Origin of the sequence: Variovorax sp. Varisp85, assembly GCF_047304045.1 — a bacterium.
In the GTDB taxonomy this organism is placed as follows: Bacteria; Pseudomonadota; Gammaproteobacteria; order Burkholderiales; family Burkholderiaceae_C; genus Variovorax.
This window is the reverse complement of sequence record NZ_JBGLYN010000058.1, coordinates 1-40,816: the sequence shown is the minus strand read 5'-3', so window position 1 is coordinate 40,816 and position 40,816 is coordinate 1. Positions and strand designations below refer to the sequence as shown.

The following is a 40,816-nucleotide window of genomic DNA, read 5'->3' as shown; positions in this document are numbered from 1 at the left end:
CCCCAACCCTCCCCCGGAAGGGGAGGGAGAAAGAATTTCAGCGCACCGGCGGATTGAGGATCACCGGCGGCACCGGTGCCGTCGGCATCGTCGGCGCCGGCGGATTGAACGGCGGTACCGGCACCGGCGGAATCACCGGGATGCTCGGCGGCGTCACGGCAGGCGTCGTTATGTTGCGATCCGGCCCCGTGGCCGGAGGCACCGCCGGCACGCTGCCGCTGCTCGCCAGCGTCGCGTTGATCGCGTTCATGTCGTCGATCGTCAGCGTGCCGTTGGCCTGGCGCAGCTTCAGGTTGCCCAGCAGCACGTTGTAGCGCGCCTGCGCGAGGTCGCGCTTGGTCTGGAACAGCTGGCTTTGCGAATTCAGCACGTCGATGTTGATGCGCACGCCCACCTGGTAGCCCAGCCGGTTGGCATCGAGCGCGCTCTGGCTCGAGGCCTCGGCCGCTTCCAGCGCCTTCACCTGCCCCGCACCCGAGACGAGCCCGAGGTACGCCGCGCGCGTGGCCTGCGCCACGCTGCGCTTGGTGCCGTCGAGCACGCTGCGCGACTGGTCCTCGAGCGCCAGCGTTTCCTTGATGCGGTTCTCGGTGGCGAAGCCGGCGAACAGCGGCAGGTTGAACGTGACGCCGACCGTGGCCGCGTTGATGCGCGTGCCCACGGTGCTCGTGCTGGTGCCCGTCGGGTTGCGCGTGACGTTGTAGCCCAGGTTGGCGTCGAGCGTGGGCTTGTGGCCGGCCTTGGCCTTCTCCACTTCGAGCCCGGCCACGTCGAGCCCCAGGCGGGCCTGCTGGATGGCGGGGTGCACCTCGTCGGCCTGCGTGACCCAGGCGTTGATGTCCGCGGGCATGGCGGTGGGCAGCACCACCGGCACCCGCAGCGGCACCGGCACGCTGCCGGGACGGCCGACCAGCTGGTCGAGCACCACCTTCTTCACCTGCAGGTCGTTCTCGGCCGCGATTTCCTGGGCGATCACCAAGTCGTAGCGCGCCTGCGCTTCGCGCGAGTCGGTGATGGTGGAGGTGCCGACCTCGAAGTTGCGCTTGGCCGATGCCAGCTGCTCGGCCACGGCGACCTTCTGCGCGCGCACGAGCGCCAGGCTGTCCTGGCTCGCGAGCACGTCGAAGTACGCCTGGCTCACACGCACGATCAGGTCCTGCTCGGCAATGGTGAGCACCGCCTGTGCGATGTCGGCCTGGCGCTTGCCCTGCTCGTAGGTGGCCCAGTTGGCCGGCCGGTACAGCGGCTGCGTGGCGTTGATGCCGACGTTCTGCGTGTTGAAGTCGCGCGGCGTGGTGGTGCCGCGGCCGGCGCCGGTGAGGGTTTCGATGTCGAGGTCGCTGCGCGTCACGCCGGCCGTGAGTCCCACGGCGGGCAGGATGCCGGCCTTGGCCTGCGCGGCGCGCGCGATGCTGGCGTCGTACTGGGCCCGTGCGCCCTGGTAGGTGGCGTCGAAGCCGCGGGCGGATTCATAAAGCTCGTTCAGTGTCTGGCTCTGGGCCGGCGATGCGAGCAGGGCTGCGAAGATGCTTGCGAGCGCTGCGGAAAGAGGCGAAAGCCGGGGCCTGGAAGGCATTGAACGTCCTTGGAGAAAGAATCAGTAGCGCGGCACGGAAGGGTCGTGCTGCGAAGACCAGGCGTCGATGCCGCCCGCCACGTTGGCGAGCTGGTCAAAGCCGTTCTGGTTCAGGAAAGCGGCCACGCGCTGGCTGCGTGCGCCGTGATGGCACAGGCAGGCAATTCGAAGTCCGGGCTGGCCGTCATTGAGCTCGGCCAGCCGCCCGGGAATCTCGTTCATCGGAATCGCGACCAGGGTGAAGCCCTGGGGCACGACGCTCGCCGTCTGCAGTTCCCAGGGTTCGCGCACGTCGAGCAGCAAGGGGGTGGCGTCGGCGTCCTGGGCGAACCAGGCGGCAAGGTCGGCGGGGCGGACTTGGTCGATCATTCGGTGGACCGCCCGTTCAGAACGAGAAGCGCGAGGGCTCGGGGAAGTTCAGCAGCCGTGGGGCCACGGTGTCCCAGGGCTGGACCGTGTCCCACTTGCTTTCGCTCGTGCGGGTGACGAAGTGGGCGCGCATCATCGGCTCTTCGCCCACGATGGCCGAGAGGCGGCCGCCGACCTTGAGCGAACCCAGCAGGTTCTGCGGAATGCGAGCGACCGAGCCGCTGAGCACGATCACGTCGAAGCTCGGGCCGCTGGGCAGCGGTACGGCGCCGTCGGCATGGCGCACTTCGACGTTGGTCACGCCGTTCTGGCGCAGCGTCTCGGCGGCGCGGGCGGCCAGCACGGGGTTGATTTCGAGCGTCAGCACCTGGGCGGCGCGGGCGCCCAGCAGGGCGGCCATGAAGCCGGAGCCGGTGCCGATCTCGAGCACCGATTCATGCTTCTGGATGTGCAGGTCCTGCAGCGTGCGGGCCTCGACCTTGGGCGACAGCATGATCTCGCCGGGCACGGAGCCGTCGAGCAGCGGCAGTTCCATGTCGAAGAACGACAGCGTGCGGTGCGCGTCGGGCACGTAGTCTTCGCGGTGGATTTCGGCCAGCAGTTCGAGGATGTCGGTATCCAGCACATCCCAGGGGCGGATCTGCTGTTCGATCATGTTGAAGCGCAGGCGCTCGAGGGTGGGGGTGGGGTTCATGGCGTGGCTTTCCTTGTGGGCTCAGGACAAACCTTCAATTTTAGGCGTCGCCGATGACGCCTCCGCCGCGGTCGGCCTTCCGGGGCGCACGCAGAGTCCGTTGATCACCACCTCGGCCTGGGTGGCGAGGTATTTTTCGGGGTCGAGGGCCGATTCGCCGTCGACGCAGACCATGGCTGAATGCTTCCAGAGCATGAGGAAGACCATGGGTGCCACCACCGAGTAGATCGCGTGGTCGACGTCCATCGGAGCGAACTCGCCGCTGTCGATGCCGCGCTGGAAAATGCGCCGCAGCAGCTCGTGGCCGGGGCGGACCACTTCGCGGCGGTAGAACTCCGCCAGATCGGGAAAGTTGGCGCCCTCGCTCATCATGAGCTTGGTCAGGCCCGAGGCCTGGGTCATGCCGACGCGTTCCCACCACACTCTCATGCAGTAGCGCAGCATGTCGGCCGTGGTGCCCTCGAAAGCCGCGAATTCGGCGTTCCACTCGGTGAAACGGCCGCCGAGGCTTTCCATGACGACGGCCTTGAACAGCTCTTCCTTGCTCGGGAAATAGAGAAAGAGGGTGCCCTTGGAGACGCCGGCGCGCACCGCTACTTCCTCTGAGCGGGTGGCGGCAAAGCCTTTTTCGACGAACAGGTCGAGTGCGGCGGCCAGCAGTTCGCCGGGGCGCGCCTCTTTGCGGCGCTCACGCTTGGCGCGCACCGGGCAGATGATCTTGTCGACGAAGGAACGGGGCGGGGACATGGGATGTTAATGACTCGCGGGTTAGTAATGTAGTGACCGATATCCGTCACGTCAAGCCGCCACAATACCGGGCTCATCCTTTTCCAACCTCCCGGAGCCGCACCATGTCCACTTCATCGCCGCCCACCGAAACCATCGTGCTCGGCGGCGGCTGTTTCTGGTGCACCGAGGCGGTGTTCGACCGGGTGCAGGGCGTGCTGGACGTGGAGTCGGGCTATTGCAACGGCCAGACCGTCAATCCGACCTACGAGCAGGTCTGCACCGGCCGCACCGGCCACGCCGAGGTGGTGAAGCTCGAATTCGACCCCGCGCAGATCAGCCTGCGTGAAATCCTCGAGATCTTCTTCGTCGTGCACGACCCGACCACGCTCAACCGCCAGGGCAATGACGCCGGCACCCAGTACCGCAGCGGCATCTACTACACGAGCGACGCGCAGAAGCAGGTGGCCCAGGAGGTCATCCGCGAGATCGGGGTCAGCAAGACCTACAGCTCGCCTGTCGTGACCGAGGTGGCGCAGCTCGCCAACTACTCGGCGGCCGAGGCCTACCACCAGGACTACTTCCTGAACAACCCGAACCAGGGCTACTGCGCGTTCGTCGTGGGACCGAAGGTCGAGAAGTTCCAGAAGACCTTCGCATCGCGCGTCAAGGCCTGAGCGCCGATCGGTACCTCGCCCCGTGCATCTCTCCATCCGCCAGCCTCGGACCCGTTCGACCCGCGCGCTCGTCATCGCGCTGATGGTCGCGGTGTGGTTCGCGGGCACGCTCGGCTTGATGCACCGCTCGCTGCACGTGCCGGGCCTGCCGGCCGCCGCGGCGCAGGCTGGCCACAAGCATGCCGTCCCCCAGCTGGCCAGCCTGTTCGGCGAACACAACGACGCCGAGTGCCGGCTGTACGACCAGCTCTCGCACGGATCCGGCGTGCCCGGCGTGCCGCTGGTGGTGCTGCCGATGCTGCTGCCGTCGGCCGTCTTTGCTTTCCTGCAGGGCGAAGCCGTCGCCCGCTGGGTCGCGCTGTTCGACGCGCGCGGCCCGCCTTCCACTCGCTGAATCCCCTGTGTTCCGGCTGCCGCACCCGCTTCCCGCGCGGGCGGCGGCCGGTCGTTTCCCGATTCAACGAGTGTTCCTTCATGACTCCCAAATTCCGTCGCAACGCCATCGGCGTTGCCGTTCTTTCGCTCGCCTCCTTCGCAAGCATGGCCCAGGACCAGGCGCAGGTTCAGGCCCAACCCGCCGACGCCGCCAGCCTGCGCGAGGTCACCGTCACCGGCAATCCGCTCGGCGCCTCCGAACTGATCGCTCCCACCACCACGCTGTCGGGTGACAAGCTGCTGCTGCGCTCCCAGTCGACGCTCGGCGAAACGCTGGACAACGTGCCCGGCGTGAGCAGCAGCTACTTCGGCCCCAACGCCAGCCGCCCGATCATTCGCGGCCAGGACGGCGACCGAATCCGCATCCTGCAGAACGGCGGCGGCGCACCCGATGCCTCCGCGCTGAGCTACGACCACGCGGTGCCTGTCGATGCGCTGGTCACCGACCGCATCGAAGTGCTGCGCGGCCCGTCGGCGCTGCAGTACGGCGGCAGCGCTGTCGGCGGCGTGGTCAACGTGATCGACAACCGCATTCCTTCGGAGCCGATCAACGGCTTCGGCGGCCGCGCCGACCTGGGCTATTCCACCGGCAACAAGGAGAAGAATGGCGGCGTGGTGCTCGAAGGCGGCAGCGACCGCTTCGCACTGCACGTCGACGCCTTCAACCGCGACTCGAAGGACGTCTCGGTGCCGATCACCCTCGAATGCAGCAAGCCCGGCTCGCCGTGGACGGCGCGCAAGATCTGCAACTCGGCCAACGAGGCGCACGGCGGCGCGCTCGGCGGCACGATGTTCTTCGACCAGGGCTACATCGGTGCCTCGGTCAGCACTTACCGCAGCACCTACGGCACCGTGGCCGAGGACGACGTCACCATCGGCATGAAGTCCGACCGCTATGCGCTCGAAGGCGAGTGGCGCCCGGGCGGCTTCATCAGCAGCATCCACGCCAAGCTGAGCCACACCGATTACCGCCACACCGAGTTCGAGGGCGGCACGCCCGGCACCACGTTCTCGAACATGAGCAACGACCTGCGCATCGAGGCGCGCCACCAGAAGATCGGCAACTTCGAGGGCCTGGTCGGCTTCAGCAGCGAAACCAACCGCTTCGCCGCCGATGGCGAAGAGGCCTTCGCGCCGCACAGCCGTACGCGCTCCAATGCGCTGTTCATGTACGAGGAGTACGGCACTTCGTGGGGCCGGCTGAGCTTCGGCGCGCGCACCGAGCAGGTCCGCATCCGATCGCTGGGCTATCCGGACGATCCGACGGTCACGCGCTTTGCGGTCGGCGAGCGCACCTTCAACCCGCACAGCGCGGCCTTCGGTGCTCTGGTCAACCTCGCGCCTCAGTGGCAGCTGACTTCGAACCTCGCCTACACCGAGCGCGCGCCGAAGGACTACGAACTGCTGGCCAACGGCCCCCACGTGGCGACCGCCGCGTGGGAGGTGGGCGACCCGAACCTGAAGAAGGAAAAGTCGACCGGCCTCGACCTGGGCGCGCAGTGGAAGTCGGGCCCCAACACGGCCCGCGTCAACGCCTACGTCACGCGCTTCAGCAACTACATTGGCCTGACCGCGACGGGGCGCAACCTCGACGAGGAAGGCAACGTGGCCGAGCCCGGCGCCACCGATACGCTGGCCGAGTACGTCTACAGCGGCGTGCGTGCACGCTTCACCGGCATCGAGGCCAACGGCAACCTGCGCCTGCTGGGCAGCGAAGGCTTCGCGCGCATGGACGACGCCGGCACGCTGGACCTCGAATGGCGCGGCGACATCGTGCGCGCGAAGAACCTCGACACCGGCGAGCCGCTGCCGCGCATCGCGCCGCTGCGCCTGGGCGCGACGCTGGCCTATGCCAACGGTCCGTGGGGCGCGCGCTTCGGCTTCGACTACAACGCGGCGCAGCACCGCATTCCGTCGGTGGGTGCGCGCGAGACCGATGCCTACACGCTGTGGAACGCGGCCATCACCTACCGCATGAAGGTGCAGCGCGCCAACCTCACCTGGTACGCGCGCATGGACAACATCACGAACAAGCTGGCCTACAGCGCGACGTCGATCCTGACGACGACGGTGTATCCGAACGCGCCGTTGCCCGGGCGCACGCTGAAGGTCGGTTTGCGCGTGACGTTCTGATCTTGTGTTGCTCCCTCCCCCGTTGGGAGAGGGCAGGGGGTGGGGGCAAGCGGCCTTTGACAGGGCCATGGCTCCTGCGAGTGCCGCCTGCCCCCATCCCGACCTTCCCCCAGAGGGGGAAGGAGCAAGGCACTCACTGGGCTATCCTCGCCGAGTGAATTCCTTCGTCATCTCCTCCCTGCTCCCCGTCGTCCTGCTCATCGCCGCGGGCTACCTCGCCGGCAAGCGCCGATGGATCGGCGGCAATGCGGTGAAGGACCTGTCGCATCTCATCTTCCTGCTGCTCGCGCCCGCGCTGCTGTTCCGCGCCATGAGCACGGTGCACGTCGAGCAGCTGAGCCTGAAGCCGGTGGCGGCGTACTTCGTTGCTTCGGGCCTGCTGTTCGCGGCCACGCTGGCGCTGCGCGGATTCAATCGCACCGCGGCGGTGATCGCGCTGGCCAACACGTACAGCAACACGGTGATGATCGGCATCGCGTTGATCGGCCTGGCGTATGGCGAGGCGGGCATGGTGGTGCTGCTCACGCTGATCTCGCTGCATTCGCTGGTGCTCCTGACCAGCGCCACGGTGGTGCTGGAGCTGGCCGTCGCGCGCGAGCACGCGGGTGTCGGTGGCGAAGACAAGCGCCCCTCGATGGCACGCACCGTGATGCGTGCGCTGCGCAACGCCATCATCCACCCCGTGCCGCTGCCGATCATCGCGGGCCTGTTGTTCGCGCAGACCGGGCTGGTCATGCCCGAGTTCATCGACAAGCCGATCCAGTTGCTCGGCCAGGCCTTCGGCCCCATCGCGCTGGTGATGGTGGGCATCACGCTCGCGCTCACACCCATCGGCCGGCATTGGCGCGGCGCGCTGATGCAGGCGCTGGTGAAGAACCTGCTGCATCCGCTGCTGGTGGCCGTCATCGGTTGGCTGCTCGGCGTGCGAGGCATTCCGCTCACGGTGATGGTGGTGGCGGCGGCGCTGCCGATCGGCGCCAACGTGTTCCTCTTTTCGCAGCGCTACCGCACGGCCGAAGACCTGGTGACGGCCAGCGTCGCGATGTCGACGGTGCTGGGGCTCGCCACGCTCCCGCTCGTGATGGTCTGGGTGCAGTGGTTGCCCTGAGCCCTTCGGTTCTCTCTTCGTAGAACCTCGCAGACTTTCGCCTTAGCGCGGTTCGCCGCACGCCTATGCCGTTCGGCAGGGTGGCCGTTTGGAGAGATGGCGCGCGGCCTCTGCCGCCCTACATTTGCCGGCTGATGATTCACCCGGCGCGCTCTTCGCCCCTTCTTGCTATGGCGGTGGTCGCGACGACGATCGCCGCGCTGCAAGTACGCCCCGCGCAGGCCACAGGCGAGGCCAGGCCGTGCCGCACGCCGTGCCTGTCGGCGAACGTGCCGCGCGAGCCCGCCGAGCCGCCGCCCGCCGAGAAGGCTGAAAGGGCCGACGAGGGGCCGTCGAAGCCGAGGCCGGTGATCAGGACGCGCACACAGCCAGCCGCGTCGGCACCGCCGCCGGTGCAACGGGAAGCGGCGGTATCAAAGCCTGCGCCGTCGAAGCGCTGCAGCGAGATCAACATGCGCGCCGCCGTGGGCGAGCCGCTGTCGGATCAGGACATGAAGACATTGAGGAGCCAATGCTGATGACGACCATCACCACCCAACGAGTACGCCTGGCGCTGCGCGCGCTCGCGCTGTGCGCCGCCGTGCTTGCCGCCGCCTGCGCGCACCGCCCCGCGCCGGGCAACGCCATGCCCTTCGACCAGGCCGTGAACCAGGCGGTGGACGACCTGATGGTACAGACGCAGAAACTGCCGGCCTTCCTGGCCAAGGTGGAGTCGACGCTCACGCAGCGCCGCATCGTGATCGACCCGCTGCTCGAAGGCGCGAGCGGCCAGCAGACCGAGGTGACGCGCGTGGCCGAGCAGCGCATCGTGCAGCGCATGCAGGCGCAGTTCAGGCAGTTCACCGTCACGCCCTTCAACGCGAGCGAGATCGGCAGCGCGCAGTACGTGCTCAATGGCACGCTGGTGCGCGACAGGGACGCTTCGGGCGCACCGTACCGACTGAACCTTGCGCTGACCGAGATCCGCAGCGGCATGGTGATCGCGCAGTCGGTCACGCGCATCAGCGATGCCACGCTCGACACACGGCCCACCGCCTTCTTCCGTGACAGCCCGGTGAATGGCAAGGACCGCGGCGTCGAGGGCTACATCCGCACCGCCGAGACCCAGCCCGGCCAGGCCGCGGACGCGCTGTACCTGGAGCGCCTGCCGACCTCGACCGTGCTGCAGGAGGCCACCGCCGCCTACGAGGCCGGCCGCATGAGCGAGGCGCTCGGCCGCTACGAGGCTGCATCGAAGCGGCCCGACGGCCAGCAGCTGCGCATCTACAGCGGGCTGTACCTCACGCAGTCGCAACTCGGCCGCACGGCCGATGCCGAGAAGACCTTCGGCACCATCGCGCGGCTGGGCCTCGAAACCAACAACCTGAGCGTGAAGTTCCTGTTCAAGCCGGGCTCGACCGACTTCCTCGCCGATCCGAAGATCAGCGCTGCCTATCCGATGTGGCTGCGCCAGATTGCGCGGCAGGCGGCGCAGATCGATTCGTGCGTGGTGGTCACGGGCCACACGAGCCGCACGGGCTCGGAGGCGGTGAACGAGCGGCTGTCGCTGCAGCGCGCAGTGAGCGTGAAGACCCGGCTGGTGGGCGAGGCGGCGCCCCTGTCGAAGAAGCTGCGGGAATCGGGCATGGGCTTCCGCGAGAACATCGTCGGTACGGGGGCGGACGATGCGAGCGACGCGCTGGACCGGCGCGTCGAGTTCAAAGTCGTGAGTTGCGAGGCCTGACGACGATCCGCCTCACGGAGCCAGGCGCTCGCGCACCCAGTCGCTACCGTCGAGCCGGTAGCGCAGCCGGTCATGCAGCCGGCTCTTGCGGCCCTGCCAGAACTCCCAGCGGTCGGGCACCAGCCGGTAGCCGCCCCAGTGCGGAGGGCGCGGCGGCGAGAGCATGTGCTTGGCCGCGGCAACGGCGGCGTTCTTCACCAGCACGTCGCGTCCGCTGATCACCTCGCTCTGCGGACTGGCCCAGGCGCCGATGCGCGAATCGAGCGGGCGGCTCGCGAAGTAGGCGTCGCTCTCTTCGGCGCCTGCCTTCTCGACGCGGCCCTCGATGCGCACCACGCGTTCGAGTTCGACCCAGTGGAACTGCAGCGACGCATACGGATTGCCCGACAGCTCGCGGCCCTTGCGGCTCTCGTAGTTGGTGTACCAGACGATGCCGCGCGCGTCGTAGCCCTTGATGAGCACGATGCGGCTGGACGGCCGCAGGTCGCTGCCCACGGTGCACAGCGTCATCGCATTGGGCTCGGGCACCTGCGCGTCGATGGCTTCGGTGAGCCAGCGCTCGAACTGCTTCAGCGGATCGCCGGCGCTGTGGGCTTCGCCGAGTTCGGCGCGCTCGTAGCTCTTGCGCAGCGCCGCCAGTGCGTCATTGGAGAGGGGGGAGGTCATGCCGGGATTGTTGCGCACATACTCGGCCCATGACGACCATGAAGGTGAATTCCCCGGTGGTGATCGTGCTGGCCTCGGGCCGCGGCGAACGCTTCATCGCGGCCGGTGGCGCGGGCTCGAAGCTGAAGGCGTTGCTCGCCGGCAGGCCGGTGCTGGAGCGCACGCTCGACGCGGTGCGCGCCAGCGGCCTGCCATGGCACGTGGAAGATGCGGGGCACCCCGGCATGGGCGATTCGATCGCGGCCGCAGTGCGCGCAACGCCCGATGCGGCGGGTTGGCTGATCCTGCCGGGCGACCTGCCGCTGGTGCAGCCCGCGACGCTGCAGGCTGTTGCAGCAGCCCTGGGCGGCCGGGTGAATGCCGTGCAGCCGCAGTACCGGGGCGAGCGCGGCCATCCGGTGGGCTTTGCCGCCGGGTGCGGTGCGCAACTCGCCATGCTGGAGGGAAGCCTGGGCGCATCGTCCATCCTGCGGTCGATGCGTGCCATCGATTCGGTGGCCGACCTGGTGGTGGACGACGTCGGCGTGATCACCGACATCGACACACCCGAGGCGCTGGCGCAGGCCGAGACGCTGTGGCTGGCGCGCGAGGGCGCCTAGCTTTTGCCGCCCGTTTCGATCAGGGCTTGGTGATCACCGCACAGGCGATGCGCGGGCCCGAGTTGCCTGACGGCTGCGTCGTGAAATCGTCGCGGTCGCGATGCACCACCAGGGCGCGGCCCACCACGTTGTTGGCGGCGCCGTCCGTCAGCGAGATCGAGTGGTCTTCCACGCTGAAGCGGGCCACGCCGCTGGCATCGGCCACCAGGCTCGGCAGTTCGCCGGCATGGCTGCCCGCGGCGGCGAACTTGCCGTGCGTGCCGCCGGTCGGATTGAAGTGGCCGCCCGAGGCGTCGCCGTTGTTGCCGCAATCGCCCTTCTCGTGGATGTGGAAGCCGTGCTCGCTGCCCGGTGCCAGCCCGCGCACTTCGCCCGACACGCGCACGCCGTGGTCGAGCGCGGCGAAGGTCACCGTGCCGCGCGTCGGGTTGGGCGTGATGGCGCCGGTCGGCACCAGCTCGACGGCGGTGCTCGGCTTGCCGCCCATGCTGCCGCAGGCGGCGAGAAGGGCGCAGGCGAGGAGGGCGGCGCCGGCGGCGGCGAGACGACGTTGGGTCATGTGTTTTCCTTGGATGATTCGGAAGGTTGGGAAGAAGAGTCTGAAGACCCCGGAACATATACCGGAGGCTGCGGCGCCCCGCAATCGGCGGCGGCCTCGGTTTGCTGCTGGCGCTGCTGTTCCTGAACGGCGGCCAGCGCCACCAGGCGGGCCAGCGCCGCGTCGTGGATCGAGTGGCGCTGCAGTTCGAGCAGCGTCTGGCGTGCGTAGTCGAGCGAAGTTCCGTAGCGGCCGACGGCGTTGGCGAAGATGTGGCGGTAGCGCTCGTCGCTGAGCTCGCCCGTGAAGTTGGGGCTGCGCCGCGACAGCGTGAACGCCAGCGCGCGCACAGGCCCTTCGGCCGTGCCGCAGCGCAGCCATTTCGGGTCGTACACGCCAGTCGGCATCTCGCGCAGCCAGAGCCGGCGCAGCGTTTCCAGACCCTCGGCCCTGGGCACGCGGAACACCATGCCACGGCAGCTGCCGCCCGAGAGCAGTCCGAACACGAGGCCGGGCACCTGGACGCTGCCGCGGTTCACGCGGCTCCACATCTTCAGCGCGCGATGCCAGCCGCGCACCCAGGCCTGGCGCCGCTCGACGAAGTCGAACTCGGGCCGCCAGATCAGCGAGCCATAGCCGAAGAGCCAGAGATCCTCATGCCCGCCCCAGTCGGCGATGGCGCGCTCGAGCATCGGCTGCGGATCGCGCAGGGGTTTGGGCATGGGGTCGAGTCCCGGCGGACCGGGGTTCGGCGCAGGGTCCGACATGGGGATGCCGGGACCGCCGCCTACAATTTCCTGATCATGGTTCACCGCACCATTATTTACCTACCCCTTCCCTATGGAGCAAGATCCCCGATGAGCGATGACGACAGCCAGCAGAATTTCATCCTCGGGTTCGTCATGGCGCTGATCGCCCTGGTGATCTTCTTCGTGGTCGGCATCGTGCTCTGGCACAGGGGCCACAACCCGGCGGTCGCGCAGGCCGCCGCCGCTCCCGCGGCGGTGGTGGTCTCGGCGCCCGCCCCCGGCGCCGCGCCCAAGGTGGCCGAGGTCACCGAGACCGTGACGGTCACGATCCCCGACGGCGCAAGCATCCGCGTGGTCGACGGCGTGGTGAACTTCTACTTCGCGACCGGCAGCGCCGACCTTGCACCCGGCGCCGCCGAGGCGCTGGCCGCGGTCATCAAGGGCGTCGAGAGCGGCCGCAAGGCGGTGGTCTCGGGCTTCCACGACACCACCGGCGACGCCGCCATCAACGAACAGCTCGCGAAGAAGCGCGCCGAGATGGTGCGCGACGTGCTCGTGGGCCTGGGCGTGCCGGCGGCCAAGGTCGACCTGCAGAGGCCCGCCGTGACGGCCGGCTCGGGCAACGATGCCGAGGCGCGCCGCGTCGAGGTGAAGCTGGTGGACTGAGCGTCGCGCGCATCGGCTGCAAGAGCAGAAGAAGCCCGGTGACGCCGGGCTTTTTCATGGGTGCTTCCCTGCAGGGGCGCGGATGAGTGGATTCGTATTGGCGGGCACCCGGATTTCATCGGGCTTTCGTGCCCGGCTTGTTACCATGGGTCTCCAGGCCCACAGCCGCCCTGGCGGCACGCAGCAAGAGCCACCGACCCCATGAGCAGCAGCACACACCCCATCGTCCGCGACGTCACCGATCGCATCCGCGAGCGCAGCAAGGGGCTGCGCAGCGCGTACCTCTCCCGCCTCGCCGAAATCCGCGACCGCGACCGCGGCTCAGACCGCATGGGCTGCGCCAACGTGGCGCACGCCGTGGCCGGCATCCCGGCGAACGACAAGTTCCGCGTGGTGGCCGAGCGCGCGCCCAACATCGGCATCGTCACCGCCTACAACGACATGCTCTCGGCCCACGCGCCGTACCAGGGCTACCCCGACATCATCAAGCACGAGGCCCGCCGACTCGGCGCCACCGCGCAGGTGGCTGGCGGTGTGCCCGCCATGTGCGACGGCGTCACGCAGGGCACGCCCGGCATGGAACTGAGCCTGTTCAGCCGCGACCTGATCGCCATGAGCACGGCCGTCGCGCTCACGCACGACATGTTCGACAGCGCGCTGCTGCTCGGCGTGTGCGACAAGATCGTGCCGGGCCTGCTGATCGGCGCGCTGCACTTCGGCCACCTGCCGACCGTGTTCGTGCCCGCCGGCCCGATGCCCTCGGGCCTGTCGAACAATGCCAAATCGAAGGTGCGCGAGCAGGCGGCGCAAGGCCTCGTGGGCCGCCAGGGCCTGCTCGACGCCGAGATGGCGGCCTATCACACGATGGGCACCTGCACCTTCTACGGCACCGCCAACAGCAACCAGATGCTGCTCGAGGCCATGGGCCTGCACGTGCCCGGCACTGCCTTCATCCAGCCCGGCGACGCGATGCGCGAAACGCTCACGCGCGAAGCGGTGCGCACCGTGCTGGGCAAGGCGAGCGACATTTCCTTCCAGTGCCCGCCCATCGGCGAGATGGTGGACGAGCGCTGCATCGTCAACGCCATGGTCGCGCTGCTGGCCACGGGCGGCTCCACCAACCACCTGATCCACTGGGTGGCCGTGGCGCGCGCCGCCGGCATCGTGATCGACTGGGACGACTTCTCGAAGCTCTCCGATGTGGTGCCGCTGCTGAGCCGCGTGTATCCCAACGGCAGCGCCGACGTGAACGAGTTCCAGGCCGCGGGCGGTCCCGGCCTCGTGATCGGCGAACTGGTCGACGCCGGCCTCATGCATGCCGACGTGCTGACGGTGCGCGCGGGCGGCATCCGCGAATACGCGAACATCCCGGCGCTGGCGGGTGATGGCGCCGAACAGCGCCTGCAATGGAGTCCCGCGGCGCCGCTGAAGAACGAAGCCATCACACGCACGGTCGCGAATCCGTTCAGTGCCACTGGCGGCCTCAAGCTGCTGGGCGGCAACCTCGGGCGCAGCGTCATCAAGGTGTCCTCGGTGCCCGACGATCGCCATGTCATCGAAGCGCCCGCGCGCGTGTTCGACTCGCAGGCCGCGCTGCACAAGGCCTTCACCGCCGGCGAACTCGAGCGCGACGTGGTCTGCGTGGTGCGCTGGCAGGGCCCGCAGGCCAACGGCATGCCCGAGCTGCACAAGCTCACGCCGCCGCTGTCGGTGCTGCAGGGCAAGGGATTCCGCGTGGCGCTGGTCACCGACGGCCGCATGAGCGGCGCGTCGGGCAAGATACCGGCCGCCATCCACGTCTCGCCCGAAGCGGCTGCGGGCGGCCCGCTCGCCAAGGTGCGCGACGGCGACCTGATCCGCCTCGACGCGGTGGCGGGTACGCTGGCCGTGCTGCTGCCCGAAGACGAATGGGCCGCGCGCGAAACCGCGACGCTGCCCGAAGCGCAGCGCATCGCCGATGGACACGGCCTCGGCCGCGAACTGTTCGCCGGCATGCGCCGCAATGCACTCACTGCCGAAGAAGGAGCCTGCTCATGGCTGTAATCGGGCTCGCCCCCAGGCTGCGCGTGCTTCGTGCCGCTTCGCCTTCCCCCTTCCGGGGACAACACCGGTGGCCCGGCAAAGCCGGTTCCGCGGCGTTTCTGGAATTGAGCACCGCGATTTTCAGGATCGCGGATGTGCTTGAAGTAATGGAGCTATGAAATGACAAAGAAACTCACCGCCCTCGAAGTCATGCGCGATGCGCCGGTCATTCCGGTCATCGTGCTGAACGACGTGAAAGACGCCGTCCCTCTCGCTCGCGCACTGGTGGCTGGCGGCATCCGCATGCTCGAAGTCACGCTGCGCACGCCGCAGGCGCTGCAGTGCATCGAAGCCATCGCCAGGGACGTTCCCGAGGCCGTGGCCGGCGCCGGCACCATCCGCAGCGCGGCCGATGCCCAGGCCTCGGCGCTGGCCGGCGCGAAGTTCGGCGTGAGCCCGGGCTACACGCGTGCGGTCGGCAAGGCCTGCCACGACCTCGGCCTGCCGCTGCTGCCCGGCGTGGCCACCGGCAGCGAGATCATGATGGCGCAGGAAGACGGCTACACCCAACTCAAGTTCTTCCCCGCGCTGCAGGCCGGCGGGCTGCCGATGCTCAAGGCCTGGCAGGGTCCGTTCGGCGACGTCACCTTCTGCCCGACGGGCGGCATCCAGGCGGGCAACGCGGCCGAGTTCCTCGCGCTGTCGAACGTGGCCTGCGTGGGCGGTTCGTGGATCGTGCCGACCGACGCGATCCGCGAAGGCGACTGGGCCCGCATCGAGCAACTGGCACGCGCCGCGAGCCAGCTGCCGCGCTGATCATGCGCGCCGATTTCGACGCGGGCGACCTGAAGGTCATCGCGTTCGACGTTTTCGGCACGGTGGTCGACTGGCACAGCGGCATTGCCGCCGAGGTCGAGCGCGCATTGCCGGGCGTGGACGGCGCGGCCTTCGCGCTGGCGTGGCGCGCGGGCTACCAGCCCGCGATGAAGGCCGTGATGGAGCGCATTGCCGCGGGCGAGGGCGGCTTCACGCTGCTCGACGAGCTGCACCTGAGCATGCTCGAACAGGTGCTGCGCGATTTCGGCCTGTCCGAGCGCCTCGACACGGCCGCCAGGCGCGACCTGAGCCGCGCCTGGCACCGCCTGCCGGCCTGGCCCGATTCGGTGCCGGGTCTCACGCGGCTCAAGAAGAAGTTCACCATCTGCACGCTGTCGAACGGGAACATCGGCCTGCTCACCGAGATGGCGAAGCGTGCGGGCCTGCCCTGGGACTGCGTGCTGTCGGCCGAGGTGTTCAAGGCCTACAAGCCCGACCCGCGCACCTACCTCGGCGTGGCGGGTGTGTTCGATGCAACGCCCGGTCAGGTGATGCTGGCCGCCGCGCACCACGACGACCTGGCCGCCGCGCGCGTGTGCGGCCTGAAGACGGCCTACATCGAGCGCCCGCACGAATTCGGCCGCGCCAAGCCGAAGGACGTGTCGCCGCAGCCGGACAACAACCTGCATGCGCGCGACATCGAGGCGCTGGCCGACCTGCTGGGCTGCTGATCAGCCGGTGAGCAGCTTCTCCACCGTACGCAGGTTGCGCGTGGTGGTGCTCGACTTGTAGCGCGTCTTGGCCAGCAGCTTGGCCACCGGCGTATCGAGGCTCTCGCCGCGCGGGCATTGCCAGTACAGAACGCCCTTGCCGGGCTCCATCTGTTCGACGTCGGCATCGACGGTGCCGGCCTTCTCCACGATCTCGTCGAGCATCGCGGTGTCCGAGCCGAACACGATGTAGGGATGCCGCTCGTCGTCGATGCGCTCGAAGGGATAGGCCTTGGCCACGTCGGCCACCTGCTTCTGTGTGAGCAGCACGATCCACGCCTCGTAGCCGAATCGCTTGCGCAGCGCCTGCTCGATGCGCTTGCGCAATGCGGTGGCATCGCGCTCGTCGGTGTCGAACAGCACGTTGCCGCTGGCGAGCACGGTGCGCACCGCGCCGAAGCCGAGTTCTTCCGCGAACAGCGCCTTCAGGTCGGCGCTCTTGATCGCGATGCCGTTGACGTTCACGCCACGCAGCAGGGCAACGCGGCGAGTCATCAGCGCAGGCCGCCGCCGGCGGCGCCTTCGTCACGCTGGATCAGCTCGATCTTGTAGCCGTCGGGGTCCGTCACGAACGCGATCACGGTGGTGCCGCCCTTGACCGGCCCGGCCTCGCGCGTCACGTTGCCGCCCGCGGCCTTGATCTTCTCGCAGGCCGCGTACGCGTCGGGCACGCCCAGCGCGATGTGGCCGTAGGCGGTGCCCAGTTCGTAGCTCTCGGTGCCCCAGTTGTAGGTGAGCTCGATCTCGGCCTGCTCGGGGTTGCCCTTGCCGTAGCCGATGAAAGCGAGGCTGTACTTGTACTCGGGGTTCTCCGAGGTGCGCAGCAGGTTCATGCCGAGCACCTTGGTGTAGAAGTCGATGGAGCGCTGGAGGTTGCCGACGCGCAGCATGGTGTGGAGGAGTCGCATCTCGTGGGGGCCGTTGGGCGTGAAGAAAGGGAGGCCGCTATTGTCTGCCTCCCGCCGCGACGATCAAGCCGCCAGTGTCAGCAGGTGGGCCTGGTGGCGCTTCAGGAATTCCATCAGGTGCCGGGGATATTCAGGCACCACCGCATCGCGCACGCTGGGGCGGGCCGCCAGCGCCTTGCGCCAGGCCTTGACCCTGGGCAGTGCGTCGAAGACATGCGAGTCGCTGATCGCGTCGAACACCTCGAAGTAGCGGAACATCGGTGCGAAGACCGCGTCGACGAGGCTGAAGTTCTGGCCGGCGAAGTAGGGACCTTCTCCCGAGGCTGCCAGCGCAGCTTCCACGCGCTCGAACCTGGCGACGAGCGCCAGCCGCTTCTGCTCGAACACGGCCGCGTCCTGCGTGGTCTCGTAACCCCAGAGGTCGCCGAGGATGGCCGAGCCGAACTCCATCCACGCGCGATGTTCGGCGCGCTGGAGCGGGTCTTCGGGGTGCAGGCGGGCGCCGGGCTGTGTCTCCTCGAGGTACTCGCAGATCACGTTGCTCTCGAACAGCACGGCCTCGCTGCCGTCGGGCCGGCGCACCTTCAGCAGCGGTACCTTGCCGAGCGGCGAGATGTCGAGAAACCACTGGGGCTTGTTCGCGAGGTCGATGACGACGCGCTCGAAGGGCACGCCCTTTTCATGCAGTGCGATCGCGGCGCGCTGGACGTACGGGCACAGCAGGTGGCTGACGAGGGTGAGAGCTTGCGTCATGGGGCTTTCCGTTCCTGGGTGATGGATGTGTCTGGAAGGCCGCGATTCTTGCGGTCCGGAACAACCTTTTCCCGGAAAGCCCATTCGGAAAATGGGCCTCGTGTGCTATGCCGCTGCGTCGAGCCAGTGCGTGATGCGCCCGCCGTGCATCACGCCGATGCGGTCGGCCATGGCGTGCGCCTCGGCCTCGTTGTGCGTGACGAGGATGGCGGTCTGGCCGGCCTGCTTGAGGATGCCGCGCACCTCCGCAGCCAGCCGCTCGCGCGTGCCGCCGTCGAGGTTGGAGAACGGTTCGTCGAGCAGCAGCAGGGCGGGCGAGGGCGCGAGCGCGCGGGCCAGTGCGACGCGTTGCTGCTGGCCGCCGGAGAGTTGGTGCGGATAGCGTTCGCCCGCGTCGGCGAGGCCGACCAGCGCCAGCATTTCCGCCACGCGCGATTGCTGCGCCGTGCGGCCAAGCCGGCGCAGGCCGAAGGCCACGTTCTTCGCCGCCGACAGGTGCGGGAACAGCGCGTACTCCTGGAACATCATGCCCACGTGCCGCTGCTCCGGCGGCAGGTGCTTCTGCGCGGACGAGAGAAGCACGTCGCCGAGCCGGACCGTGCCGGCGCGCACGGGCTCGAAGCCTGCGATGGCACGCAGCACCGTCGTCTTGCCGCAGCCCGAAGGGCCGAACAGGCAGCCGATTTCGCCGGCGTCCAATGCCAGCGAGAAGCCCTCGACGACCGTGTGCGGGCCGCGCGGTGTGTTGTATGCGAGCTGGATCGCATCGAGGTGCAGGGGGGAACTCATGGTGTCTGGTCGGGGCCGGGTGCGGCCGAAGGCGCGCCCAGCTGGTTGCGCGCGAGCAGCAGGATGGGCAGCAGGCCGGCCAGCACGATGGCGAGCGCGGCAATCGCGCCTTCTTCATACGTGCCGCGCGCGGCCTCGGCATACAGCCAGGTGGCGAGGGTGTCGAAATTGGCGGGCCGCAGCAGCAGCGTGGCCGGCAATTCCTTCATCGCATCGACGAACACCAGCAGCGCGCCCGTGGCGATGGCGGGGCGCAGCAGTGGCAGGTGCACGCGGCGCAGCGTCCCGCCGGTGGTTTCGCCGAGCAGGCGCGAAGCCTGTTCGATGGCAGGCGGAATGCGCGCGAGGCCGGCCTCGATGCCGCCGACCGGCATCGCGAGAAAGCGGATCGCGCAGGCCACGACCAGCACGATGCCCGCGCCCATGAGCGGCAGGCCCTGCCACCCGAATGCCGTGGCGAGGGCGCTGTCGAAGGCCAGCGCCGGCGTGAGCAGGCCGATGGCCAGCACTGTGCCCGGCACCGCGTAGCCCAGCGTCGCCGCACGCGCCTGCCATCGCGCGCGGTTGGCGAGGCCCGCGCCCTGGCTGCGCGAGGCCCAGGCGACGACCAGCCCCGCCGCGACTGCGGCCGCGGTGACACCCGAAGCCAGCGCCAGCGTGTTGCCGAGGCTCGCGACCAGGCCTTGGGACATGCCGCCGCCCTGATGCAGCCGCTTGAAGCTTTCCCGCACGAGGTAGAACGCAGGGGCCACGAAGCCGATCAGCACCGGCAGCGCCGCCGCCGCGCTGGCGGCCCACGCCGCACCACCGTGCAGCCGCCGCGGCTGCACCGCGCGCATGCGCTGCGCCGAGCCGAAGCGCTGGTGCTGCCGGCCATTGCGTTCGAGCCAGACCAGCGCCACCACCACGAACAGCATCGCGCACGCGATCTGCGCGGCCCCTGCGAGGTCGGAGCGCGTGATCCACGTCGTGTAGACCGCCACCGTCAACGTGTTCACGCCGAGGAACTCCGAGGCGCCGATGTCGTTGAGCGTTTCGAGCAGCGCGAGGCTCAGCCCCACGGCCAGCGCCGGCCGCGCCAGCGGCAGCGCCACGCGGAAGAACGCGCCGCGCCGGCTCTCGCCGAGCGTGCGCGCCGCTTCCATCAGGTGCGCCGGCTGCGTCATGAACATCGCGCGCGCCGTCATGTAGACGTACGGATAGAGCACGAAGCCCAGCACGAAGATTGCACCGGGCATCGAGCGCAGGTCGGGCAGGCGGAACTGGCGCGGGCTGTCGAAGCCCAGCATCCAGCGGATCGCGCCCTGCATGGGGCCGATGGGGTGCAGCAGGTCGAGGTACGCGAAGGCGACGATGTAGGTTGGCATCGCCAGCGGCAGCAGCAGCGCCCAGTGCAGCACGCCGCGCCCCGGGAAGTCATGCGCCGTCACCAGCCACGCGCAGCCGGTGCCGATCACCAGCACCAGCACGCCCACGCCCGTGAGCAGCATGGCCGTGTTGAGCGCCGCCTGCGGCAGCACGTTCGCAAACAGCGGCCCCCAGTGCCCGAGGCCCGAGCCGAAGGCGAGCCACGCCAGCGTGAGCACCGGCGCGAGCACGCCGACGGCGATGGCGAACGAGGCAAGACGCCAGACCGGACCTGCGGCGTGCAGGCCCGGGAGCTGGCGTCGTGTCATTCGCATGCTTCCTCAGGCACCGGGAAGGCGTGCCCGGCCGCTTGCGTCACTGGTCGAAGCCGACCTTGTCGACCAGCGCGCTGGCCTGCTTGCGGTACTTGGCGATCTCGGCCACGGGCAGCGGGTCGGCCTTCAGCTCGCCGATGCTCGACGCGATGATCGGGTCGAGCGCGACGCCCTTGCGCACCGGGTACTCGTAGTTGGTCTGCGCATACAGCGCCTGCGCCGGCTCCGACACCAGGAACTCGAGCAGCTTGACCGCGTTGGCGCGCTGCGGCGCGTTCTTCGCCACAGCCGCGCCGCTGATGTTGACGTGCGTGCCGCCGCTCTTGGCGAAGGTCGGGCGCACCACCTTGATGGCGTCGCCCCACTTGCGCGCGTCGGTGCCTTCCTTGGAACTCTTCATCTGGCCAACGTAGTACGAGTTGGCCAGGCCCACGTCGCAGATGCCGCCGAGGATGTCGCGCGCCACGTCGCGGTCGCCGCCCGTGGCCTTGCGCGCCAGGTTGGCCTTGACGCCGCGCAGCCACTGCTCGGCCTTGGCTTCGCCGTCGTGCGCGATCAGCGCGGCGACCAGCGCGGTGTTGTAGGGGTGCTGGCCGGCGCGGATGCAGACCTTGCCCTTGTATTTCGGGCTGGCGAGGTCTTCGTAGCGGAAGCTCGTGAGCGGCAGGGCCTTGTCGGCATAGAGCACGCGCGCGCGCAGCGAGAGCGAGAACCACTGGCCGTCGGCGCCGCGCAGGTTGGCCGGAATGGCCGATTCGAGCGCGGGCGATTTCACGGGCTGCGTCACGCCGCCGTCGACGAGGTCCATCAGCGCGCCGATGTCCACGGTCATCAGCACGTCGGCCGGCGAGCGGGCGCCTTCGGCCTTGACGCGCTCCAGCAGGCCGTCCTTCACGAACACGGTGTTGACCTTGACGTTGCTCTGCGCGCTGAAGGCAGAAATCAGCGGCTGGATCAGTGCGGGCTCGCGCGTCGTGTAGAGCGTGAGTTCGTCGTTCGCAGCGTGGGCGGGCAGGGCGGTGAGGGCGAGCCAGGCGGTAGTGGCGCCGATCAATGCGCGCGCGGCGCGGACTTGAGCGCCAGAGCGTTCGGTCATGAAAAATCCTCCAGGACGGTGAAGTGTTCTTGTGAAAGCATCGGCGGCACGGCGTGCGGCACCAATGCGAACAATTATCACTGACGAAGAGGGGATGAGCCGTTTGGACTTACGAGCTGAAGGCCTACTGCAGGCGAATCGACGTTCAGCGTCAACGCGGTGAGCGCCGGGTTGTCGATGTCGGTGGCCAGGGTTCGTGCGGCCACCGCCCCATCCGGATCGCCGAGGGCGGCGCGAAGGAGGTGGGCCCGCACCACGAGTTCCCGCATGCCGGTTCGTGCGGCGATGTCCATCAACTCGTCCACCTGCCGGCGGATCGGCGACGTGCGCCGCGACACGCCAAGGCGGCAAAGCGCCTCCAGCACATAGGCCTCGCCCCACAGGTAGGCGTCCGGCGGGCGGGTGCAGCGGATCAGTGTGTCCAGCAGGATTTCCTCGGCGCGCGCAGCGTCGCCGCGAGCCATCGCGACCAGTCCGAGGCCGCGGCCGGCAATGCCTTCCCAGCATGGATCGCCCAGCTGGCATCCCAGCGCGAAGGCGTGCTCGAAGCGCTCAGCGGCCGGCTCCAGTTGGCCGTCGCTCAGATCTATTTCGGCGCGAAAGGACAAGGGCCAGGGAAGGAAGGCGGCCCACAGCCGGCCAGCCTGGTCGACGGCACGGTCGACGATCGGCCTCGCTGCTTCCCATTCGCCGCGCAGGATCATGGCCCGACCCAGCATGGACTCGGCGTAGATCACCTGTTTGGGCTCGCCCGCCTCCGACGCCCAGGCTGCGGCGTCGCGCAGCGTTTCCATGGCGGCCGGGTAATAGGCCGAGTCGCTCAGGATGGAGCCCTTCACCGTGGCGATCCGGGCCCGCTCGGCAAGGGAGTCGCCTGCCAATGGCTCTGCCCGTGCCATCCAGGCCAGCGCGCGCTCATAGCGACCTCGCAGGAACTCGACGTAGCCCAGTTCGCGGCATGCGGCGGCGGCCAGTGCGGGCGCGGCTTCACGGCCGATGGCCAAGGCCTCGTGCAGGGCCGCGGCGCCCTCTTCGTCGCGGCCGCGCGCCGCGTGCACCAGCGCGCCGCCCAGCGCGACCCGCGCGCGCGTGCGCAGGGCGGGATCGCCGGTGCCGTCGGCGTCGACCATGGCTCGGCGCAGGCATTGCAGGCCGGCCTCGAGCACGCCCGCGCCGATGGCGGCCTCGCCAGCCTCGAGCTGCGCCAGGGCACCCGCGCGGCCAATGGCCGGCCGGGCTGTCGGCGTGGCCGTCACGGTGTGCAGTGCATCGGCCAGCGCGGGCCCGGGTGCGACGCCGAGCTGGCGCCTGAACAGTTCCCGGCAGGCGGCCGCCTGCCGCGCCGCGCCCATCCCGTCGCCCGCCGCCGCAAGGCAGCGCACCAGCAGGACATGCGCGTTTTCGTCCAACGGGTCCAGGCTGACGAGCCGGTAGGCCAGGTCGGCGGCCGCGCCCGGCGCCCCGTCCGCCACGCGGGACAAGGCGGCTTCGCGCAGCACGGCTTCCGCCGTGGCCTGCATCCTTCGTCGCTCGGACTGCAGCCACGCTGCGAACGACGGGCTCGATGAAAAGCCCAGGCCCTCCAGCAGCTCGCATCCGAGCCCATGGAGCGACAACGCGTCCGACCAGTCTCCCCGCGTCAGCACGGCAACGTCCACGCCGGCGACGTGCTCGTGCGGAAAGGCGATCGCATCTCCGCGCAGCGTGCAGTCGCCCAGGGCCCGACGCAGTTCGCGAAGGTTCCAGCGCAGCGCAGCCAGCGGGTCTTCGGCGTCCTCGAACAGCAATCCGGCCAGGCGCTGCCGCGCAACAGCGCCCGGTTGGAGCGCGAGATAGGCAAGCAGTCCCCAGGCCTTGTGGCCCCGGATGGGCGCGACCGGGCCGTCTGCGCTCACCACACACGGCACGCCAAGAAGCTGGACGAAGGGCCTCATGCCCGCAGTGTGGCAGAGCGAGGCACGGGGCGCGGCAGGATCGTGGGGTCAGGCCTCCGCAGTCGTCGGATCGATCGTCGTCACCACGCGGGCCACGCTGTCGGCGGGGAATCCGCCCTTGCGCGCGTGCTCGCGCACCAGCTCTTCGCTGGCCGCGTTGTAGACGCAGTAGATCTTGTCGCCCGTGACGTAGCTGTGGACCCATTGCACGTCGGGGCCGAGTTCGCGCAGCACGCCGCACGACTTCTGGGACACGGCCTGCAGTTCGGCGGCGCTGGCGGCGCCGATGTTGGGAATGGCGCGTTCGATGACGAATTTGGGCATGAGGCTCACCTTGAAGAGAGAGTCGAAGGGAGCGCGACCGTAGGCGCGGCGCGTTTGAGCTTGCGTTTGACGGCGGGTTACCCCGCCGCGGCCCCCTTGGCGACTACCGCCGCCTGGTGCCAGCCGCCGATGAGTCCGCCGGCTGGTCCGCCGAAGCCTGCCGTGCGAGCGACAGTGCCAGGTAGTCGACGAAGGCGCGCACGCGCGCCGCGAGTCGGTGGCGCTGCGGGTAGACCGCGTAGATGTCCGCGTCCGGCGTGTGGTGCTGCGGCAGGACCTGCACGAGGCGGCCGCTGCGCAGGTGGCGGGCAATGTCCCACTCCGCGCGCATCAGGATGCCGTGCCCGTCGAGCGCCCAGTTGACGGCGATCTCTCCGTCGTTCGTCGTCAGCGTGCCGCGTGTCTTGACGGCCTGCGTGGTGGCGCTCTTGCCCCGGCCGCTCGACAGCCGCCAGAGGCCGTAGGCCTCCTCGCCCTGCCGGATGCCGATGCAGTTGTGCCTGGCCAGGTCGCCGGGCACCTTGGGCATGCCGCGCCTGGCGATGTAGGCCGGCGCGGCGCACAGCAGGCGGCGGTTGGCAGCGATCCGCCTTGCGATCACGCGCGAATCCGGCGGCGCGCCGAAGCGCACGCAGACGTCGAAGGAATCGTCCGTCAGCGGCGGCGGATTGACCGACAGCTGCAGCTGCACTTCCACCTCCGGATATTCGCGCACGAACTTGGATATCAACGGCGCGATGTGGCTGCGGCCGAAGCCGAGCGTGGCGTTGACGCGCAGCAGACCCCGTGGCGTCGCCTTCGACGCGCCCAGCATTTCGCCCATGCTGTCGATGTCGTTCAGGATCCGGCGCGCGTGCTCGAGATAGAGCTCGCCTTCGGGCGTCAGGCTCATGCGCCGCGTGGTGCGGTTGAGCAGGCTGACACTCAGGCGCGCTTCCATCTGCGCGAGATGCTTGCTCACGGCCGCCGTCGAGACACCCAGCTCGCGTGCCGCGGCACTGAGGCTGCCGGCGCTCGCCAGCGCGCAGAAGAAGCCCAGGTCGGCCGGCTGGATCTCGTTTCCCACGGCTCAGCCCGCCGGCCGCGTCTCGAACACCAGGCAGGTCGTGGTGGCATGCGCGTACAGCGTGCCATCGGGCCCGAAGAGGCGGGCCTCGGCGGTGGCCAGCTGGCGGCCGCAGTGGATCACCTTGCCTTCGGCGCGCACGCGCTGCACCTTGGGCGTCAGGCCTTTCACGTAGTTCACGTTCAGCTCGGCGGTGGTGTAGGCCCGCCCGGGCGGCATCATCGTGTGGACGGAGCAGCCCAGGGCGGAGTCGAGCATCGTGGCGACCCAGCCGCCATGGATGGTGCCCAGCGGGTTCAGGTGCTGCGGCAGCGGCGTGCCCTGGAAGATGGCCACGCCCGGGCGCACTTCGAGGATCGTAAAGTCCAGCGTCCTGGCGATGGCTGCAAAGGGAATCTCGCCGTTCAGCATCGCCTGCATCATCTCGAGGCCGGTCTTGCCCGCGATCTGGTCGGGGCGGGCGAGGCCAGGGCCTGGGCCGGCTTCGAGGCGTTCGGTGATCTTTCGCTCTTCGGCGATCCATGCGTCGAGCTGGCTGGGGTTCTGCGTCATGCCGGGTGTTCTCCTGTCCGGGTTGTCTGGAGGGTTAAGTTGCATATGCAATAGTTGTAGCTACAATAATACCCCATGGACACCCTCGCCAAGCCACGCGGCTGCACCAGCTTAAAGGTGCGCCAGCTCTCGCGCCGCCTCTCGCAGCACTACGACGCCGAGGTGTCGAAGAGCGGCCTGAAGACCACACAGTACTCGCTGCTGTCGAATCTGGCGCGGCTCGGGCCCTCGCGCCCGGTCGACCTGGCAAGCGAACTCAAGATGACCGCCTCGACCCTGAGCCGCAACCTGCAGCCGCTGATCGCCGCGGGCTGGATCTCGCTGGGCGCCGGCGCAGATGCGCGCAGCCGGCTGGTGCAGATCACCGAAGAGGGCGATGCCAAGCGCCGCGAGGCGCAGCTGCACTGGAAGGCAGCGCAGCAAAAACTCAATGCGCTGCTGGGCGTCGAGCGTGTGCTCGCGCTGCACCGGCTGATCGACGAGTCGATGGAACTGCTGGGCGCGGAGGACGAGCCCGACGCCGAAGACTGAACCTTTTCTTTCCAACCGCACGCCTTCACCCATCGCGTCCGAGGCCGCGCGCGGATTCCGTTTTCGTTTCTTGCTTCTCCTCACATTCAATTCCAACAGCAGAGGTCCCATGTTCGCCACTCCCGTCTCCGCATGGCTGCAGCGCCGCGGCATTCACTACGGATGGATCGTCGCCGCCATCACCTTCCTCACCATGCTGACCATGTCGGCCGCGCTGGGCTTGCCGGGCGCCATGCTGCAGCCGCTGGGCAAGGAGTTCGGCTGGAGCACCGGGCAGATCTCGTCGGCGCTGGCGCTTCGCTTCGCGCTGTTCGGCCTGATGGGGCCGTTCGCCGCGGTGCTGATGGAGCGCTACGGATTGCGCGCCGTGGTCTGCACCGGCCTCGCGCTGGTCGGCCTGGGCATGGCACTGGTCACCATGGCTTCGCAGCTGTGGCACCTGTTCGTGCTGTGGAGCCTGATGCTGGGCCTGGGTACCGGCATGACGGCGCTGGTGCTCGGCGCAGTGGTGGCCAACCGCTGGTTCGTCGCGCGGCGCGGCCTCGTGGTCGGCATGCTCACGGCCAGTTCGGCCACCGGTCAGCTGGCCTTCCTGCCGCTCGCGGCCTGGATGATCGAGCACTGGGGCTGGCGCTCGGCCATCGTGCCGATCGTGGCCGGCAGCATACTGATCGGCGTGCTGGCGCTGTGCCTCATGCGCAACCGGCCTTCGGACCTGGGCCTGCTGCCCTACGGCGAGTTGCCCGGCACCCAGCCGGCCGCGCCTGCCGCCGCCGCGCCGGCGATGAACTTCGCCACGCCGTTTCGCGTGTTGAAGGAAGTTTCGACCAACCGCACCTTCCTCATCCTCGCCGCCACTTTCTTCATCTGCGGCCTGAGCACCAACGGGCTCGTGCAGACGCACTTCATCTCGCTGTGCGGCGACTACGGCATGAGCGCAGTGCCCGCAGCCTCGGTGCTCGCGATGATGGGGGCCTTCGACTTCGTCGGCACCATCCTCTCGGGCTGGCTCTCGGACCGCTACGACAACCGCAAGCTGCTCTTCTGGTACTACGGCCTGCGCGGCCTGTCGCTGTTCTGGCTGCCGCATTCGGAGTTCACTATCTACGGCCTGGGCATCTTCGCGATGTTCTACGGCCTCGACTGGATCGCCACCGTGCCGCCGACCGTCAAGCTCGCGGGCGCCGCCTTCGGTCCCGCCAAGGTGGGCCTGGTGTTCGGCTGGGTCTTTGCCGCGCACCAGCTGGGCGCCGCCACGGCCGCCTACGGCGCCGGCTTCGCGCGCACGCTGCTGCTGACCTACACACCGGCGCTCTACGCGGCCGGCGCAGCCTGCCTGGTGGCGGCGGTGGTCGTGATGATGATCCGCCGTCCGGCGGCGAAGGCCGGCGCGCAGGTCGCGCCTGCCGCGGCACGGGCCTGAGCGCGCGGAGCCCCCGACATGACGACAGCCCACACCGAGCTCGACCCGCGCACGCGCCGCCTGCTCGAGGCGCCCATCGTGCCCACCCTGCTGCGCCTGGCTGCGCCCAACGTGCTGGTGATGCTGGCACAGGCCTCCGTCGGCCTTATCGAGACCTACTTCGTCGGCAGGCTCGGCACCGATGCGCTCGCCGGCATGGCGCTGGTGTTTCCCATCGTGATGCTGATGCAGATGACCTCCAGTGGCGCGATGGGCGGCGGCATCGCCTCGTCGATCGCGCGCGCACTTGGCGCACGCCGCAAAGACGATGCGGATGCGCTGGTGTGGCATGCCATCGTCATCGCGCTGGGCTTCGGCCTGTGCTTCACGCTGGCCCTGCTGCTGGGCGGGCAATGGCTCTACGGGACCATGGGCGGCACGGGGCCGGCGCTCGAGGCTGCGCTCACGTACTCGAATTGGGTGTTCGCGGGCGCGACGCTGGTGTGGCTCTTCAACTCGCTCTCGGCCATCATCCGCGGCACCGGCAACATGTCGGTGCCGGCCAACGTGACGGTGGTGGGCGTGGTGTTCCTCGTTCCCGCGTCGCCGCTGCTGATCTTCGGCATCGGACCGCTGCCGGGCATGGGCATCGCGGGCGGTGCGATGGCGCTGCTGCTGTACTACCTGCTGGGCTCCGTCGCGCTGATCGTCTACCTGCGCTCGCCGCGCAGCCTGCTGCGGCCCACGCTGGCCGCGCTGAAGCTGCGCTGGCCACTGTTCCGCGACATCCTGCGCATCGGGCTGGTGGGGGCGGTGTCGACGGTGGCGACCAACCTGTCGATCGGCATCGCCACTGCGCTGACAGGTCATTTCGGCTCGGGCGCGCTGGCCGGCTACGGCACGGCCTCGCGGCTCGAATACCTGCTGGTGCCGCTGGTGTTCGGCCTCGGCGCACCGCTGGTGGCCATGGTCGGCACCTGCATGGGGGCAGGGCAGCGCGAACGCGCGCTGCGCGCCACCTGGACCGGTGCGGCGCTGGCCTTTGCGCTCACAGAAACCATCGGACTCGCGGCCGCGCTGTTCCCGCGCCCGTGGCTGCTGCTGTTCGGCAGCGACCCGGCGATGCTCGAGACCGGCGCGCACTACCTGCGCGTGGTCGGGCCGCTGTATGGCTTCTTCGGCGTCGGGCTGGTGTTGTATTTCGCGTCGCAGGGCGCGGGCCGCCTGCTGTGGCCGGTGCTGGGCAACATCGCGCGCCTGGCGGTGGCGGGCACGGGAGGCTGGCTCGCGCTGCGCTGGGGAGGCGGGCTCACCGGCGTGTTCGGGGCGCAGGGCGTGGCGCTGGCGGTGTACGGCATCGTGATCGCATCGGCCATCGCGGGCGGGGCCTGGTTCGGCCGCGTCGGCTGGCCGCGTACCACCGGCGGGCTGCTGCGGCGCATGGCGCAGGCCTGATGAAGCTAGCTTGCCCCAGGCTTCGCGCTTCATGCATCCCGGCTCACGCGAACTTCGAATGCAGGCATCCAACGACTTCCATCAACGAAAGGCTCACATGCAAATCAAGGATTCCGTGGTCTTCATCACCGGCGCCAACCGCGGCCTCGGGCTCGCCTTTGCGAAGGCGGCATTGGCGGCGGGCGCGCGCAAGGTCTATGGCGCGGCGCGCGACCCGAAGAGCATCACGCTGCCCGGCGTGACGCCGGTGGCGCTCGACGTGACGCAGCCCGCGCAGGCCGAAGCGGCCGCGCGCGCCTGCGGCGACGTCACGCTGCTGATCAACAACGCAGGCATCTCGCGCGGCTCCAGCTTCCTCGGTTCGCCCGATGCGGTGGCAGCCGCGCGCGCCGAGTTCGAAACCAACTTCTTCGGCCCCTGGACGCTGGCGCAGGCTTTCGCGCCCGTGCTCGCGGCCAACGGCGGTGGCGGCGTGATCAACGTGCTGTCGGCGCTGAGCTGGACCACCTTCCCCAGTGTGGCGACTTACAGCGCGACGAAATCGGCGGCATGGTCGCTGAGCAACGGCCTGCGCAACGAACTGGCCGCACAGGGCACGCAGGTCACGAGCCTGCATGTGGGCTACATGGACACCGACATGGCCGCGCACGCGGAAGGCGACAAGGCCTCACCGGATGATGTGGCGCGCCAGGCGCTGGCGGGCGTGGAGGCGGGGCAGCCCGAGGTGCTGGCCGACGAGGTCTCGCGGCAGCTCAAGCAGGGCCTGTCGAGTCCGACGCCGCCCTATGCCGGCTCGCCGCGGGCAGCCTGAACCGATGCCCGAATGGAGCACCCGGGCGCGCGGCCCGGGCCTTCGTCAATAGCGGTAGGGGTTGTTGGGCCGGCGGTCGTAGCGGTTGGGTACGCCGTCGCCGTCGTTGTCCCTGCGGCCATAGCGCGGGCGGTCGTCCCAGCGGCGGCCGTAGTGGCGATCCGGACCGCGGTAGTAGCCGGGGCCGTAATAGTGGCGCGGCGGGGGCGGCGGCGCGTAATAGTGGCGGGGCGGTGGTGGCGGTGCGGGCACGACATACACCTGCGCCTGGATGAAGCGCCCGCCCGTCTGGGCCTGGGCCGGAATGCTGAGTGTGGCCAGCGACAACAAGGCCGCGGCGCCGATTGCGAAACTAAGCTTTTTCACTTGATCCCCCGGTTGTGGTTGGAAGCCTCATCCTCGCGCCTGCGTGTGAAGTTGTTGTAAGGCTGAAGCGAAATCGGATGAAGAGCTGTAAGCCCGTGCGCGCCGGACGCGGCATGGTCAAGACACAATTGTGAATGGCTTTGCACCGCGGAACATGTCCCGCGGACAGGCCATTGGCCGTATCGGCCGGATGCTCAGTCGCGCGGGGCGGGCAGCATGCGCCGCAGGGCTTCGAAGAACAGGTCCGACTGTTCGCGCTCGCCCTGGATCTGCGCCGCCACATGCGCGGCCAGCTTCGCGTCGACCGGCACGAGCGGACGGCCGGTCGATTGCGCGATCACCTGGTGCAGGCAGGCGCGCTCCAGGTAGTAGAGGTCGTCGTAGGCATGGGCGATGGTGCCGCCTGCCACGATCACACCGTGGTTCGCGAGAAAGGCCACGTCCTTGCCGGCCATCGCGCGGGCGATGCGTTCGCCCTCGGCGTCGTCGAGCGCGAGGCCGTTGTATTCGGCGTCGATGGCGATGCGGTTCATGTAGCGCATCGCGTTCTGGCTGGCGGTCGGGTCGAGCGCGCGGTCGGCCGTGATCGTGAGCGCGGTGGCGTACGGCATGTGGCAGTGCATCACGACCGCATGGCCCGTGAGCCGGTGCACCGCGCCATGGATGAAGAGGGCGGTGGGCTCCACGCCGTGGCGGCCCGCGAGCACCTCGCCGTGCACGTCGATCAGCACGATGTCGTCGGGGCCGATCTCGCTCCAGTGCAGCCCGCGGGGGTTGATGAGGTAGCGGTCCTGCGCGCCCGGCAGCATCACGCTGAAGTGGTTGCAGACGCCTTCGGACAACCCGTGGTGGGCGGCGGCGCGCAAGGCCAGGGCGAGGTCTTCGCGCAGCTTGCTGACGGCGGGGCTGGCGTAGGCGGCATCGGCGGACATCGAGGGGGCTCCTTGTTCTTGGGTTGCGTCCTGGATCAGGCCTGGATCAATCCCGTCCAGGCCGCGATGAATTTCTTCGCATCGTCGCACACCGCCGCGGCCTGCTTGCCGGGCTTGTAGAGCGCGGAGCCGATACCGAACCCTGCAGCCCCGCCCGCACGCCATTCGGCCATGTTCGCGGGCGTGATGCCGCCCACGGGCATCACGGGCGTGCCGGCCGGCAGCACGGCCAGCAGCGCTTTCACCACGGCGGGCGAGGCCAGTTCGGCCGGGAACAGCTTGAGCCCCGTGGCGCCGGCCGCGAGCGCGCCGAAGGCCTCGGTTGGCGTCATGACGCCCGGCAGGCACACCATGCCGAGCCGTGCGGCCTCGGCGATGACCTCGGCGTTGAAGTTGGGCGAGACGATCAGCTCGCCGCCGGCCGCGTGCACCTCGCGCACCTGCTGCGCGCCGAGCACCGTGCCGGCGCCGACCAGCGCGTGCGGAAAGCGCTTGCGCATCAGCGCAATGCTTTCCAGAGGATGCGGCGAATTGAGCGGCACCTCGAGCAGCCGGAAGCCGGGTCCGGCGATGGCGTCGCCGATGTCGGCGGCCTCGGCGGGCGTGAGACCGCGCAGGATCGCCACCAGGGGCAGCTCGCGCATCGCGGCATGGAATTTTTCGAGGGGCGTGGTCATGTGGGGGTTCTGTCGGTGTCGAGAAAACCGGACAGCGCGTGCAGTCCGGCCCAGGTGGCTTCGGCGCCCAGCGTGCGTGTGGCGACGCCGGTGGCGCGCAGGGCCAGTGCATAGCGCTGGGTGAGGGCGGACGAGCCGATGAGGATCACCTCGCCGGCGGCCTGCAGCGACTGCGTGCGCAGTTCCTCACCGATCAGCAGGCCCGAGAGATAGCTCGACAATTCCTGCTTCGGCATGCGCTCGAACAGCGCCAGCGTGCGCGTGCCGAAGGCGTTGTGCAGCAGGCCGTGGCCGTTTTCCGAGCAGGTCACGCCTTCGAGGAAAGAGGCCTCGTCGAGCGGTGCCGACGCGTCGAGCATGCGCGCCAGGATCGAATGCTGGCTCAGCAGCGCGTAGAACTCGCCCGTCATGTAGGTGCGGAAGCCCGCGACGCGGCCCTTCTTGACCGTGACCCATTTGTTGTGCGTACCGGGCAGCACGAAGACGCCGTCGTCCAGGCCGGTGATCGACATCGCACCGAAGATCTGCACCTCTTCGCCGCGCATCACGTCGGGCACGCCGTCGTGCTCGTCGTTCAGGCCCGGCACGATCGCGATGCTGGCACCGGGGATGGCGTCGACGTCGATGATCCTGCGGCCCACCTCGACGCGGCCGGCGGGGCAGGCACAGTACGGTGCTTCCACCCAGCCCTGCTTGCTGCCGGCCATGCCGGAGATCAGGCAGCGCGCGCCCTCGAGGCGCATCCAGTCGCCGAACAGTGACTCGAAGACGGCGGGAAAGCCACCTTCGGGCACCGCGAGGATGCCTCGCGCATCGCTGCGTTCTTCCTGTACCTTGCCTTGGGCGTCCAGCAAGGCACCGCGCAGCGAGCTTGTGCCCCAGTCGATGGCTATCAGTCGTGTCATGTCTGTCGCCTGCGTTTTGAGGATTTGTGTCGGGGTGCGTGCACAAGCCACCGGGTGCTCCCCTCCGCGAATGTCCCCCGTCGGCGTGATCGCGCCGCGAACCCTCAGCCCTCGGTCCTAGTGATTGTCGCGCGGCACGAAAGCCCCACGGCGACCACGCAGAAAGCCCAGGTCGGCCCCCTGGTCAGCCTGCAGCACCGTGTCGACGTAGAGCTTCCAGTACCCCGAGTCCAGCGGCGCCTTGGGAGCGACCCATTTCTCGCGGCGCTTCGCCAGCTCTTCGTCGCTCACATGCAGATGCAATTTGCGGTTCGGCACGTCGAGCTCGACGATGTCGCCGTCCTGCACCAGCGCCAGCGGGCCGCCGGCTGCGGCTTCGGGTGCGGTGTGCAGCACCACGGTGCCGTAGGCCGTGCCGCTCATGCGCGCATCGCTGATGCGGACCATGTCGGTGATGCCCTTGCGCAGCACCTTCGGCGGCAGCGGCATGTTGCCGGCCTCGGCCATGCCGGGGTAGCCCTTGGGGCCGCAGTTCTTCAGCACCATGATGCAGTGCTCGTCGATGTCGAGGTTCTCGTCGTCGATGCGCTTGTGCAGGTCTTCTGCGCTTTCGAACACCACCGCGCGGCCCTTGTGCACCAGCAGTTCGGGCGTGGCCGCGCTGGGCTTGATGATGGCGCCGTTGGGCGCGAGGTTGCCGCGCAGCACGCAGATGCCGGCCTTCTCCTTGAAGGGCTCGGCCAGCGTGCGAATGACCTGCGGGCCATAGTTCTCGGCGTCCTTCACGTTCTCCCACACGCTCTGGCCGGTGACGGTGAGGATGTCCTTGTGCAGGTGGTCGGCGATCTCCTTGATGACCACCGGCAGGCCGCCCGCGTAGCAGAAGTCTTCCATCAGGAACTGGCCCGAAGGCTGCAGGTTCACGAGGCAGGGCAGCTCGGAGGCGAGGCGGTCGAAGTCGTCGAGCGTGAGGTCCACGCCGATGCGCCCCGCGATGGCCAGCAGGTGGATCACGAGGTTGGTCGATCCGCCGATGGCCGCGTTCACCTTGATGGCGTTCTCGATCGCCTGGCGCGTGAGGATCTTCGACATGTTCATGTCCTCGTGCACCATGTCGACGATGCGCCGGCCCGCCTGGCGCGCGAGCACGTTGCGGCGGCCGTCCACGGCGGGGTAGGCCGCGTTGCCCGGCAGCCCGATGCCCAGCGACTCGACCATGCTCGCCATGGTGCTGGCGGTACCCATCGTCATGCAGTGGCCGTGGCTGCGGTGCATGCAGCTCTCGGCCTCGAAGAATTCCTGCAGCTTGAGCGTGCCGGCGCGCACCTGCTCGCTCATCTGCCATACGCCGGTGCCCGAGCCCAGCTCCTGGCCGCGCCACTTGCCCGAGAGCATCGGGCCGCCGGAGACGCCGATGGTCGGCAGGTCGACGCTGGCCGCGCCCATCATCAGTGCGGGCGTGGTCTTGTCGCAGCCCATGAGCAGCACCACGCCGTCGAGCGGATTGCCACGGATGCTTTCTTCGACGTCCATGCTCGCGAGGTTGCGGTACAGCATGGCGGTCGGGCGCAGCAGCGTCTCGCCGAGCGACATCACGGGGAACTCGAGTGGAAAGCCGCCCGCTTCGTACACACCGATCTTCACTTGCTCGGCCAGCGTGCGGAAATGCGAGTTGCAGGGCGTGAGTTCGCTGAAGGTGTTGCAGATGCCGATGACCGGGCGGCCGTCGAACTGGTCGTGCGGCAGGCCCTTGCCCTTCATCCAGCTGCGGTAGATGAAGCCGTCGCGGTCGTTGCGGCCGAACCATTGCTGGCTGCGAAGTTCACCGGGTTTTTTCTTGGGAGCGGTGCTCATGGAGTGTCTCTCTTTGTTGTCGAAATAAGAGGCAGAACTCTCAGGGTTTGTCCTGCCGATCCGGGCTTTCAATCATCATATGATAAGCGCGACCAGCACGCCGGACCCTTGGTGTTTTCGAGCGTCGAGATACCGAATTTCGCATCACACATGATCAAGAACATCCACGGTCGCACGCTCGAGCTGCTCGGTGAAGCCGTGGTGTCGGGACGCTATGCGATCGGTGCGTCGATCCCCTCCGAGCCGGTGCTCGGCGAGGAACTCGGCGTGAGCCGGACCGTGGTGCGCGAGGCCATCAAGTCGCTGGCGGCCAAGGGCCTGATCGTCACGGGGCCGAAGGTCGGCACGCGCGTGCTGCCCCAGGACAAGTGGAACTGGTTCGACCCCGATGTCATCACCTGGCAGGCGCGCGCGGGGCTCACGCCCGAGTTCCTGCGCGACCTGCAGGACCTGCGTCGCGTCGTGGAGCCGGCGGCCGTCAGGCTCGCGGCCGAGCGGGCCACGGCCAAGGACATCGCGGAAATAGAAACGGCCTTCGCCGGCATGAAGGAGGCGGTGGAAAACGGCGGCGACTACGTCACCTTCGACCTGCGCTTCCATAACGGCCTGCTGAGTGCCGCCGGCAACCGCATGCTGGCGCAGATGAGCAAGGTGCTCAGCGCACTGCTGCGCACCAGTTTCGAGATATCGACCGCCAAGCCCGACGGGCCCGCGCTTTCGCTGCCGCTGCATCGCGCGGTGATCGACGCGGTGATCGCGCACGACCCGAGCGGGGCCGAGCGCGCGATCATCCGCCTCATCGACGGCGCGCGCCAGGACATCGAGGACGTGCTGGGCTCTCGCCGGCGATTGCCGCGCCTGAGCAGGCCGCCGCCCAGGCTCAAGGCCAGCTAGCAGCATCTGCGCCGTCTACGCGTTTGTCCGCAGTTCGCATCCGGTTCTTTCACCCTACGCTCGCGCCCCGAGCAAATTCCACCCAAGAAGAGAAGGAGACATCAACCATGAAACTCGTCAAGTCGCTCATCGCGCCGACGCTGGTCGCGCTGGGCCTGCTGTCGGCAGGCCACGCTGCCGCGCAGGAAAAACTCACCGTCTGGTGGGTCAAGGGCTTCTACAAGGCGGAGGACGATGCGCTGTTCGCCGCCATCAAGAAGTTCGAGGAGAAGAACAAGAACGTCAAGATCGAACTGTCGCAGTACCCGATCCAGGACATGATCCCCAAGACCGTGTCCGCGCTCGACTCGGGCAGCCCGCCCGACGTGGCCTACGCCGACGTGTACGACTTCCAGGTCACGGGCAAGTGGGCCTTCGACGGCAAGCTCGAGGACATCAGCAGCGTGCTCACGCCCATGAAGGACCGCTTCGCGCCCAACACGATCGAGACCACCTACCTCTACAACGACCAGACCAAGAGCAAGGCCTACTACGCCTTCCCGATCAAGCAGCAGACGATGCACATCGAGTACTGGCGCGACATGCTGGCGGAGGCGGGCTTCAAGGAGTCGGACATCCCGACGACCTGGAAGGAGTACTGGACGTTCTGGTGCGAGAAGGCGCAGACCGCCAGCCGCCAGAAGAGCGGCAAGCGCACCTTCGGCATCGGCATGCCAATGGGCGTGGATTCGAGCGACTCGTTCTATTCGTTCCTGACCTTCATGGACGCCTACAACGTCAAGCTGGTGGACGACAACGGCAAGCTGCTGGTCGACGACCCGAAGGTGCGCACCGGCCTGATCGGCGCGCTGACCGACTACACCACGCCCTACACCAAGGGCTGCACGCCGCCGTCGTCGACAAGCTGGAAGGACCCGGACAACAACGTCGCGTTCCACAACAAGACGACGCTGATGACGCACAACGCGACCATCTCCATCGCCGCCAAGTGGCTCGACGATTCGGACAACGCCTCGCTCACGCCCGAGCAGCGCGAGGAAGCGCGCAAGAACTACACCGAGCGCATCCGCACGGCAGGTTTCCCGAGCAAGCCTGACGGCAGCAAGATGGTGTACCGCACCGCCGTGAAGACCGGCGTGGTGTTCAAGGACGCGAAGAACAAGGCGCGCGCCAAGGAGTTCGTCGCCTTCCTGATGCAGGAAGAGAACCTGACGCCGTACGTCGAAGGCTCGCTGGGCCGCTGGTTCCCGGTCACCAAGGCCGCGCAGCAGCGCGACTTCTGGAAGGCCGACCCGCACCGCCTCTCGGTCTACAACCAGTACGCCGCCGGCACCGTGACCTTCGAGTTCACCAAGAACTACAAGTTCACCGTGCTGAACAACGAGAACGTCTGGGCCAAGGCCATGAGCCGTGTCGTCACCGACAAGGTGCCGGTGGACAAGGCCGTGGACGAGATGATCGCGCGCATCAAGACGGTGGCGGCGCAGTAAGCGGCGCACACGCGACACCCGCAACCACCAGCAGCTGCATGCCATGAGCGCCACAGCCACCGCCGCCGCGTCGACCCCGACGCCTGTCGTCAATCCCGGAGCGCGGCATGCGCGCTGGCAGTTCTGGGGCGCGGTCATGGTCGTGCCCTACCTGCTGGTGTTCGTGGTGTTCGTGCTGTACCCGGTGGGCTATGGCCTCTGGCTCGCCCGCCATCCGCAAAGCTACGTGAAGCTGGTCGAAGACCCGATCTTCTTCCGCTCGGTGATCAACACGGCCATCTTCCTGATCGTGGCGATCAACCTCAAGATGCTCGTGGCACTGGTGCTCTCGGGCTTCTTCGTGACATCGCGCTGGTGGATCAAGATCGTCTCGGCGATCTTTATCCTGCCCTGGGCGATGCCTTCGATCCCGACCATCCTGTCGATCCGCTTCATGCTGAACCCCGAGTGGGGCGTGATCAACAGCACCATCTTCCGCCTGACCGGCGCCGATGGGCCCAACTGGCTCAACGACCCCGCGCTGGCATTGGCCTTCGCGATGGTGGTGCACGTGTGGAAGTCGCTGCCGTTCTGGACACTGATCCTGGTGGCGGGGCGGCTGGCCATTCCATCCGAACAATACGAGGCGGCCTCCGTCGACGGCGCCTCGTCGTGGCAGAAGTTCCGCTTCGTGAGCTGGCCGGCACTGAAGACGCTCTACATCACCTCGACCATCCTCTCGATGATCTGGACGCTGGGCGACTTCAACAGCGTCTACCTGCTGACCGGCGGCGGCCCCGCCGACCTGACGCATGTGCTCGCCACGCTGGGCATCCGCTACCTGCGCCTCGACCAGGTCGACCTGTCGATGGCTTCCATCGTGGTGGCCTTGCCGCTCGTGCTGCCCCTCGTGTACTTCATGATGAAGAGGCTCTCGAAATGAAGCGCTGGACTCCGAAAGCCGTGCTCACCGAAGCCCGGCTCCTGCTCATCGGCATACCTGTGCTGCTGTGGACGCTGATCCCGGTCTACCACATGGTGCTGTTCGCGATCTCGTCGAAGGACTCAGCGACCTCGGGCCACCTGTGGCCCAAGAACCCGACGCTGGACAACTTCCGCATCGTGTTCCAGCAGAAGCATTTCTACCTCGACCACTTCTGGCTGCAGCTGTGGAACTCGCTGCTGATCGCGCTGTCGGTGGGCGTGCTCACGCTGTTCGTGGCGACCACAGCCGCATTCGCCATCAGCCGGCTGCGTGTGCGCGGCGGGCGCACGGTGATGAACCTGGCGCTGTTCACGTACTTCATCCCGGCGGCGTTCCTGGCCGTGCCGATGTACAAGACCATGGGCAACTACGGGCTGCTCAACAGCCAGTGGGCGTTGATCCTGGCGATGGTGACCATCGCTTCGCCGTACTGCATCTGGGTACTGAAGCAGGCGTCGGACAAACTGCCCTACGAACTCGACGAGGCCGCGCGCATGGACGGCGCCTCGCCGCTGCAGTTGTTCCGCCTGGTGTACTTGCCGCTGATGGTGCCGTCGCTGGTGGCGGTGGGCACCTATTCGCTGCTGCTGGCATGGAACGAATACCTCTACGCCTTCCTGCTGCTGTCGAACGACAGGAGCGTGACCCTTGCCGTCGCGCTCGGCAACTTCCTCTCGGCGGACGATTCGCCATGGGAGCTGCTGATGGCCACCGGCCTCATCTATGCGTTGCCGCCCGCGGCGATCTACTACGCATTCAAACGCTACATGGTCGGTGGTCTTACTGCCGGCGCCGTCAAGAGCTGAGCGAATCCAGGAATCACAAATGGCATCCGTAACCTTTCGCAATATCCAGAAATCCTTCGGCAAGGTCCAGATCATCAAGGGCCTGGGCTTCGACATCAGCGACGGCGAATTCGTCGTGCTGGTCGGCCCTTCGGGCTGCGGCAAGTCGACGCTGCTGCGCATGCTCGCGGGCCTGGAAGACATCAGCGGCGGCGAGATCGTCATCGATGGCCGCGTGGTCAACGACCTCGAGTCGAAGGACCGCGACATCGCCATGGTGTTCCAGAGCTACGCGCTCTATCCGCACATGACGGTGGGCGAGAACATGGGCTTCAGCCTGCGGCTGCGCAACGCCGAGAAATCGGTGACCGACGAGCGCGTGGCGCGGGCCGCGAAGATACTCAACCTCGACGCATTGCTGGGCCGCTATCCGCGGGAGCTCTCGGGCGGCCAGCGCCAGCGCGTGGCCATGGGCCGCGCCATCGTGCGCGACCCGAAGGTGTTCCTGTTCGACGAGCCGCTGTCCAACCTCGACGCCAAGCTGCGCGTGGCGATGCGCGCCGAGATCAAGGCGCTGCACCAGCGCCTGAAGACCACCACCGTCTACGTGACGCACGACCAGATCGAGGCCATGACCATGGCCGACCGCATCGTGGTGATGCACGACGGCATCATCGAGCAGATCGGCACGCCGCTGGAGCTGTACGACCGGCCCGACAACCTGTTCGTCGCGCAGTTCATCGGCTCGCCGTCGATGAACGTCATCGAAGGCACGGTGCGGCGCGCGGGCGGCGACTGCTGGGTCGAATCGCAAGGCGCGCGCTGGCCGGTGCCGGCCGGCACCTCGGCCCCCGACGGCCAGCCGGTGCACTACGGCATCCGGCCCGGCGACATGACGCTCGGCGGCGGCCCGCACAGCGTCGAAGCCAAGGTGATCGTGGTCGAACCCACCGGTGCGGAGACCGAACTGCTGGTGCAGGTCGGCGAAGAAAAGCTGGTGCTGGCGGTGCATGGCCGCGTCGATGCCGGACCTGACGAAACGGTGCGGCTGGCCATCGAGGCCGAGAACGTGCACCTGTTCGACCGGCAGACCGGCCGGCGCATGGGCTGATCCTCAGGCCGTGCGCAGCCGCAGCAAGGCGCGCACGAAGCCGTGGTCGGAGCGCGAGCGGTCGCGCCCTTCGTGCAGGTGGTCGTTGAAATAGTCGACCCGCCGCACGTCGCCCAGGCTGTGCCGGCTGGTGGCGACGAACTCCTCGCTCACGAAGATCTGGTCGAGCACGTCCGGAAAGCCCTGGTGGATGTGCGAATACGCCACGTCCTTCTTGAGTGCTGATTCACCCTGCATCTCGTAGGCGTTGAACAGGGCCACGTCGCGCGCGGCCTTGTCGTAGGCCACTTCGGAGGTGGCAGCCACGAGCTGCGTCGTCACGCTGTGCGGGTTGTCGTTGAAGTCGCCCATCACCACGAGCGGCACGTTCGTGTCCTGCAGCAGGTCGATGACGATGCAGCGCAGGGCCGCGGCTTCCGCGCCGCGCATCAGCAGCGAGCGCATCGAGGCCATCACGCCCACCTTGCGGTCGTCCCGGTCTTCGAGCGGGTTGCCTTGGGCGTCCTGCAGGAACTTCGGGCGCTTGGACTTCAGGTGCACCGTGAGCACATGCACCTGCTGGCCGTGCTTCATGCGCACCGTGGCGAGCAGGGGGGGCCGCTCGAAGCGCGTGTGGGGGCCCAGGCCCGGCACCTCAACGCCGAAGCCCGGAGGGAAGTCGACGAAGGAGCGAAGCTCGTCCACCTTCAGCCGCGTCGCGATGCCCACGCGCGGCGTGCCCTGCGCGCCGGTGTGTGGTGGCGTGTTCTCGGCACCCGGCACCGAGACGAAGTCGTAGCGCAGGCCGCTGCGCGCGATGCAGGCCTTGAGCGCCGACTCGTCCCACACCTCCTGCACCGCCAGCACGTCGGCGTTGAGTGCATGGAAGCGCTCGCCGGTCCAGTCGATCTTTCGTTCGTACTCGCGCTCGGTGTAGGCGTCCTGGTTCTCGTAATACACGCGGTTCGGTGCCGCGAGATTGAGGAGGTTGCAGGTGGCTACGAAGAGGGTGGCGTAGTTGGGTGGGATGTATTGCATGGCGGCGATGATTGTGGCTCGGGTCACCGTTGCCTATCGAAACCTTGCCTGCCACACGCGCTGACGACCTCAAAAGAAAAAGGGCACCGAGTGCCCTTTCTTCATCTTTCGGGTAGGTGTTCTACCCGCGGCGAGTCTCAGCGACCGAACGAACGGCCACCACCGCCGCCGCCCGAGCGGCCACCGCCACCATAGCCGCCGCCACCCGAACGGCCACCGCCGCCCGAACGGTTGCCGCCGTAGCCGCCACC

At 68.4% G+C, this 40,816-nt stretch carries 43 protein-coding genes; 19 read left to right on the top strand and 24 right to left on the bottom strand.

Annotated elements, in window-relative coordinates; translation table 11 throughout:
* Positions 1 to 37: 37 nt before the first annotated feature.
* From ACCC97_RS21060 to ACCC97_RS21045, 4 genes are read right to left on the bottom strand one after another with little or no spacing between them, the layout of a single operon-like run.
* Positions 38 to 1,576, bottom strand: a complete 1,539-nt coding sequence (locus ACCC97_RS21060) for a TolC family outer membrane protein (protein WP_413334830.1) — start codon at positions 1,574 to 1,576, stop codon at positions 38 to 40.
* Between the two features lie 21 nt (positions 1,577 to 1,597).
* Positions 1,598 to 1,945: a rhodanese-like domain-containing protein gene (locus ACCC97_RS21055; RefSeq protein WP_413334828.1), complete on the bottom strand. Its 348-nt coding sequence runs from the start codon at positions 1,943 to 1,945 to the stop codon at positions 1,598 to 1,600.
* Positions 1,946 to 1,961: 16 nt separating this feature from the next.
* On the bottom strand, positions 1,962 to 2,639 hold the full coding sequence (locus tag ACCC97_RS21050; protein WP_413334826.1) for a protein-L-isoaspartate O-methyltransferase family protein: 678 nt from the start codon (positions 2,637 to 2,639) through the stop codon (positions 1,962 to 1,964).
* A 21-nt stretch (positions 2,640 to 2,660) separates the two neighbouring features.
* Entirely contained in the window at positions 2,661 to 3,386 is a 726-nt protein-coding gene (locus ACCC97_RS21045; protein WP_007829476.1) for a TetR/AcrR family transcriptional regulator, read from the bottom strand.
* A gap of 104 nt (positions 3,387 to 3,490) precedes the next feature.
* Here ACCC97_RS21045 and msrA point away from each other — a divergent pair, with 104 nt between their 5' ends.
* The 4 genes from msrA (at position 3,491) to ACCC97_RS21025 (ending at position 7,718) form a co-directional block, all read left to right on the top strand.
* Positions 3,491 to 4,042 (top strand): peptide-methionine (S)-S-oxide reductase MsrA, encoded by a 552-nt coding sequence (gene msrA, locus ACCC97_RS21040; protein WP_007829478.1) that lies wholly within the window; start codon positions 3,491 to 3,493, stop codon positions 4,040 to 4,042.
* 22 nt (positions 4,043 to 4,064) lie between these two features.
* The gene (locus ACCC97_RS21035) at positions 4,065 to 4,436 is read left to right on the top strand and encodes a hypothetical protein (RefSeq protein WP_042672802.1); all 372 of its coding nucleotides are present in this window, start codon (positions 4,065 to 4,067) and stop codon (positions 4,434 to 4,436) included.
* An 80-nt stretch (positions 4,437 to 4,516) separates the two neighbouring features.
* On the top strand, positions 4,517 to 6,610 hold the full coding sequence (locus ACCC97_RS21030; RefSeq protein WP_007829480.1) for a TonB-dependent receptor: 2,094 nt from the start codon (positions 4,517 to 4,519) through the stop codon (positions 6,608 to 6,610).
* A 154-nt stretch (positions 6,611 to 6,764) separates the two neighbouring features.
* Positions 6,765 to 7,718, top strand: coding sequence for an AEC family transporter (locus ACCC97_RS21025; RefSeq protein WP_042672804.1), 954 nt, complete (start codon positions 6,765 to 6,767; stop codon positions 7,716 to 7,718).
* A 139-nt stretch (positions 7,719 to 7,857) separates the two neighbouring features.
* On the opposite strand, the gene ACCC97_RS21020 is transcribed toward ACCC97_RS21025, so the two are convergent.
* Positions 7,858 to 8,172 (bottom strand): hypothetical protein, encoded by a 315-nt coding sequence (locus ACCC97_RS21020; RefSeq protein ID WP_007829482.1) that lies wholly within the window; start codon positions 8,170 to 8,172, stop codon positions 7,858 to 7,860.
* Positions 8,173 to 8,229: 57 nt separating this feature from the next.
* On the opposite strand from ACCC97_RS21020, the gene ACCC97_RS21015 reads away from it, so the two are divergent.
* Entirely contained in the window at positions 8,230 to 9,441 is a 1,212-nt protein-coding gene (locus ACCC97_RS21015; RefSeq protein WP_042672805.1) for an OmpA family protein, read from the top strand.
* Between the two features lie 12 nt (positions 9,442 to 9,453).
* Here ACCC97_RS21015 and pdxH read toward each other — a convergent pair whose 3' ends face one another.
* Positions 9,454 to 10,107, bottom strand: coding sequence for a pyridoxamine 5'-phosphate oxidase (pdxH, locus tag ACCC97_RS21010; RefSeq protein ID WP_007829484.1), 654 nt, complete (start codon positions 10,105 to 10,107; stop codon positions 9,454 to 9,456).
* Between the two features lie 38 nt (positions 10,108 to 10,145).
* Between pdxH and ACCC97_RS21005 the strand changes: the two genes are divergently transcribed.
* Positions 10,146 to 10,706: an NTP transferase domain-containing protein gene (locus ACCC97_RS21005; RefSeq protein WP_007829485.1), complete on the top strand. Its 561-nt coding sequence runs from the start codon at positions 10,146 to 10,148 to the stop codon at positions 10,704 to 10,706.
* Positions 10,707 to 10,725: 19 nt separating this feature from the next.
* On the opposite strand, the gene ACCC97_RS21000 is transcribed toward ACCC97_RS21005, so the two are convergent.
* Together ACCC97_RS21000 and ACCC97_RS20995 are read right to left on the bottom strand one after the other, a co-directional pair.
* Positions 10,726 to 11,265, bottom strand: coding sequence for a superoxide dismutase family protein (locus tag ACCC97_RS21000; RefSeq protein WP_007829486.1), 540 nt, complete (start codon positions 11,263 to 11,265; stop codon positions 10,726 to 10,728).
* Entirely contained in the window at positions 11,262 to 11,966 is a 705-nt protein-coding gene (locus tag ACCC97_RS20995) for a gamma-glutamylcyclotransferase (RefSeq protein WP_081502616.1), read from the bottom strand. The genes ACCC97_RS21000 and ACCC97_RS20995 overlap by 4 nt, the downstream gene beginning before the upstream one ends.
* Before the next feature lie 135 nt (positions 11,967 to 12,101).
* Between ACCC97_RS20995 and ACCC97_RS20990 the strand changes: the two genes are divergently transcribed.
* The 4 genes from ACCC97_RS20990 (at position 12,102) to ACCC97_RS20975 (ending at position 16,228) form a co-directional block, all read left to right on the top strand.
* Positions 12,102 to 12,659: an OmpA family protein gene (locus ACCC97_RS20990; protein WP_007829488.1), complete on the top strand. Its 558-nt coding sequence runs from the start codon at positions 12,102 to 12,104 to the stop codon at positions 12,657 to 12,659.
* Positions 12,660 to 12,860: 201 nt separating this feature from the next.
* Complete coding sequence (gene edd / locus ACCC97_RS20985) at positions 12,861 to 14,702, top strand: phosphogluconate dehydratase (RefSeq protein ID WP_007829489.1); 1,842 nt, start codon at positions 12,861 to 12,863, stop codon at positions 14,700 to 14,702.
* Between the two features lie 159 nt (positions 14,703 to 14,861).
* Entirely contained in the window at positions 14,862 to 15,497 is a 636-nt protein-coding gene (gene eda / locus ACCC97_RS20980) for a bifunctional 4-hydroxy-2-oxoglutarate aldolase/2-dehydro-3-deoxy-phosphogluconate aldolase (RefSeq protein ID WP_007829490.1), read from the top strand.
* Between the two features lie 2 nt (positions 15,498 to 15,499).
* A complete protein-coding gene (locus tag ACCC97_RS20975) occupies positions 15,500 to 16,228 on the top strand; it encodes a haloacid dehalogenase type II (protein ID WP_007829491.1) in 729 nt (242 codons plus the stop codon).
* Here the strand turns inward: ACCC97_RS20975 and ACCC97_RS20970 are convergent, their stop codons facing one another.
* The 10 genes from ACCC97_RS20970 to ACCC97_RS20925 all read right to left on the bottom strand — a co-directional run bounded on the left by ACCC97_RS20970 (position 16,229) and on the right by ACCC97_RS20925 (position 25,371).
* Complete coding sequence (locus ACCC97_RS20970; RefSeq protein WP_413334822.1) at positions 16,229 to 16,762, bottom strand: DUF1697 domain-containing protein; 534 nt, start codon at positions 16,760 to 16,762, stop codon at positions 16,229 to 16,231.
* On the bottom strand, positions 16,762 to 17,175 hold the full coding sequence (gloA, locus tag ACCC97_RS20965; RefSeq protein WP_042672808.1) for a lactoylglutathione lyase: 414 nt from the start codon (positions 17,173 to 17,175) through the stop codon (positions 16,762 to 16,764). The genes ACCC97_RS20970 and gloA overlap by 1 nt, the downstream gene beginning before the upstream one ends.
* 63 nt (positions 17,176 to 17,238) lie before the next feature.
* On the bottom strand, positions 17,239 to 17,928 hold the full coding sequence (locus ACCC97_RS20960) for a glutathione S-transferase family protein (protein WP_413334820.1): 690 nt from the start codon (positions 17,926 to 17,928) through the stop codon (positions 17,239 to 17,241).
* Between the two features lie 105 nt (positions 17,929 to 18,033).
* Positions 18,034 to 18,717 carry an ABC transporter ATP-binding protein gene (locus tag ACCC97_RS20955; protein ID WP_413334818.1) on the bottom strand — a complete coding sequence of 228 codons (684 nt, stop codon included), beginning with the start codon at positions 18,715 to 18,717 and terminating at the stop codon, positions 18,034 to 18,036.
* On the bottom strand, positions 18,714 to 20,393 hold the full coding sequence (locus tag ACCC97_RS20950; protein ID WP_413334816.1) for an ABC transporter permease: 1,680 nt from the start codon (positions 20,391 to 20,393) through the stop codon (positions 18,714 to 18,716). Before ACCC97_RS20950 ends, ACCC97_RS20955 begins: the two co-directional genes overlap by 4 nt.
* 46 nt (positions 20,394 to 20,439) lie before the next feature.
* Complete coding sequence (locus ACCC97_RS20945) at positions 20,440 to 21,495, bottom strand: Fe(3+) ABC transporter substrate-binding protein (RefSeq protein ID WP_413334814.1); 1,056 nt, start codon at positions 21,493 to 21,495, stop codon at positions 20,440 to 20,442.
* A 77-nt stretch (positions 21,496 to 21,572) separates the two neighbouring features.
* The gene (locus tag ACCC97_RS20940) at positions 21,573 to 23,429 is read right to left on the bottom strand and encodes a BTAD domain-containing putative transcriptional regulator (RefSeq protein ID WP_413334813.1); all 1,857 of its coding nucleotides are present in this window, start codon (positions 23,427 to 23,429) and stop codon (positions 21,573 to 21,575) included.
* A gap of 48 nt (positions 23,430 to 23,477) precedes the next feature.
* Entirely contained in the window at positions 23,478 to 23,753 is a 276-nt protein-coding gene (locus ACCC97_RS20935; RefSeq protein WP_007829504.1) for a DUF4242 domain-containing protein, read from the bottom strand.
* 103 nt (positions 23,754 to 23,856) lie between these two features.
* Complete coding sequence (locus ACCC97_RS20930; protein ID WP_413334811.1) at positions 23,857 to 24,819, bottom strand: LysR substrate-binding domain-containing protein; 963 nt, start codon at positions 24,817 to 24,819, stop codon at positions 23,857 to 23,859.
* Between the two features lie 3 nt (positions 24,820 to 24,822).
* A complete protein-coding gene (locus tag ACCC97_RS20925; protein WP_007829509.1) occupies positions 24,823 to 25,371 on the bottom strand; it encodes a PaaI family thioesterase in 549 nt (182 codons plus the stop codon).
* 75 nt (positions 25,372 to 25,446) lie between these two features.
* Between ACCC97_RS20925 and ACCC97_RS20920 the strand changes: the two genes are divergently transcribed.
* From ACCC97_RS20920 to ACCC97_RS20905, 4 genes are all read left to right on the top strand, one after another.
* A complete protein-coding gene (locus ACCC97_RS20920) occupies positions 25,447 to 25,902 on the top strand; it encodes a MarR family winged helix-turn-helix transcriptional regulator (RefSeq protein WP_056587461.1) in 456 nt (151 codons plus the stop codon).
* A gap of 109 nt (positions 25,903 to 26,011) precedes the next feature.
* Complete coding sequence (locus tag ACCC97_RS20915; protein ID WP_007829517.1) at positions 26,012 to 27,325, top strand: MFS transporter; 1,314 nt, start codon at positions 26,012 to 26,014, stop codon at positions 27,323 to 27,325.
* Between the two features lie 18 nt (positions 27,326 to 27,343).
* Positions 27,344 to 28,759, top strand: a complete 1,416-nt coding sequence (locus ACCC97_RS20910) for an MATE family efflux transporter (RefSeq protein ID WP_007829518.1) — start codon at positions 27,344 to 27,346, stop codon at positions 28,757 to 28,759.
* A 97-nt stretch (positions 28,760 to 28,856) separates the two neighbouring features.
* The gene (locus ACCC97_RS20905) at positions 28,857 to 29,570 is read left to right on the top strand and encodes an SDR family oxidoreductase (protein ID WP_413314095.1); all 714 of its coding nucleotides are present in this window, start codon (positions 28,857 to 28,859) and stop codon (positions 29,568 to 29,570) included.
* A 45-nt stretch (positions 29,571 to 29,615) separates the two neighbouring features.
* On the opposite strand, the gene ACCC97_RS20900 is transcribed toward ACCC97_RS20905, so the two are convergent.
* From ACCC97_RS20900 to ACCC97_RS20880, 5 genes are all read right to left on the bottom strand, one after another.
* The gene (locus ACCC97_RS20900) at positions 29,616 to 29,936 is read right to left on the bottom strand and encodes a hypothetical protein (protein ID WP_007829519.1); all 321 of its coding nucleotides are present in this window, start codon (positions 29,934 to 29,936) and stop codon (positions 29,616 to 29,618) included.
* 194 nt (positions 29,937 to 30,130) lie between these two features.
* The gene (locus ACCC97_RS20895; protein ID WP_413334832.1) at positions 30,131 to 30,904 is read right to left on the bottom strand and encodes an aldolase; all 774 of its coding nucleotides are present in this window, start codon (positions 30,902 to 30,904) and stop codon (positions 30,131 to 30,133) included.
* Positions 30,904 to 31,545, bottom strand: a complete 642-nt coding sequence (locus tag ACCC97_RS20890) for a 2-dehydro-3-deoxy-6-phosphogalactonate aldolase (RefSeq protein ID WP_007829521.1) — start codon at positions 31,543 to 31,545, stop codon at positions 30,904 to 30,906. Before ACCC97_RS20890 ends, ACCC97_RS20895 begins: the two co-directional genes overlap by 1 nt.
* Positions 31,542 to 32,450 carry a 2-dehydro-3-deoxygalactonokinase gene (locus ACCC97_RS20885; protein WP_007829522.1) on the bottom strand — a complete coding sequence of 303 codons (909 nt, stop codon included), beginning with the start codon at positions 32,448 to 32,450 and terminating at the stop codon, positions 31,542 to 31,544. Before ACCC97_RS20885 ends, ACCC97_RS20890 begins: the two co-directional genes overlap by 4 nt.
* Positions 32,451 to 32,567: 117 nt before the next feature.
* Positions 32,568 to 34,304: an IlvD/Edd family dehydratase gene (locus ACCC97_RS20880; RefSeq protein ID WP_007829523.1), complete on the bottom strand. Its 1,737-nt coding sequence runs from the start codon at positions 34,302 to 34,304 to the stop codon at positions 32,568 to 32,570.
* 150 nt (positions 34,305 to 34,454) lie between these two features.
* Here ACCC97_RS20880 and ACCC97_RS20875 point away from each other — a divergent pair, with 150 nt between their 5' ends.
* The 5 genes from ACCC97_RS20875 to ACCC97_RS20855 all read left to right on the top strand — a co-directional run bounded on the left by ACCC97_RS20875 (position 34,455) and on the right by ACCC97_RS20855 (position 39,548).
* Complete coding sequence (locus ACCC97_RS20875) at positions 34,455 to 35,198, top strand: FadR/GntR family transcriptional regulator (RefSeq protein WP_007829524.1); 744 nt, start codon at positions 34,455 to 34,457, stop codon at positions 35,196 to 35,198.
* Positions 35,199 to 35,305: 107 nt separating this feature from the next.
* Positions 35,306 to 36,688: an ABC transporter substrate-binding protein gene (locus ACCC97_RS20870; protein ID WP_007829525.1), complete on the top strand. Its 1,383-nt coding sequence runs from the start codon at positions 35,306 to 35,308 to the stop codon at positions 36,686 to 36,688.
* A 43-nt stretch (positions 36,689 to 36,731) separates the two neighbouring features.
* Complete coding sequence (locus ACCC97_RS20865; RefSeq protein WP_007829526.1) at positions 36,732 to 37,610, top strand: carbohydrate ABC transporter permease; 879 nt, start codon at positions 36,732 to 36,734, stop codon at positions 37,608 to 37,610.
* Complete coding sequence (locus ACCC97_RS20860; RefSeq protein ID WP_007829528.1) at positions 37,607 to 38,458, top strand: carbohydrate ABC transporter permease; 852 nt, start codon at positions 37,607 to 37,609, stop codon at positions 38,456 to 38,458. The genes ACCC97_RS20865 and ACCC97_RS20860 overlap by 4 nt, the downstream gene beginning before the upstream one ends.
* Positions 38,459 to 38,477: 19 nt before the next feature.
* Complete coding sequence (locus ACCC97_RS20855; RefSeq protein WP_007829530.1) at positions 38,478 to 39,548, top strand: ABC transporter ATP-binding protein; 1,071 nt, start codon at positions 38,478 to 38,480, stop codon at positions 39,546 to 39,548.
* Between the two features lie 3 nt (positions 39,549 to 39,551).
* On the opposite strand, the gene ACCC97_RS20850 is transcribed toward ACCC97_RS20855, so the two are convergent.
* Complete coding sequence (locus ACCC97_RS20850) at positions 39,552 to 40,565, bottom strand: endonuclease/exonuclease/phosphatase family protein (RefSeq protein WP_413334807.1); 1,014 nt, start codon at positions 40,563 to 40,565, stop codon at positions 39,552 to 39,554.
* Positions 40,566 to 40,816 lie beyond the last annotated feature (251 nt).

Bases quoted from the DNA above. Each gene is read 5' to 3' on its own strand.
- ACCC97_RS21060 (WP_413334830.1), bottom strand. From the start codon at position 1,576: ATGCCTTCCAGGCCCCGGCTTTCGCCTCTTTCCGCAGCGCTCGCAAGC.
- ACCC97_RS21055 (WP_413334828.1), bottom strand. From the start codon at position 1,945: ATGATCGACCAAGTCCGCCCCGCCGACCTTGCCGCCTGGTTCGCCCAG.
- ACCC97_RS21050 (WP_413334826.1), bottom strand. From the start codon at position 2,639: ATGAACCCCACCCCCACCCTCGAGCGCCTGCGCTTCAACATGATCGAA.
- ACCC97_RS21045 (WP_007829476.1), bottom strand. From the start codon at position 3,386: ATGTCCCCGCCCCGTTCCTTCGTCGACAAGATCATCTGCCCGGTGCGC.
- msrA (WP_007829478.1), top strand. From the start codon at position 3,491: ATGTCCACTTCATCGCCGCCCACCGAAACCATCGTGCTCGGCGGCGGC.
- ACCC97_RS21030 (WP_007829480.1), top strand. From the start codon at position 4,517: ATGACTCCCAAATTCCGTCGCAACGCCATCGGCGTTGCCGTTCTTTCG.
- ACCC97_RS21020 (WP_007829482.1), bottom strand. From the start codon at position 8,172: ATGTTGATCTCGCTGCAGCGCTTCGACGGCGCAGGCTTTGATACCGCC.
- ACCC97_RS21015 (WP_042672805.1), top strand. From the start codon at position 8,230: ATGCTGATGACGACCATCACCACCCAACGAGTACGCCTGGCGCTGCGC.
- pdxH (WP_007829484.1), bottom strand. From the start codon at position 10,107: ATGACCTCCCCCCTCTCCAATGACGCACTGGCGGCGCTGCGCAAGAGC.
- ACCC97_RS21005 (WP_007829485.1), top strand. From the start codon at position 10,146: ATGAAGGTGAATTCCCCGGTGGTGATCGTGCTGGCCTCGGGCCGCGGC.
- ACCC97_RS21000 (WP_007829486.1), bottom strand. From the start codon at position 11,265: ATGACCCAACGTCGTCTCGCCGCCGCCGGCGCCGCCCTCCTCGCCTGC.
- ACCC97_RS20995 (WP_081502616.1), bottom strand. From the start codon at position 11,966: ATGCCCAAACCCCTGCGCGATCCGCAGCCGATGCTCGAGCGCGCCATC.
- ACCC97_RS20990 (WP_007829488.1), top strand. From the start codon at position 12,102: ATGAGCGATGACGACAGCCAGCAGAATTTCATCCTCGGGTTCGTCATG.
- edd (WP_007829489.1), top strand. From the start codon at position 12,861: ATGAGCAGCAGCACACACCCCATCGTCCGCGACGTCACCGATCGCATC.
- eda (WP_007829490.1), top strand. From the start codon at position 14,862: ATGACAAAGAAACTCACCGCCCTCGAAGTCATGCGCGATGCGCCGGTC.
- ACCC97_RS20975 (WP_007829491.1), top strand. From the start codon at position 15,500: ATGCGCGCCGATTTCGACGCGGGCGACCTGAAGGTCATCGCGTTCGAC.
- ACCC97_RS20970 (WP_413334822.1), bottom strand. From the start codon at position 16,762: ATGACTCGCCGCGTTGCCCTGCTGCGTGGCGTGAACGTCAACGGCATC.
- gloA (WP_042672808.1), bottom strand. From the start codon at position 17,175: ATGCGACTCCTCCACACCATGCTGCGCGTCGGCAACCTCCAGCGCTCC.
- ACCC97_RS20960 (WP_413334820.1), bottom strand. From the start codon at position 17,928: ATGACGCAAGCTCTCACCCTCGTCAGCCACCTGCTGTGCCCGTACGTC.
- ACCC97_RS20955 (WP_413334818.1), bottom strand. From the start codon at position 18,717: ATGAGTTCCCCCCTGCACCTCGATGCGATCCAGCTCGCATACAACACA.
- ACCC97_RS20950 (WP_413334816.1), bottom strand. From the start codon at position 20,393: ATGACACGACGCCAGCTCCCGGGCCTGCACGCCGCAGGTCCGGTCTGG.
- ACCC97_RS20945 (WP_413334814.1), bottom strand. From the start codon at position 21,495: ATGACCGAACGCTCTGGCGCTCAAGTCCGCGCCGCGCGCGCATTGATC.
- ACCC97_RS20940 (WP_413334813.1), bottom strand. From the start codon at position 23,429: ATGAGGCCCTTCGTCCAGCTTCTTGGCGTGCCGTGTGTGGTGAGCGCA.
- ACCC97_RS20935 (WP_007829504.1), bottom strand. From the start codon at position 23,753: ATGCCCAAATTCGTCATCGAACGCGCCATTCCCAACATCGGCGCCGCC.
- ACCC97_RS20925 (WP_007829509.1), bottom strand. From the start codon at position 25,371: ATGACGCAGAACCCCAGCCAGCTCGACGCATGGATCGCCGAAGAGCGA.
- ACCC97_RS20920 (WP_056587461.1), top strand. From the start codon at position 25,447: ATGGACACCCTCGCCAAGCCACGCGGCTGCACCAGCTTAAAGGTGCGC.
- ACCC97_RS20915 (WP_007829517.1), top strand. From the start codon at position 26,012: ATGTTCGCCACTCCCGTCTCCGCATGGCTGCAGCGCCGCGGCATTCAC.
- ACCC97_RS20910 (WP_007829518.1), top strand. From the start codon at position 27,344: ATGACGACAGCCCACACCGAGCTCGACCCGCGCACGCGCCGCCTGCTC.
- ACCC97_RS20905 (WP_413314095.1), top strand. From the start codon at position 28,857: ATGCAAATCAAGGATTCCGTGGTCTTCATCACCGGCGCCAACCGCGGC.
- ACCC97_RS20890 (WP_007829521.1), bottom strand. From the start codon at position 31,545: ATGACCACGCCCCTCGAAAAATTCCATGCCGCGATGCGCGAGCTGCCC.
- ACCC97_RS20885 (WP_007829522.1), bottom strand. From the start codon at position 32,450: ATGACACGACTGATAGCCATCGACTGGGGCACAAGCTCGCTGCGCGGT.
- ACCC97_RS20880 (WP_007829523.1), bottom strand. From the start codon at position 34,304: ATGAGCACCGCTCCCAAGAAAAAACCCGGTGAACTTCGCAGCCAGCAA.
- ACCC97_RS20875 (WP_007829524.1), top strand. From the start codon at position 34,455: ATGATCAAGAACATCCACGGTCGCACGCTCGAGCTGCTCGGTGAAGCC.
- ACCC97_RS20870 (WP_007829525.1), top strand. From the start codon at position 35,306: ATGAAACTCGTCAAGTCGCTCATCGCGCCGACGCTGGTCGCGCTGGGC.
- ACCC97_RS20865 (WP_007829526.1), top strand. From the start codon at position 36,732: ATGAGCGCCACAGCCACCGCCGCCGCGTCGACCCCGACGCCTGTCGTC.
- ACCC97_RS20860 (WP_007829528.1), top strand. From the start codon at position 37,607: ATGAAGCGCTGGACTCCGAAAGCCGTGCTCACCGAAGCCCGGCTCCTG.
- ACCC97_RS20855 (WP_007829530.1), top strand. From the start codon at position 38,478: ATGGCATCCGTAACCTTTCGCAATATCCAGAAATCCTTCGGCAAGGTC.
- ACCC97_RS20850 (WP_413334807.1), bottom strand. From the start codon at position 40,565: ATGCAATACATCCCACCCAACTACGCCACCCTCTTCGTAGCCACCTGC.